Origin of the sequence: Exiguobacterium flavidum (genome assembly GCF_003344535.1) — a bacterium.
GTDB classification, from domain to species: domain Bacteria; phylum Bacillota; class Bacilli; order Exiguobacteriales; family Exiguobacteriaceae; genus Exiguobacterium_A; species Exiguobacterium_A flavidum.
This window is the reverse complement of the sequence record NZ_QPKS01000007.1, coordinates 1-56023: the sequence shown is the minus strand read 5'-3', so window position 1 is coordinate 56023 and position 56023 is coordinate 1. Positions and strand designations below refer to the sequence as shown.

At 53.0% G+C, this 56023-nt stretch carries 56 protein-coding genes (1 of these 56 cut by a window edge); 33 read left to right on the top strand and 23 right to left on the bottom strand.

The window, feature by feature from the left end; all coding sequences use genetic code 11:
• Together DFG60_RS08310 and DFG60_RS08305 are read left to right on the top strand one after the other, a co-directional pair.
• Positions 1-735, top strand: partial view of a DUF4397 domain-containing protein gene (locus tag DFG60_RS08310; RefSeq protein ID WP_114571296.1) — the 3' portion only. 51 nt of this gene lie to the left of the window's left edge; only the last 735 of its 786 coding nucleotides appear in the window; its start codon lies beyond the left edge, outside the window; its stop codon occupies positions 733-735.
• Positions 710-1297, top strand: coding sequence for a class F sortase (locus DFG60_RS08305; protein ID WP_114571295.1), 588 nt, complete (start codon positions 710-712; stop codon positions 1295-1297). The genes DFG60_RS08310 and DFG60_RS08305 overlap by 26 nt, the downstream gene beginning before the upstream one ends.
• 113 nt (positions 1298-1410) lie before the next feature.
• Here DFG60_RS08305 and DFG60_RS08300 read toward each other — a convergent pair whose 3' ends face one another.
• The 5 genes from DFG60_RS08300 to DFG60_RS08280 form a co-directional block, all read right to left on the bottom strand.
• Positions 1411-1659, bottom strand: coding sequence for a hypothetical protein (locus tag DFG60_RS08300; RefSeq protein WP_114571294.1), 249 nt, complete (start codon positions 1657-1659; stop codon positions 1411-1413).
• A 90-nt stretch (positions 1660-1749) separates the two neighbouring features.
• A complete protein-coding gene (locus tag DFG60_RS08295) occupies positions 1750-1956 on the bottom strand; it encodes a cation transporter (RefSeq protein ID WP_114571293.1) in 207 nt (68 codons plus the stop codon).
• A gap of 12 nt (positions 1957-1968) precedes the next feature.
• Entirely contained in the window at positions 1969-4095 is a 2127-nt protein-coding gene (locus tag DFG60_RS08290; protein WP_114571292.1) for a heavy metal translocating P-type ATPase, read from the bottom strand.
• 11 nt (positions 4096-4106) lie between these two features.
• Positions 4107-4406 (bottom strand): metal-sensitive transcriptional regulator, encoded by a 300-nt coding sequence (locus tag DFG60_RS08285; protein ID WP_114571291.1) that lies wholly within the window; start codon positions 4404-4406, stop codon positions 4107-4109.
• Positions 4407-4508: 102 nt separating this feature from the next.
• Complete coding sequence (locus tag DFG60_RS08280; protein WP_114571290.1) at positions 4509-6047, bottom strand: DHA2 family efflux MFS transporter permease subunit; 1539 nt, start codon at positions 6045-6047, stop codon at positions 4509-4511.
• A gap of 183 nt (positions 6048-6230) precedes the next feature.
• Between DFG60_RS08280 and DFG60_RS13640 the strand changes: the two genes are divergently transcribed.
• Positions 6231-7121 carry a TetR/AcrR family transcriptional regulator gene (locus tag DFG60_RS13640; RefSeq protein WP_157964511.1) on the top strand — a complete coding sequence of 297 codons (891 nt, stop codon included), beginning with the start codon at positions 6231-6233 and terminating at the stop codon, positions 7119-7121.
• Positions 7122-7176: 55 nt separating this feature from the next.
• Here the strand turns inward: DFG60_RS13640 and ytxJ are convergent, their stop codons facing one another.
• The 3 genes from ytxJ to DFG60_RS08260 are packed head-to-tail and all read right to left on the bottom strand — an operon-like array spanning position 7177 to position 10563.
• Complete coding sequence (gene ytxJ / locus DFG60_RS08270) at positions 7177-7503, bottom strand: bacillithiol system redox-active protein YtxJ (RefSeq protein WP_114571289.1); 327 nt, start codon at positions 7501-7503, stop codon at positions 7177-7179.
• Positions 7504-7507: 4 nt separating this feature from the next.
• Positions 7508-9133 carry an acetolactate synthase large subunit gene (locus DFG60_RS08265; RefSeq protein ID WP_114571288.1) on the bottom strand — a complete coding sequence of 542 codons (1626 nt, stop codon included), beginning with the start codon at positions 9131-9133 and terminating at the stop codon, positions 7508-7510.
• Between the two features lie 2 nt (positions 9134-9135).
• Positions 9136-10563, bottom strand: a complete 1428-nt coding sequence (locus DFG60_RS08260) for an NAD-dependent succinate-semialdehyde dehydrogenase (RefSeq protein WP_114571287.1) — start codon at positions 10561-10563, stop codon at positions 9136-9138.
• A gap of 339 nt (positions 10564-10902) precedes the next feature.
• Here DFG60_RS08260 and DFG60_RS08255 point away from each other — a divergent pair, with 339 nt between their 5' ends.
• The 9 genes from DFG60_RS08255 (at position 10903) to DFG60_RS08215 (ending at position 20420) form a co-directional block, all read left to right on the top strand.
• The gene (locus DFG60_RS08255; protein ID WP_114571286.1) at positions 10903-12600 is read left to right on the top strand and encodes a glycoside hydrolase family 13 protein; all 1698 of its coding nucleotides are present in this window, start codon (positions 10903-10905) and stop codon (positions 12598-12600) included.
• Between the two features lie 94 nt (positions 12601-12694).
• Positions 12695-13522, top strand: coding sequence for a phosphotransferase family protein (locus DFG60_RS08250; RefSeq protein ID WP_114571285.1), 828 nt, complete (start codon positions 12695-12697; stop codon positions 13520-13522).
• Positions 13523-13585: 63 nt separating this feature from the next.
• Entirely contained in the window at positions 13586-14008 is a 423-nt protein-coding gene (locus DFG60_RS08245) for a DUF1934 domain-containing protein (protein WP_232818676.1), read from the top strand.
• Entirely contained in the window at positions 13998-14417 is a 420-nt protein-coding gene (locus DFG60_RS08240; protein WP_114571283.1) for a hypothetical protein, read from the top strand. The genes DFG60_RS08245 and DFG60_RS08240 overlap by 11 nt, the downstream gene beginning before the upstream one ends.
• A gap of 129 nt (positions 14418-14546) precedes the next feature.
• Positions 14547-16676 (top strand): (Fe-S)-binding protein, encoded by a 2130-nt coding sequence (locus DFG60_RS08235; protein WP_114571282.1) that lies wholly within the window; start codon positions 14547-14549, stop codon positions 16674-16676.
• Between the two features lie 123 nt (positions 16677-16799).
• The gene (locus tag DFG60_RS08230) at positions 16800-17000 is read left to right on the top strand and encodes a hypothetical protein (protein WP_114571281.1); all 201 of its coding nucleotides are present in this window, start codon (positions 16800-16802) and stop codon (positions 16998-17000) included.
• Positions 17001-17172: 172 nt separating this feature from the next.
• Positions 17173-18096, top strand: a complete 924-nt coding sequence (locus DFG60_RS08225; RefSeq protein WP_232818675.1) for a hypothetical protein — start codon at positions 17173-17175, stop codon at positions 18094-18096.
• 355 nt (positions 18097-18451) lie between these two features.
• Positions 18452-19477 (top strand): aldose epimerase family protein, encoded by a 1026-nt coding sequence (locus DFG60_RS08220; RefSeq protein ID WP_232818674.1) that lies wholly within the window; start codon positions 18452-18454, stop codon positions 19475-19477.
• An 88-nt stretch (positions 19478-19565) separates the two neighbouring features.
• Positions 19566-20420: a DegV family protein gene (locus tag DFG60_RS08215; RefSeq protein WP_114571278.1), complete on the top strand. Its 855-nt coding sequence runs from the start codon at positions 19566-19568 to the stop codon at positions 20418-20420.
• 85 nt (positions 20421-20505) lie between these two features.
• Here DFG60_RS08215 and DFG60_RS08210 read toward each other — a convergent pair whose 3' ends face one another.
• The 3 genes from DFG60_RS08210 to crcB (DFG60_RS08200) form a co-directional block, all read right to left on the bottom strand.
• Positions 20506-21066, bottom strand: a complete 561-nt coding sequence (locus DFG60_RS08210; protein WP_114571277.1) for a DEAD/DEAH box helicase family protein — start codon at positions 21064-21066, stop codon at positions 20506-20508.
• Positions 21067-21189: 123 nt separating this feature from the next.
• Complete coding sequence (crcB, locus tag DFG60_RS08205) at positions 21190-21552, bottom strand: fluoride efflux transporter CrcB (RefSeq protein ID WP_114571276.1); 363 nt, start codon at positions 21550-21552, stop codon at positions 21190-21192.
• Positions 21549-21947, bottom strand: coding sequence for a fluoride efflux transporter CrcB (gene crcB, locus DFG60_RS08200; protein ID WP_114571275.1), 399 nt, complete (start codon positions 21945-21947; stop codon positions 21549-21551). The genes crcB (DFG60_RS08205) and crcB (DFG60_RS08200) overlap by 4 nt, the downstream gene beginning before the upstream one ends.
• Positions 21948-22117: 170 nt before the next feature.
• Between crcB (DFG60_RS08200) and DFG60_RS08195 the strand changes: the two genes are divergently transcribed.
• On the top strand, positions 22118-23584 hold the full coding sequence (locus DFG60_RS08195) for a methyl-accepting chemotaxis protein (RefSeq protein ID WP_114571274.1): 1467 nt from the start codon (positions 22118-22120) through the stop codon (positions 23582-23584).
• Between the two features lie 111 nt (positions 23585-23695).
• Here DFG60_RS08195 and DFG60_RS08190 read toward each other — a convergent pair whose 3' ends face one another.
• Positions 23696-24241 (bottom strand): GNAT family N-acetyltransferase, encoded by a 546-nt coding sequence (locus DFG60_RS08190; protein WP_114571273.1) that lies wholly within the window; start codon positions 24239-24241, stop codon positions 23696-23698.
• Positions 24242-24463: 222 nt separating this feature from the next.
• Here DFG60_RS08190 and DFG60_RS08185 point away from each other — a divergent pair, with 222 nt between their 5' ends.
• Complete coding sequence (locus DFG60_RS08185; RefSeq protein ID WP_114571272.1) at positions 24464-25930, top strand: methyl-accepting chemotaxis protein; 1467 nt, start codon at positions 24464-24466, stop codon at positions 25928-25930.
• 133 nt (positions 25931-26063) lie between these two features.
• Here DFG60_RS08185 and DFG60_RS08180 read toward each other — a convergent pair whose 3' ends face one another.
• Positions 26064-26735 carry a 5'-methylthioadenosine/S-adenosylhomocysteine nucleosidase family protein gene (locus DFG60_RS08180; protein ID WP_114571271.1) on the bottom strand — a complete coding sequence of 224 codons (672 nt, stop codon included), beginning with the start codon at positions 26733-26735 and terminating at the stop codon, positions 26064-26066.
• 414 nt (positions 26736-27149) lie between these two features.
• Between DFG60_RS08180 and DFG60_RS08175 the strand changes: the two genes are divergently transcribed.
• Positions 27150-27740, top strand: coding sequence for a DUF4352 domain-containing protein (locus tag DFG60_RS08175; RefSeq protein WP_114571270.1), 591 nt, complete (start codon positions 27150-27152; stop codon positions 27738-27740).
• Between the two features lie 38 nt (positions 27741-27778).
• Here the strand turns inward: DFG60_RS08175 and DFG60_RS08170 are convergent, their stop codons facing one another.
• Entirely contained in the window at positions 27779-28054 is a 276-nt protein-coding gene (locus tag DFG60_RS08170) for a hypothetical protein (protein WP_114571269.1), read from the bottom strand.
• Positions 28051-28395 carry a winged helix-turn-helix transcriptional regulator gene (locus tag DFG60_RS08165; RefSeq protein ID WP_114571268.1) on the bottom strand — a complete coding sequence of 115 codons (345 nt, stop codon included), beginning with the start codon at positions 28393-28395 and terminating at the stop codon, positions 28051-28053. Before DFG60_RS08165 ends, DFG60_RS08170 begins: the two co-directional genes overlap by 4 nt.
• Positions 28396-28513: 118 nt before the next feature.
• Here DFG60_RS08165 and DFG60_RS08160 point away from each other — a divergent pair, with 118 nt between their 5' ends.
• The gene (locus DFG60_RS08160; RefSeq protein WP_114571267.1) at positions 28514-29365 is read left to right on the top strand and encodes a VOC family protein; all 852 of its coding nucleotides are present in this window, start codon (positions 28514-28516) and stop codon (positions 29363-29365) included.
• 70 nt (positions 29366-29435) lie between these two features.
• Here DFG60_RS08160 and DFG60_RS08155 read toward each other — a convergent pair whose 3' ends face one another.
• The 3 genes from DFG60_RS08155 to DFG60_RS08145 form a co-directional block, all read right to left on the bottom strand.
• Entirely contained in the window at positions 29436-29885 is a 450-nt protein-coding gene (locus DFG60_RS08155) for a VOC family protein (protein WP_114571266.1), read from the bottom strand.
• A gap of 113 nt (positions 29886-29998) precedes the next feature.
• Positions 29999-30178 (bottom strand): hypothetical protein, encoded by a 180-nt coding sequence (locus DFG60_RS08150; RefSeq protein ID WP_114571265.1) that lies wholly within the window; start codon positions 30176-30178, stop codon positions 29999-30001.
• Positions 30179-30195: 17 nt separating this feature from the next.
• A complete protein-coding gene (locus DFG60_RS08145; protein WP_114571264.1) occupies positions 30196-30972 on the bottom strand; it encodes an NUDIX domain-containing protein in 777 nt (258 codons plus the stop codon).
• 173 nt (positions 30973-31145) lie between these two features.
• Between DFG60_RS08145 and DFG60_RS08140 the strand changes: the two genes are divergently transcribed.
• Entirely contained in the window at positions 31146-31751 is a 606-nt protein-coding gene (locus DFG60_RS08140) for a 3'-5' exonuclease (protein WP_114571263.1), read from the top strand.
• 41 nt (positions 31752-31792) lie between these two features.
• Complete coding sequence (locus DFG60_RS08135; RefSeq protein ID WP_157964508.1) at positions 31793-32302, top strand: AAA family ATPase; 510 nt, start codon at positions 31793-31795, stop codon at positions 32300-32302.
• A gap of 15 nt (positions 32303-32317) precedes the next feature.
• Here DFG60_RS08135 and DFG60_RS08130 read toward each other — a convergent pair whose 3' ends face one another.
• Entirely contained in the window at positions 32318-33175 is an 858-nt protein-coding gene (locus DFG60_RS08130) for a c-type cytochrome (protein WP_114571261.1), read from the bottom strand.
• 191 nt (positions 33176-33366) lie between these two features.
• Between DFG60_RS08130 and DFG60_RS08125 the strand changes: the two genes are divergently transcribed.
• A complete protein-coding gene (locus DFG60_RS08125) occupies positions 33367-34200 on the top strand; it encodes a LysR family transcriptional regulator (RefSeq protein WP_198661567.1) in 834 nt (277 codons plus the stop codon).
• 50 nt (positions 34201-34250) lie between these two features.
• Here the strand turns inward: DFG60_RS08125 and DFG60_RS08120 are convergent, their stop codons facing one another.
• Entirely contained in the window at positions 34251-34760 is a 510-nt protein-coding gene (locus DFG60_RS08120; RefSeq protein WP_114571259.1) for a DoxX family protein, read from the bottom strand.
• Between the two features lie 196 nt (positions 34761-34956).
• Between DFG60_RS08120 and DFG60_RS08115 the strand changes: the two genes are divergently transcribed.
• The 4 genes from DFG60_RS08115 to DFG60_RS08100 all read left to right on the top strand — a co-directional run bounded on the left by DFG60_RS08115 (position 34957) and on the right by DFG60_RS08100 (position 38676).
• Positions 34957-36174, top strand: a complete 1218-nt coding sequence (locus DFG60_RS08115) for an MFS transporter (RefSeq protein ID WP_114571258.1) — start codon at positions 34957-34959, stop codon at positions 36172-36174.
• Between the two features lie 19 nt (positions 36175-36193).
• Positions 36194-37447 carry an MFS transporter gene (locus DFG60_RS08110; RefSeq protein ID WP_114571257.1) on the top strand — a complete coding sequence of 418 codons (1254 nt, stop codon included), beginning with the start codon at positions 36194-36196 and terminating at the stop codon, positions 37445-37447.
• A complete protein-coding gene (locus DFG60_RS08105) occupies positions 37447-37845 on the top strand; it encodes an NUDIX hydrolase (RefSeq protein ID WP_157964507.1) in 399 nt (132 codons plus the stop codon). The genes DFG60_RS08110 and DFG60_RS08105 overlap by 1 nt, the downstream gene beginning before the upstream one ends.
• A 90-nt stretch (positions 37846-37935) precedes the next feature.
• Positions 37936-38676, top strand: a complete 741-nt coding sequence (locus tag DFG60_RS08100) for a CBS domain-containing protein (RefSeq protein ID WP_114571255.1) — start codon at positions 37936-37938, stop codon at positions 38674-38676.
• A gap of 8 nt (positions 38677-38684) precedes the next feature.
• On the opposite strand, the gene DFG60_RS08095 is transcribed toward DFG60_RS08100, so the two are convergent.
• Positions 38685-38939, bottom strand: a complete 255-nt coding sequence (locus DFG60_RS08095; RefSeq protein WP_114571254.1) for a hypothetical protein — start codon at positions 38937-38939, stop codon at positions 38685-38687.
• A gap of 105 nt (positions 38940-39044) precedes the next feature.
• Between DFG60_RS08095 and DFG60_RS08090 the strand changes: the two genes are divergently transcribed.
• Together DFG60_RS08090 and DFG60_RS08085 are read left to right on the top strand one after the other, a co-directional pair.
• Positions 39045-39707: a Type 1 glutamine amidotransferase-like domain-containing protein gene (locus DFG60_RS08090; protein ID WP_114571253.1), complete on the top strand. Its 663-nt coding sequence runs from the start codon at positions 39045-39047 to the stop codon at positions 39705-39707.
• A gap of 396 nt (positions 39708-40103) precedes the next feature.
• Entirely contained in the window at positions 40104-40523 is a 420-nt protein-coding gene (locus DFG60_RS08085) for a YbjN domain-containing protein (RefSeq protein WP_157964506.1), read from the top strand.
• Positions 40524-40637: 114 nt separating this feature from the next.
• Here DFG60_RS08085 and DFG60_RS08080 read toward each other — a convergent pair whose 3' ends face one another.
• Positions 40638-41219: an LOG family protein gene (locus DFG60_RS08080; RefSeq protein WP_114571251.1), complete on the bottom strand. Its 582-nt coding sequence runs from the start codon at positions 41217-41219 to the stop codon at positions 40638-40640.
• A complete protein-coding gene (locus DFG60_RS08075; RefSeq protein ID WP_114571250.1) occupies positions 41216-41611 on the bottom strand; it encodes a RidA family protein in 396 nt (131 codons plus the stop codon). Before DFG60_RS08075 ends, DFG60_RS08080 begins: the two co-directional genes overlap by 4 nt.
• A 135-nt stretch (positions 41612-41746) precedes the next feature.
• On the opposite strand from DFG60_RS08075, the gene DFG60_RS08070 reads away from it, so the two are divergent.
• The 8 genes from DFG60_RS08070 to istA all read left to right on the top strand — a co-directional run bounded on the left by DFG60_RS08070 (position 41747) and on the right by istA (position 56011).
• Positions 41747-42070, top strand: coding sequence for a nucleoside triphosphate pyrophosphohydrolase (locus tag DFG60_RS08070; protein ID WP_114571249.1), 324 nt, complete (start codon positions 41747-41749; stop codon positions 42068-42070).
• Entirely contained in the window at positions 42067-44397 is a 2331-nt protein-coding gene (locus DFG60_RS08065) for a DEAD/DEAH box helicase family protein (RefSeq protein WP_114571248.1), read from the top strand. Before DFG60_RS08070 ends, DFG60_RS08065 begins: the two co-directional genes overlap by 4 nt.
• 380 nt (positions 44398-44777) lie before the next feature.
• Positions 44778-46463 (top strand): DNA cytosine methyltransferase, encoded by a 1686-nt coding sequence (locus DFG60_RS08060; protein WP_232818673.1) that lies wholly within the window; start codon positions 44778-44780, stop codon positions 46461-46463.
• A gap of 525 nt (positions 46464-46988) precedes the next feature.
• Complete coding sequence (locus DFG60_RS08055) at positions 46989-48389, top strand: ATP-binding protein (RefSeq protein WP_232818672.1); 1401 nt, start codon at positions 46989-46991, stop codon at positions 48387-48389.
• A gap of 5 nt (positions 48390-48394) precedes the next feature.
• The gene (locus DFG60_RS08050; RefSeq protein ID WP_114571392.1) at positions 48395-51127 is read left to right on the top strand and encodes a Z1 domain-containing protein; all 2733 of its coding nucleotides are present in this window, start codon (positions 48395-48397) and stop codon (positions 51125-51127) included.
• A complete protein-coding gene (locus DFG60_RS08045) occupies positions 51117-52085 on the top strand; it encodes a PD-(D/E)XK motif protein (RefSeq protein WP_114571246.1) in 969 nt (322 codons plus the stop codon). The genes DFG60_RS08050 and DFG60_RS08045 overlap by 11 nt, the downstream gene beginning before the upstream one ends.
• The gene (locus DFG60_RS08040) at positions 52082-54133 is read left to right on the top strand and encodes an AIPR family protein (protein WP_114571245.1); all 2052 of its coding nucleotides are present in this window, start codon (positions 52082-52084) and stop codon (positions 54131-54133) included. Before DFG60_RS08045 ends, DFG60_RS08040 begins: the two co-directional genes overlap by 4 nt.
• A 342-nt stretch (positions 54134-54475) precedes the next feature.
• Positions 54476-56011, top strand: coding sequence for an IS21 family transposase (gene istA, locus DFG60_RS08035; protein ID WP_114571244.1), 1536 nt, complete (start codon positions 54476-54478; stop codon positions 56009-56011).
• Positions 56012-56023: the final 12 nt, after the last annotated feature.

Here is a 56023-nt window from a genome sequence, read left to right as displayed (position 1 = left end):
GCAATCCCTGCAAGTGCTGCGGATGATGCCATGGTCCGCATTATCCACGCTTCACCTGACGCACCGGCAGTAGACATTCTTGTAGACGGCGAAAAAGCGGTCTCCGGCGCAGAGTTCAAAGCAGTCACAGACTATCTGACATTACCGGCCGGCGAACATAAAGTCGAAGTATTCGCTGCCGGTACGACGGAAAACGCCGTCATCACCGAGACGCTCAACGTCGAAGCTGGCAAGTTCTACACGGCCGCAGCGATCGGTCAACTCGATTCGATCAAGCTCGCTGTCATGGAAGACAATGGTGCAGGCGAAGACGGCAAATCGATGGTTCGCGTCGCGCACTTCTCACCTGATGCTCCTGCTGTAGACGTGGCGCCTAAAGGCGGAGACCCACTCTTCAGCAACCTTGAATTCTCGAACGTATCGGATTACGGAACACTTGACGCCGGCAGCTATGACCTCGAAATCCGTCCGGCTGGTGCGACGGACGTCGTCAAGGCGCTTGACGGCATCGCGCTCGAAGGCGGCAAGAACTATACGGCACTCGCGATCGGTCTGCTCGAAGGAGAGCCGGCATTCGATGTCCTCTTGATCGCGGACGGTGGGGATACGGCTGCGATGCCGGACACTGGACTCGGCGGAACGGCTGAGGCATCGAACATTAACATGTGGTTGCTTGCAGCTGGTGGAGCAGCGCTTCTCCTTGCCGGATATGTGTTTCGCCGCAAGACCGCGTAATCTGCTGATTGCGCCATTGCTGATTCTTTCGGGTTGCGCGGTGCAGGAGCCACCGCTCAAGTCTGCTCCACTTAACGACCGGGCTCCCGTCCTGAAGGCTGTCCCAGTCTTGCAGGAACAAGAACAGACGGTATTCATTCCAAGACGGCTGCTCATCCCCCGCCTCGATATCGATACGAAAATCGAGGCGGTCGGCAAGGACGAGAAAGGGCGGATCGGGGTCCCGAAAGATTCGGATCAGGTCGCCTGGTATCAACCTGGTGCGAAAGCGGGCGAGACCGGGAACGTCATCCTCTCGGGTCACAGGGATGATGAGGTCGGACCGGCCGTCTTTTATGAACTCGGGTCACTCCGTCCTGGTGACGAGGTGGTCGTATCGGCAGGAGAGCAACTGCGGTATGTGGTGACGGACATAGCCCGCTATCCTGTCGATGAGGTGCCGACCGGCGCGATCTTCGGCGCGACGGTCTCGAAGCGCCTGACGCTGATCACCTGCGACGGTGCTTACGGCAAAGAGGGATACGAGGAACGGCTGATCGTATTCGCGAGACAAATCGAATGAAACGAAGCGAAGGCCAGGCTCTTCAGGAGCTTGGCCTTCGCTTCGTCCAGGGCATCAACATCGATCGACGAAACGGATGAACGCGGCAGAATCGAAGCGCAATTGCCTGGTCCTCAATGGAGCATGGAATGATTGGAAGAGTCTCGTCCGCCGGGCTGGAACGCCTTCTTTGCGTCGACGACGGCGCGCATCCGTGCGACACAGGACTGGATGAACTGGATATCGATTGAACTGAAACGGGTGACAGGTCCTTTCTCGGTCCGTGCGCTGAACGTGAACGTCCCGAGGTTCCAAAGTTCGATTTTAAATCGTTTGCCTTTATCGTCATCGAAGTATTCGACGAATTCGACTTTGGGTACCATGATCCCATCCCTCCTTCTTACACTTCCTATTCCCGTTTTTATCCACAAAAAAAAGCCGATCTGCACGTTGGGTGCAAATCGGCTTGTCTTTTAAGAAGGGACGACGTCGTAGCCGACCTCTTCGATCGCTTCGACGAGTTTCACCTCTTCGACGTCATCGTAAGTGACGGTGACGTTCTTGTTCTCGAGCGAGACCGTCGCGTCCTTGACGCCGCTCACTTCCTTGAGCGCCCCTTCGACGCTCGCCTTGCAGTGGTTGCATGTCATGCCTTCGACTTGGATCGTTGTTTCCTTCATGATGATTCCTCCTTATTTTTCTTCGGCCGCAGCCGTTAATTTGATTCGCTTCAGACGTAACGCGTTCAGGACGACGGAGACGGAGCTGAATGCCATCGCTGCGCCGGCGAGCCACGGGGCAAGCAGTCCGATCGCTGCGACCGGGATGCCGACCGTATTGTAGGCGAGCGCCCAGAACAGGTTTTGACGGATATTCTTCATCGTCTGTTCGCTCAGCTCGATCGCGGTCGCGACCTGATGCAAATCATGTCCGAGCAAGGTGACGTCAGCGGCTTCGAGTGCGACATCCGTCCCGCTGCCGAGCGCGATCCCGACATCCGCTGTCGCGAGGGCAGGGGCATCGTTGATCCCGTCCCCGATCATCGCGACCTTCTTGTTTTGTTGCAGTCGTTTGATCTGTTCCGCCTTCTCGACCGGCAGGACTTCAGCGAGCACGTTCTCGCGCGGGATGCCGAGCTCTGCGGCGAGCGTTTCCGCTACCTCGCGGCGGTCACCGGTCAGCATATAGACTTCCTTCGTCTTCTTGATCAAGGAGATGGCCGCTTTCGACGTCGGCTTCAGCTCGTCGCGGATCGCGTACCCGCCTTCGACCGTTCCGTCGACTGCGACGTAGACGAACGTCGCTGCCGGGTATGACCAGTCCGGCAGGTGATAACCCCGTTCAGTCATCATCCGCGGTGAACCGACCTCTACCTTATTCCCCATGATCGTCCCGCTGACACCATGTCCCGCGAGTGCTTCGAAGCCTTCGATGTCGAAGACGACATCCCGCTCATCCGTGATCGCAAGCGCGAGCGGATGCTCGGATCGTTTTTCGAGCGCTGCCGCGAAATCAAGCGAAAGCTCTGTCCCGAACGTCTTGACGACGACCGGCTGACCTAGCGTCAACGTCCCCGTCTTATCGAAAACGACGGCGTCGACATGCTGAAGCTGCTCGAGCTGTGCGCCTCCTTTGAAGAGGATGCCGCGCTCTGCGCCCTTGCCGGTCCCGACCATGATCGAGGTCGGCGTCGCGAGACCGAGCGCACACGGGCAGGCGATGACGAGCACGGCGATCGCAGGGCGGATCGCTTCGCCGATGCTGCCGGTCATGAAGTACCAGGCGGCGAACGTCAGGACGGCGAGCGTCACGACGACCGGCACGAAGATGCCTGAGATCCTGTCCGCCTGGCGCTGGATCGGCGCCTTCTCCGTCTGTGCCTGTTCGACGACGCGAACGATCTGGGCGAGCATCGTGTCCGCCCCGACCTTGACTGCCTCGATCGTCAAGTGGCCGTTCGTGTTGAGCGTCCCGCCGACGACGGTGTCTCCCGGTTGCTTATGTTGCGGGAGCGGCTCACCTGTAAGCATCGACTCGTCGAGGTAGGCGACACCTGCCGTGACCCGGCTGTCGGTCGGGATCTTCTCGCCCGGTTTGACGAGCAGTTGCATGCCGGGGACGACCTGTTCGATCGGGATACGCCGCTCGATACCGTCTTCGACGACGGTCGCTTGGGCCGCCTGAAGCGAAAGCAACGTCTCGATCGCGCCGGTCGTCCGGTCCTTCGCGCGTGCCTCGAGCACTTTGCCGAGCAGGACGAGCGTGATCAGGATCGCGCTCGTCTCGAAGTAGAGGTCCGGCATCGCGTGTGCGGACATCTCGAAGACGGAGTAGAAGTAGGCGGCAGACGTCCCGAGCGCGACGAGGACGTCCATGTTCGCGCTGCCGCTCCGCAAGCTCTTGTAGGCGCCTTGGTAGAACGGTGCCCCGATGATGAACTGGACGGGCGTCGCGAGCGCGAGCTGGAGCCACGGGTTCATCAGCATCGGCAGATGGATGGGGCTGTTCGGGATGTGCGATACCATGCTGAGCAACAGTGGAAGCGACAGGATGGCTGAGACGATGAAACGGATCAGCAGCTTTCGGTCATGTTTCTTCTCGCGCGGCTTCTCCTTGATCGTCGCGCCGTATCCGACCTTCTTGATCTTCTCGATGATCGCCTGCTCCGTGATGTCGTCCGTCACTTCGACGCGTGCCGTCTCGAGCGGCAGGTTGACCGTCGCCTCGACGCCGTCCATCTTGTTGAGGACCTTCTCGATCCGGGCCGAGCAGGCGGCGCATGTCATTCCTTCGATATTCAATTCGATCGTCTTCGACATGGTTTCATTCCTCACTTTCTCAGACGGGCGATGATCGCCATCAGCTCATCGACATAGTCGTCCGTCGCGCCTTTTGACGACGCGGCGTCATGCAGGCACATCTTGACGTGCCGTTCGATCAGCTGGAGCTCGACCTGACGCAGCGCAGCCTGGATCGAGGCGGTCTGGGTCAGGATATCGATACAATAGCGGTCCTCGCTGATCATGTTCTGGATGCCGCGGACCTGTCCTTCAATCCGTTTCAAGCGTTTCAGCATTGCTTCCTGCTCCTCTCCCGTTCGCGGGACGAGGGCATGTTCGTGTTTTTCCATCAGGATCACCTCTTTGAGACCACTATATCATATAGGGGTAGGGGGTACAAGTATATTGAATCTGAAGAAAAAAATCTCTGCCGCAAAGGGCAGAGATTAAAATCATTCGTTGACGACTTGGCGTTCGACCGTCTTCTCGGCCGGTGTGCGCGAGATGATGTCCTCTGCTTGTGTCGCCCGCTTGATGAAGAGGGCGAGGACGAACGCGAGACCTGCGATGAAGACGGAGATGAAGAAGGCGTAGTTGATGCCGTCGACCATCGCCTGCATCATGATCTGCTGCTTCATCTGTGCCGCTGCTTCCGCCGTCGGCTGTGCTGCACCGCTTGCCGCAGCTGTCGACATCGCGTCAGCCGCGAGTTCCTTCGCGCGCGTCTCCGTATGGTTCGACATGATCGTCACGAGCAACGCCGTCCCGATTGCGCCGGATACTTGCTGCATCGTGTTGTTCATCGCCGTGCCATGCGGGTAGTAGCGGCTAGGAAGCTGGTTGAGCCCATTCGTCGAGACCGGCATCATGACCATCGACATCCCGAACATGCGGAGCGAGTAGAGCCAGATGAGGTGTGTGTAAGTCGTGTCGAGCTCGAGCTGGCTGAAATAGTAGCTCGTGATGACTGTGATGGCGAGACCTGTAAGGGCAAGTGCCTTGCCGCCGATTTTATCGAACAGCTTGCCGTTGATCGGTGACATGACGGCCATCAGGATCGCTCCCGGCAACAGCATTAGTCCTGCGTCGAGCGGCGAGATGCCGCGAATCGTCTGGACGTAGATCGGAAGCAACAGCATCCCGGAGAACATCGCCATCGTCACGACCATCGAGATGGCAGACGACAGGGCGAACATCGGATAACGGTAGATATGGAAGTTGAGCATCGGCTTTTCCATCTTGAGCTGCCGGATGATGAAGGCGGCCACTGCGATCACACCGATGATCAGCGTGCCGTAGACGTACGGGCTGTCCCAGCCTTTCGAGCCGGCCGAGCTGAAGCCGTACAGCAATCCGCCGAATCCGAGTGATGACAGGATGACGGAAAGGAAGTCGAGACGGGCGTTGCTTGGTTCCTTCTTGTCCTTGAGCATGACCATCCCTGCGATCAGGACGGCGATCGAGATCGGCGTGATGACGTGGAAGAGCATCCGCCAATCATAGTGTTCGATGATATACCCGGAGAGGGTAGGACCGATTGCCGGGGCACCCATCATGATGAGTCCGAAGAAGCCCATCGCCGTACCGCGTTTCTCGACCGGGAAGCTGACGAGCATGACGTTCATGAGGAGCGGCATCATGACGGCCGAGCCCGAGGCTTGGATCATCCGCCCTGCGAGCAGGACGGGGAACGTATGGGCGAACCCGGCGAGAATCGTACCGAGTGAGAACAATGTCATCGCGAGGATGAACAGGCGGCGGACAGAGTATTTCTGGATCAGGAATGCCGTCGTCGGGATCAGCACTCCGTTGACGAGCATGAAGCCGGTCGAAAGCCACTGCACGGTCGATGCGTCGACGTCGAGGTCCTTCATGATCGACGGCAGGGCGATGTTGAGAAGCGTATTGTTCAGGAATGCGATGAAGGCACCGATCATCAAGACCGCTAGTATGCCGTACGGCGCACGCTGCTCCTTATTGGAATGTTGCATGGTGTTTCCTCCTTGTGAACTGCTGGTTCATTTTTCTATACTTCGATTTCATCTGGGATTTATATTACGCTCTTGGAAGGACGATTGCAATTATTAATTACTAATTCTATTAACTTGTTTTGTGAGAACGTTTCCGCTAAGATGATTTTTAGACCGACAGTCCAATTTTAAGGAGCAACGTATATGAACCAGCGTAAACAAGCCGTCTTGACGATCGCCCACCGCCTCTTCATCGAACAGGGATTCCAGGCGACGTCGATTCAGGACATCCTGGAATACAGCGGCATCGCGAAAGGGACTTTCTATAACTATTTCGCGTCGAAGAACGAATTGCTGATCGAGATCTTCAAGATGACCCACAAGAAGATGGAACATCTGCGCGACGACATGCTGTCCGGGCAGGACGCCTCGGACATCGAGCTGTTCATCCGCCAAATCGAGCTTCAGATGAAGGAGAACCGCCACAATAAGCTGTTCGCCCTGTTCGAGGAAATGATGGTGTCGCAGGACGACGAGCTGCGTCAGTTCATCCGCAACGGCCAGCTGCGCTGGGTCCAGTGGATCTATGAGCGGTTCATCGACCTGTTCGGCGAGCACCGGCAGCCCTACCTGCTCGACACGGCGATCTCGTTCGTCGGCATCCTCCAGAGCCAGATGAAATATCACCAGATGGCGGAAGGGATGGAGGCCGACATCGCGCCTGTCATCCGCTACAGCGTGGCCCGTGCCGTCGAGATGGTCGAGGAGGTCGAGGCGACCGGCGATCAGCTGCTCGACCCGGCGATTCTCGGCACGTGGCTTCCGAATTGCCGCGGGACGCGACAGGCGGCGCGTCAAAGGGCGCACCAGCTCATCTTCGAGTTGAAGAAGGAGGCGGTCGCTTCGTCGGAACGCGAGAAGGTGGTCGAGCTGCTCGACTTCATCCAGGAGGAGCTGCTCGAGACGAAACAGCCGCGGCGCCATGTGCTCGAGAGCACGCTCGCGGCCCTCGAGGCCGTCGTGCCTCCCGGAAAGATCGAACCGCTGCTTTTGCTTTGCGAATCCTATTACGAAGAGCGCGCGATCCGCGCGTAAGATCAAGACATGAAACAGGCGCCGGCCCCTTGATTGGGACCGGCGCCTGTTCGATTCAGTTGACGTTAGCCGTCAGCTCGTTCGCATTGATGTCATAGTGAGACGCGTTCCAGACGGGTTTTCCGCCCTTGAAATAGATAACTTGCGGCGACTCGTGACGCACGGCGTAGTTCTCGGCGATGTGGTTCGAGAGCGTCCGCGCCTCCTGGACGAGCAGGTAGGCCGTCGGTACGTCGGTCGCGTCCGCGAACTTCGTATAGGCTGAAAAGCCGGCCGCGCTGATCGGGCACGTCGTGCTGTGCTTGCAGATGACGAACGTATCGTGCTCGCCAATGAATTGTTCGAAGTCTGAGATCGATTGTAGTTTTCGAAGATGTGTCAAAAGATTACCCCCCATATGTCCGTAAACGGTCTGTCAACTTTAGATTTTCCCGATAATCGACCGGACAGTCAATCAATACGGGCTGCCCGTACTTGAGCGCTTCCTCTAGACAGGCGCTTAGACTGCCGTGTTCGCCGACCCGCAGTCCCTTTGCTCCGAACGCTTCAGCGAGCTTGACGAGGTCCGGATTGTCGAAGCCGATATAAGGGGCACGCCCATACGCCTGCTGCTGCTTCCATTCGATCAGGCCGTACGTCCCGTCGCGCCAGACGACTACGACGATCGGCAGCTTCAGCCGAACCGCCGTCTCGAGGTCCTGTCCGTTCATCAGGAAAGCGCCGTCGCCGACCGCGCAGATGACGCGTCTTTCGGGATGGATGAGCTTCGCCGCGACCGCGCTCGACAATCCGTAGCCCATCGAGGAGAAGCCGTTCGTCAGGAACACCTGGTTCGGCGCCACGGCCCGGAAATGGCGGGCGATCCAAATCTTATGGGCGCCGACGTCCGAGAACAGCATCCCGTCCTCACCAAGTGCCTGCTCGAGCGCCGTCACGATCGTTTGCGGATGGAGCGGGAGGGCGACGGAATAGGTCGCGTCGATTTCCGCCTTCAACTGCTCCTTGATCGCCTGCCAGCCGTCCCACGACCTGTCAGGTACTTTATGGGCGAGCGTCTCGAGCGTCTCCCTCAGCGGGCCGACGAGACTTCCCGTGACCGGGTAGTACTGGTCGATCTCATGGCGCACCGTGTCGAGGTGGATGACAGGCTTGCGATCAGGGTTCCATTTCGACGGAGGGAGCTCCGTGATGTCATAGCCGACGGTGATGATCAAGTCGCTCGCGTCGAGAATGTTCTGGTTGTAGTCGGCGTTCGGCAAGCCGATCGCGAACGCGTGGAGCGGGTCGTGTGACGGAAGGGCACCTTTTCCCATCATCGTCTCGACGACCGGGGCGTTCAAGGCACGCGCGAAGGCGCGGAAGGCAGGGTGGCAGTCCTCACGGGCGACGCCGAATCCGGCGATGACGACCGGTCGCTTCGCCTCCCTGATCAGGTCGAGGACGGGATTGCCGGCGTGGGGATCGGCAGGAAGATGTCCGGGAAGGGTATCGTTCGCGAGCGGCGGGACGTCACCGACGTCGAGCGACGCGATGTTCTCCGGGAACGCGATATGGGAAGCGCCCGGCTTCTCGCAACACGACTCGGAAAATGCCTTGCGGACGATTTCAGGGATCGTCTCCGCCGTGATGACCTCGGTGCTGTACTTCGTGATCGGCCGGTACAGGTCGACGAGATCGTACATCTGGTGGGACGCCTTATGCTGTCGCCACGTCGCGCCTTGTCCCGTGATCGCGAGGAGCGGTGCGTGATCCATCGTCGCGTTCGCGACGCCGGTCATCATGTTCGTCGCACCGGGGCCGAGCGTCGACAGGCAGACACCCGGACGTCCGGTCAAGCGTCCGACCATCGCCGCCATGAAGGCGGCGTTCGTCTCGTGTCGCGTCGTGATGAACTCGATCGATGAGTTGCTGATCGCGTCAAGCAGCGTGATGTTCTCCTCGCCTGGGACGCCGAAGATGTATTCGACGCCCTCCGCTTCGAGGCACGTGATGAAAAGTTCTGCTGCGTTCATGATTAAAGTCCCCCGATAGAGATGTATTTTGTTTCGAGATAGGCGTCAAGTCCCTCGATGCCGCCTTCACGGCCGACGCCGGACTGCTTCATCCCGCCGAACGGCGCCTGTGCCGCCGACGGCAATCCATCGTTCCAGCCGACGATGCCGTAATCGAGCTTCTCGATCGCGTGCATCGCGCGGGCATAATCGCGCGTGAAGACGTAGGATGCGAGCCCGAACGGCGTCTGGTTCGCGTAGTGGACGGCCTCCTCGTCCGAGCTGACGCGCTGGACCGGGGCGACCGGGCCGAACGTCTCCTCGTTCATGATCAGCATGCCCGGCGAGACGTCCGCGATGACGGTCGGTTCATAGAAATAGGTACCGCCTTCCGTCGTCCCTTTGCCGCCCGTGACGAGCCGTGCACCGGCTGAAGTCGCGTCCGTGACGTGCTTATCGACCTTCTCGTAGCCAGCCTCGTTGATCATCGGACCGATTTTCGTCGCTTCGTCGAAGCCGTTGCCGACCTTGAGCTTCGCCGTCTCTTTTCCTAACTTGTCGACGAACGCGTCGTAGATACTGTCCGAAACATAGATCCGGTTGCCGCAGACGCACGTCTGGCCGCCGTTGCGGAACTTCGACTTGATCGTCTCCGCGACGGCGAGGTCGAGGTCACAGTCGTCGAAGACGAGAATCGGGGCATGTCCGCCAAGCTCGAGCGACATCGACTTGATTGTCTCGGCGCCTTGCGCCATCAGCGTCCGTCCGACCCCGGTCGACCCGGTGAAGGTGATCTTGTTGACGTGCGGATGCGTCGCGAGCACCTCGCCGAGCTCCTTGCCGCTGCCGGTGACGGCGTTGACGACGCCGTCCGGGATCCCGACCTCCTGACAGAGCTCGAGCAGGCGGAGTGCCGTGAGCGGCGTCTCGGTCGGCGGCTTCAGGACGAACGTGCAACCTGCGACGAGGGCGGGGGCGAGCTTGCGGGTGATCATCGCGGCCGGGAAGTTCCATGGCGTAATCGCTGCGACGACGCCGACCGGTTGCCTGATGACATGCAGGCGTTTGCCCGCGTCATGGGTCGGGATGATCCGGCCATAGGCCCGTTTCCCTTCCTCGGCGAACCATTTGACGAAGTTCGCTGCATACTGGACCTCTCCCTTCGACTCGGCGAGCGGCTTCCCCATCTCGCGCGTCATCAGTTCTGCCAATGCCTCCTGCTCCTCGAGTATCCGCACGTACAGCTTCTCGAGCAGGGCGGAACGTTCATAGACGCTTCTTTTCGACCAGTCAGGGAACGCCTTCCTCGCCGCCGCGACAGCCGCATTGACGTCCTCCTTTGCGCCTTTCGGGATCTTTCCGACGACTTCCCCGGTCGCGGGATCCTTGACGTCGACCGTCTCGCGACCGTTCGTCGTCCACTCTCCGCCGATCAAAAACTTTCCTTCCATAGATGAAGACCCCCTCTAGAAGTAGTTGAAAAATTTTACATTGTTAAGTGTATACCCGAGCCCGTGAAAAAAGATTCGTTTTTGCCAAAAAGATGGTACAAACCTCTGGAAAACGACCGATAAAGGGTGTAGGATAGTTCAGTAAATGTAATGTATTCGAAGCTGAAATATCACGATAACTATTTAGGTTGGAAGCGTTGACATTACACAGTGATTTGATAAGATGAATCTAGAAGATTTGCGCAATCGGTTGCGCTTATAAAAAACCTTACTCTAATAATGACTTTGCCTAATCGGACCAACACCTACACTCAACTCGGAAGAGAGGATTTACCTGATATGACACAACTTATCCCACAACAACAAACTGCTGAGAAAACGCTAGTCCGCGCCTGGTGGAAGGAAGCGACAGCTTACCAGATCTATCCGCGCAGCTTCTTCGACGCGAACAGCGACGGCATCGGCGACATCCCTGGGATCACGAAGAAACTCGACTACCTGAAGGACCTCGGCGTCGACGTCCTGTGGATCTGCCCGATGTTCAAGTCTCCGAACGACGATAACGGCTATGATATCAGCGACTACAAGGACATCATGGATGAGTTCGGTACGATGGAGGACTTCAACACGTTGATGTCAGAAGCGAAGAAGCGCGACATCAAGATCCTGCTCGACCTCGTCGTCAACCACACGTCGGACGAGCATCCGTGGTTCATCGAATCCCGTTCGTCGAAAGACAATCCGAAACGCGACTGGTACATCTGGAAGGATGCGATCGAAGGACGCGAGCCGAACAACTGGGAGAGCATCTTCGGCGGATCGGCCTGGGAGTATGACGAAAAGACGGAGCAATACTTCCTCCACGTCTTCTCGCGCCGCCAACCCGACCTCAACTGGCAGAACAAGGAGATGCGCGAAGCCATCTACGAGATGATCAACTGGTGGCTCGACCGCGGCATCGACGGTTTCCGGATCGACGCGATCAGCCATATCAACAAGAACCAATCGTTCGCCGACCTGCCGAACCCGCTCGGCATGCCGCACGTCCCGTCGTTCGAGATGCACATGAACGTCGACGGCATCCACGAATACCTCGAGGAGCTGAAGAACGAGACGTTCGCGAAATACGACATCATGACGGTCGGCGAGGCGAACGGCGTGACGCCGGAAGAGGCGGATCTCTGGGTCGGCCGCGAGAACGGCAAGATGAACATGGTCTTCCAGTTCGAGCACATGGACCTCTGGCGCGCGGACGCGGAGAAGGGCGTCGACGTCGTCAAGCTCAAGCAAGTGTTGACGAAGTGGCAAAAGGGACTCGAGGCGACGGGCTGGAACGCGCTCTACCTCGAGAACCACGACAAGGTCCGCGTCGTCTCGCTCTGGGGTGACGAGGAGAACTACTGGAAGGAGAGCGCGAAGTCGCTCGCGATGATGTACTTCTTCATGCAGGGGACGCCGTTCATCTACCAGGGTCAGGAGATCGGAATGACGAACGTCCAGTTCCCGGACATCTCGGACTACGACGACGTCGCGACGAAGAACATGTACGACATGCAGCTCGCGTCAGGGAAGACGCACGAGGAGATCATGGAAGTGATCTGGAACTCGTCGCGCGACAACTCGCGCACACCGATGCAGTGGACGAGCGAGACGAACGGTGGATTCTCGCCAGCTTCGCCTTGGTTCGGCGTCAATCCGAACTTCGCCGAGATCAACGTCGAGTCCCAGCTGCATGACGAGGACTCGATCCTCAACTTCTACAAACGGATGATCCAGATCCGCAAGCAGGAAGAAACGCTCATCTACGGCGAGTACGATCTGATCCTGCCGGAAGATCCGAAGGTGTACGCGTACACGCGGACGCTCGGGTCGGAACGCTTCCTGATCGTGACGAACCTGAAGGACTCGGAAGCCGTCGTCGACACGGATATCATCCTTCATTCGGACAACGTCGTCCTCAGCAACTACGGCGTCGAGTGGCACGAAGGTACGGAGCTGACGCTTCGCCCTTACGAAGCACGCCTTTACCGTTTCTAAACCATTCACGACGGCATCTCCGGGTGCCGTCGTTTTTTCTGTCCTTTGAGACGGGACACCGCTGCGCTAAAATGAACGGAAAGGGGATGAGGGAATGGACTGGGTCATGGAACGGTTAGAGGGTCGGGGCGTCGCGGGGCTGACACGCCTTACGGGCGGCTATACGAATGCGGCGTACGTGACGAAAGGGGAGACACCGTTCGTCGTCAAGGTCGGTCGCGACAAGGAGACGCTTGCGCGGGAAGCCGTCGTGCTCAAACAGTTGAAGGAAACAGGAATCGCGCCGCGCCTGCTTGACACGATCGAGACGGAGCAAGCCTTGCTCGTCCTGATGGAGTTTCGCGAAGGGGAGAACGCCCAAAAGCTGCTTGATACAGGGTTTCCCGCTATGTCGACGATCTATTTTCTGCTCGGGAAGGCACTCGCGTCGATCCATCAGGTGAAATGCGAGCTGCCGAAGGGCGAGAGCTGTGACTTCAATCAGCTCGACTTCCTCGACCGGCAGCTTGCGGACGAGGCGAGTACATGGGCGCGCGACGCCGGGCAGGAGGAGGCGGTGCTGATCCACGGGGACTACGGCATCCATAATGCATTGTTCGACGGGAATCAGGTGACGATCCTCGACTGGGAATGGGCGGAATCGGGAAGCCGTTACGGCGACATCGCATGGGTCTGCTGGTTTGCCGGCCTTCACTATCCGGAGCAAGCGATCCGTTTTGGCCGGGTCTTCCTTCAAGGATATCAAGCGGTCCATCCGCTGCATATGTCTGCCGATCTGCTGAAGGCGCATGCCGTCGAGCGGGTCGGACGCGTCCTCGGGCGGATCGCCCCGGATGCGATCGATGCGAGGAAGGAATGGGAGCGCCGGCTCGAGTGGACCCTTTCGACCGATTTGTTCGAACGAATCATCCCGGGCGAATGAAAAGGCGCCGCATTCGTGCGCCGGACCGAAAAATCGGGTACTCTAATGGATGAGGTGAGAAATATGAAAGCAACACGTTATCCCGTCCAGCTGCGTCAGGTGACGACGATCCGGGACGGAGCGATGAAGGAAGAGGTCATCATCGAGGCGATCGGCACGTTGTTCGAGACGAAGGACGGATATGCGCTCAAGTTCATCCAGGCGGACGAGCAACCGATCGAGACGGTGATCAAGTGGTCGGAGGACCAGGTCGCCCTCATCCGGAAAGGCCTCGTCGTCATGCACCACGTCTTCGTCATCGGCAAGCAGACGCGGAGTCTTTATGACAGCCAGTTCGGCCAGATGTGGATGAGCGCGGTGACGGACTCGATCGAGATGGGCGATGCACGGATGGCGTTTGCCTACCAGCTCGAGATGGACGAACAGCCGGTCGGCGACTACACGATTGAAATCACATGGAAACGGAGTGACGAAAATGGCATTTGAGAAGACGGTACGCGAGATGGAACAGATGCTCGAGCAGGATTGGTTCGAATGGCTCGAGAACGACGAGGCGAAATACGAGGAATGGCGCGATCAGCTCGAGGTGCTCGCAGAGACGGCGACGTCCGAGTTCACGCCGAGTGCTGATCCGGACGCGATCGATACGCTCCTCGGCATCAACGAGGAATTGCCGATCCTGTACGGAGAGGATGTCGTCCTGCTCTATACGACACTGCTCAAGTCGCGCAAGGAGGACGATTCCGTCTACGAGCGTTACTTGACGATCCTCGGCGCATTCACGGACGAGAACCATCCGGCGCTCTATGAGATCGAGAAGGCGCTCGAAGCGAAGGATTATACGAAGGCGCAAAAACTCGCCTTCGCCCTGCCGAAAGCACTCGGCCTCGAATGATACATCGACCTGTCCATCCCATGGGCAGGTTTTTTTCATGCGAACCTCCTCAAAAAAAATGAATGAATAGCCATTCATAATATGCTATACTCGAAGCAACACTAGCAGGGGGAAGGGGTCAGGGTTTATATGGGGACTTTTTTATTGATCAATTGGATCGCGTTTCTCGCGGTCATGGGATATGGCATCTATCTGTTCGCCTCGCTCGTCAAGAACAGGTATGAGGCGATCAAGCGCGGCAAGAAGGCCGAGTGGACGCAGACGAACAAGGAGCGGCTGAACGCCGTCCTCGTCAACGTCTTCGGCCAAAAGAAGCTGCTCAAGGACAAGAAGAGCGGCATCATCCACGTGATGATGTTCTACGGCTTCCTGCTCGTCCAGTTCGGGGCGATCGACTTCATCTGGAAAGGGCTCGCCGTCGGACAGAAATATCCGCACGTGCCGCTCGGTCCGGTCTATCCGGTCTTTACGTTCCTGCAGGAGATCGTCATGCTGATGATCCTCGTCGCGGTCGTCTGGGGATTCTACCGCCGTTACGTCGAGAAGCTCGTCCGCCTGAAGCGGAACTTCATGGCAGGGCTCGCGCTCATCTTCATCGGGGGACTGATGGTCGCAGTCCTGTTCGGGAACGGGTTCTTCCTCGTCTATGAGAATCATCTGACGGCAGGGGAGCCGGTCGCGTCACTGATCGCGATGGCATTCGGCTGGGTGCCGAAGGGCGTCGCGTTCGCGCTGTTCGTCTTCTTCTGGTGGGCGCACCTGTTGTTCCTGCTCAGCTTCATGGTCTACATCCCGCAAGGCAAGCATGCCCACTTGATCGCGGGGACGGCGAACGTCTGGCTCGGCCGGACGTCGAAGGTCGGGCGAATCACGCCGATCGACCTGTCCGTCATGGAAGAGATGGAGGACGAGGAGGCGGAGTTCAGCTTCGGCGTCAACCGGATCGAGGACTTCAACCAGAAGCAGCTCGTCGACCTGTACGCCTGCGTCGAATGCGGACGCTGTACGAACATGTGCCCGGCGAGCGGGACAGGCAAGATGCTGTCACCGATGGACTTGATCGTCAAGCTGCGCGACCACATGAACATGAAGAACGCGGCGATCACGCAGAAGTCGCCTTGGGCGCCGGCGTTCGCCTTCGAAGGATCGCAAGGCAACCAGATCGCCCGGCTCGCAGCAGCGGGACAGAACGTCGTCGCGGACGAGCTGATCGGAAACGTCATCACGGAAGAGGAAATCTGGGCATGTACGACATGCCGCAACTGTGAGGACCAATGCCCGGTCATGAACGAACACGTCGACAAGATCATCGACCTCCGTCGTCACCTCGTCATGATGGAAGGGAAGATGGACCCGGAGATCCAGCGGACGGTCGCAAACATCGAACGCCAGGGCAATCCGTGGGGGATGAACCGGAAGGAACGCGAGAACTGGCGCAACCAGCGCGAGGAGCTCGTCGTCCCGACGGCGAAGGAGAAGAAGAAGGCAGGAGAAGAGTTCGAGTATCTGTTCTGGGTCGGCGCGATGGGTTCATATGACAACCGCAGCCAGAAGATCGCGATGGCGTTCGCGCGCATCCTGAACGAAGCCGGCGTCTCGTTCGCGATCCTCGGGAACGACGAGAAGAACTCGGGCGATACGCCGCGCCGGATCGGAAACGAGGTCCTCTTCCAGGAACTCGCCGAGGCGAACATCAAGGCGTTCGACAAGTACGACGTCAAGAAGATCGTCACGATCGATCCGCATGCCTACAACACGTTCAAGAACGAATACCCGGACTTCGGACTCCGTCCTGAAGTCGAGGTCTATCATCATACGGAATTGCTCGCCCGCCTGATCGACGATGGGCGCGTCAAGCCGACGTTCGAGGTGAACGAGCGCGTCGTCTACCACGATTCGTGCTACCTCGGGCGCTACAACGACATTTACGACGCGCCGCGCTACATCCTCGAGAAGATTCCGGGGATTACGCTCGTCGAGACGGAGCGCAACCGCGAGAAGGGGATGTGCTGCGGCGCCGGCGGCGGCATGATGTGGCAGGAGGAGAAGGTCGGGGCACGCGTCAACGTCGCCCGGACGGAACAGCTCCTGACCGTCCAACCGTCCGTCATCGGATCCGCCTGCCCGTACTGCCTGACGATGCTCAGCGACGGGACGAAGGCGAAGGAGGTCGAGGAGTCGGTCGCGACGTACGACGTCGTCGAACTGCTCGAACGCTCGGTCGTCGGAACGGTGACGCGCGAAGCGGCTACCGTCTGACGAATTGAACGCATGGACGTCCGATATTCTCGGGCGTCCTTTTTCGTGCCATCTGAATCCTCCAAGGTGATTTCTTCGTAAAGAGGAAGGATTCGAAAAGACGGGAGAAGGCGGTGGAGCAGGATGGATATCGGGTTGTTCGCAATCGGACTGTTGCTGCTCGCGATCGCATATGCGGTCGGCGTCAAACAAATGACGTGGCTGCTCGCCGGTTTCAACGAGAAGGCGGTCAAGGGTAAGAAGTCACTCGCCAAGATTGCAGGCTTCGGATTCTTTTTGCCGATGGGCGTGTTTCTCGTCGTGATGAGGGTGGTTGAGGTCTAAAATGAGAGATACGTCGAGCTCGGTGCGATGGTCGTGCTGATTTTGATCGCCTACGTCCGCGTCAGTCGGCTGATGCGCAGCGAGACGAATCGGGGATGAGGACTTGACCGGAGCCCGCCTGAAAGCGGCAATATGAATGGCATGACAATGCAGATGGAAAGTAGGAATGAAAATGACGATCATGATTCAACCCTCAGCTGAGCAGATCAGCGCGTGGGTCAACGCATACGTCCCGGGAAAAGACTTTTACTTCCTTCGAGAGACGGACCTGGACCGGTTCAGAGATGACCTCGCCGGCGTGCTCGTCGTGCCGAGGGACGAATTCTTCAAACATCCCTCCTATCGGCAAGTCGGGCTCGCGAACAGCTACGAACACTGGAACATCTCACAAGAAGCCGCCTACGTCCTCGTCGCCCATCCGGAGTGGATCACATGGCTTTCCGCTGCGAAAAAGCAGGATTTGAACGCCCTGCAAGTCGAAATCGGCAGAGGCTTGGTCCTCCCTGTGCCTTCAGGCCAGTCGCTCGCCGAGTGGTATGAACACCTCGTCGAAGTACAGGGAGAGAGCTACTTGGTGCTTCATCGCGCCATGTGGAGCAGGATGCCGGACGAAATGAGAAGTGTCCTGCTCGCGGGATATGCCAAGGAGTGGGACGACTGGACGGGACAGGCACTTCCGGACAGGACACCTGCACACATACGGAGGTACGCGAATACGTTTCCGGTCACCTCCGGGAGCAACTGCCTGGCCGCGACCCTGTTCGCCGTCTCTGGACAAGAATGGTTCGTCTCCGAATGGGTGCACCAGCAAACGTTCCTGAAAGGACTTGAACAGGCGCATTATGGGCTGGCGGACCAGAAGGACGAATCGCGACTGGATGCCGGGGATGTCGTGACATGGGTGAACGCTGACGGAATCATCCAGCACGCGTCCTATCATGTCGGGGATGGGATGTTCTTCAACAAGAACGGCCAGACGTTCTTCCACCCGTGGAAGATCGTCGAGTGGGATGACCTCAAGGAGCAGTGGGCAGGATACAGCAGGAGGACGTACGAAAAGAAGCGTGGTCCTGAAGGAGAAGAAATCGATAGATGAGGGTGACTAAAAAGTCATCACGCGTCCTTCACTCGCTTTCCTCAGGCGAGACACAAGCAGCTAGATCCCTTTCCGAAGCGGAAAGGAAATCCGCGGCTTGTCTGTCTCTGACAGCGCGATATATCGCGCTTTTTCCTGCAGGAGCCGAGTGGGACGAGTGATGTCGACTGAACGAGAAAACGGGAGTGGATTCGAAGTCCACTCCCGTTTTTCGTTTACTGATCGATTTTTGAGTCATCCTCTCTGTCCTGCGGATCACATGGGCTGAATCGCAGGCGTCTGCGTTCTTTTTGTTTTTCAAGACACGCCTCGGGGTAAAAATGTGTATCGCATGTACAAAGAGGAGCGTGGACAAGTGGCCATCGAGACGAATGAAATCAAGCAGCAGGAACAGCTGCTGTCCTTTACGATGAAGAACAAGAACGGCGCGGAAGTCGAGATCCTGAACCGGGGCGCGACGATCCGGGCGATCCGGGTTCCGGACCGGGAAGGGAAGATCGAGAACGTCGTGCTCGCTTTCGATGCGATCGAGGATTACTTCGACAACCCGCACTACCTCGGAGCGACGGTCGGCCGTGTCGGCGGGCGGATCGGTCACGGCGCGTTCGCGCTCGACGGGATGAACTACGTGCTCGAACAGAACCAGGGCCCGCACCATATCCATGGCGGACGCAAGGGCTGGTCGAGCCGGATCTGGGAACACCAGGTCGAAGGCAACCGCCTGATCCTGTCGCTGCACAGCCCGGCCGGCGAGAACGGCTATCCGGGGACGGTCGACGTCACGCTCACCTTCGACTGGTCGGACGAAAACGTCCTGACGTTGACGTACGAGGCGGAGACGACAGCGGCGACGCCGCTCAGTCCGACGAACCACACCTACTTCAACCTGACGGGTGAAGCGAAAGGGACGATCGAACAGCATCTCCTGCAGATGGACGCGCCGTGCTATGTGCCGCTCGATGAGGAGGCACTGCCGCTTGGCGAACTCGTCCGTGTCGACGGGACCCCGTTCGATTTCCGGGAGAAGCGTCCGCTTCATGAGGTGACGCATGCGATTGACGAGGAGCTGACGCTCGCAGGCAACGGTCTCGATCATCCGTTCCTCTTGAAGGAGAACGGCCGGATCGTCCTCGACGAGCCGATCAGCGGACGGCGCCTGACGGTCGAGACGAGCCAGCCCGGAGTCGTCGTCTATACGGGCAACCATCTCGATGGTGATTTCACGGTCGCAGGGCGCAAGCCGACCGCATATCTCGGCATCTGCTTCGAGACGCAAGGACTGCCGGACGCGATCAACCAGCCGGAGTTTCCGTCGGTCGTCCTGCGGCCCGGGGAGCATTACCGGAAGGAGACGCTCTTCCATTTCTCCAGCATCGATTGACCGAAAAAAGAAAAATGAACGAGACCTCAAACCGGCCTCTCAAATATGGTAGGATTAATCGAGATATTCAGTAACGGAGGCAGAAAAAATGACTAAAATTGCATGGGTGACGGACAGCATGGCGTATTTCTCGAAGGAAGAGGCAGAGACGCTCGGTGTCAACGTCGTCCCGATTCAAGTCTTGTTAGGGGAAACAGCTTTCAACGAAAATACATTGACGGTCGAGCGGATGTTCCGTTCGCTCGAGGCGGACAAGAAACTCGTCGCGAAGACGTCGCAGCCGATCTTCGGGGAGTTCGTCGGCACGTATGAGCGCTTGAAGGAAGAAGGATACGATTGCGCGATCGCGGTCCACTGTACGAACGGGCTGTCGAGCACGGTCCACAGCTCGGCTTCGGCAGCGGAAGCGGCCGGCTTCCGTTCCTACATCGTCGACTCGCACACGGCTTTCGAGAACCAGCAGGAATTCATCCGCCAGGGGATGGCGCTCGAACAGCAGGGCAAGTCGGTCGAGGAGATCGTAGAGGCGCTCCAGGCACTCGCAAAGCGGACGCACTTCTATATGATCGTCGGCAACATGGAGACGATGCGCCGCGGCGGACGCGTCTCGTCAGGTGACCTGTTCCTCGCGAACCTGCTCAACATCAAACCGATCATCACGGTCGACGAGGCAGGGACGATCGTCCCGTTCAAGAAGGCACGTTCGCTCAAGAAAGCGTACGCCGAGATGGTCAAACAGATCGAGGACGTGATGAACGGCAAGACGTTCTTCAAGAACCGTCTCTACGTCGCGACGACGCTCGCGCCGGAGATGGCGGAAGACCTTCGGGCAGCCGTTAAGGCGAAATTCCCGAATCTTTCAGTGGAGAAGGGGACGTTCGGGCCTGCGATCGGAGCGCATGCCGGTGCGGAGACGGTCGGTCTGTTCTGGATCGAGGATTGATACAAAAATAGGAAGGCCTTGTTCCCCGGTTCAACGTGGGAGACAAGGCCTTTTTCGTGTTATCGAGTGAACGCAGCGAGGGTGATCAGAGAGAGAAATGCTCCTTGATCCGGAGCGCTGTCTCTGTCGCGTCCAAGTTCGTATTGTCGATCCGCACGTAGTGGGGGTGCGTGATCTCCCCTTCAAGCGAGTTCAGGCGGTAGATGTCCATCGTCGTCACGAGCTCGTTGTCGGACCAGGCGAGGTCCCGCTTCGTCGGCTTGTGTTCGAGCCGATTCGGTGTCCGGTTCCGCGCGAGGCGTTCGTCGACGTCCGCCTCGAGCTCTGCGATGCAGACGGTCGCGCCGTGCGTCTCGAACAGGTCCATCAACTCCTGGATGTAGTCCCAGTCCTCCTTCATGTCGAATGCCCAGACGAAGGTGAAGATCATTCCGGCGAGGTCGCTCGTTGCGACCGCCTCAAAGATTTCGCGGCGGAAAAGTCCGACGAGACGGCGTCCAGTGTCCGTTCCGTAGTCGAAGAAATGGCTGACGAGGTCGATCGTCATGTGGTTATGGAACAGTTTCAAGTCGGTCATCTTGGCGAGTTCCTGCCCGACCGTCATCTTACCGACGGCCTGCGGACCAGTGATGATCACGAGTTTCATGTGAATTCCCCCAAGTGGATCGTTTTTTTGAGAATTGTAGCATACGCGGAGGAATGCTTCCGTCTTTTCGAAAACAAGCTCACGTCCGCCGTAAAACCGGAAGCATGGGCTTGTTTTGCGTGCTTATCGAATATAATGTACACCGAGCCACATCCCGAGAACGGCGGCAAGGATACCGAGCGAATAGCTGGCGGCCAAATAGCCGATCAACAGCCGTTCATCGCGCTTTTGATAGAACTGCAGATTCTCGAGCTTGAACGTCGAGAACGTCGTGAAGGAACCCATGAATCCCGTACCGAGGGCGAGCATCAGCAGGCCGCCCTGTTCGCTTCCGGCGAGGAATCCGAGCGCGAATGATCCCGTAACGTTGACGAACAGCGTCGCGAACGGGAACTCGGTCTTCGTCCGTGCCTTGACGAACGTATTGATCGCGAAGCGGGAGATGGCGCCGAAGAAGGCGCCGATCGCTATGGCGAGGGCGCTCATGACGCTCCCTCCTTCGATGTATCATAGTGGCGCGACCCGATTCGGAAACCGAGATAGGAGAAGAGCAACCCGCCGAACAGGCTGAGCGCTACATACAGCCCTGCGAGCAGGAAGCGCGACTCCCGCATCAGCGTCACCGTCTCGACGCTGAACGTCGAGAACGTCGTGAACGAACCGATGAAGCCGGTCCCGAGCGCCGTCACCGCGTAACTGTGGAGCACCTTCGTCTTGAACAGGAAATGGGTCGCGTATCCGAGCAGGAAGCAGCCTGCGAGATTGATCAGCAGCGTCGCAAGCGGAAAGGGACCGCTCGCGAACTGGCCGACGGCGAGGCCGACGCCGTACCGGGCGAGGGCGCCGCATATGCCGGCGAGACCGACGAGAAGATAGAGCATCTCAAATCATCCTTTTGGCCGACTGGCCGTTTTCTAGCTTCACCATACGGTTTTTCCGGAAAAAACGTCAAGTTCGTTCTGACTTCTAAAAGGTAGGGGAATGACTTGAAATTCATTCCAATCGTGACGATAGGACCATATATGCACATTTCTTGCAAAGGGGTAGTCCAATGGTCTCATCATTCGAACGGTTCAGCACGAAGATTCTATCGATCCTGATTCCAGCCTTGATCACGATCGCGCATCCGCTGATTTTCCTGTTCCATAAGCTCGGATATGTCACGATCGACGTCTTTTATCAATTTTTAGTCGGCGGACTCATTTTGACGGCGGCACTCGTTGCGGTCTATCGCCTGATTGGCCACAAGCCGGCTGCGAAGTACGTCCAGATCGTCCTGACCTACGGCGTCTGCGCGCTCGTCATCCTGACGCTTCCGTCAGCGAGCATCTGGACGATCGCCTATCTCTACCTGACGATGTCGATCGTCTATCTGAGTCCTGCGCTCGTCGTCTTGGCTGGCGTCCTCGGTCTGCTTGAACTCGGACTGTTCACGTTCCTCGGGACGATTCGTTACGCGAATCCGTTCGACATCGCAGTCGCGCTCGTCATCTACCTGATGGTGTTCTCGGCAGCGCTGTTCGTTTCGAGCTACGGCAAGCGTGTCATGACGGAAGTCGCGCGCCAGCGCAAGAAGGCTGAGACGCATGCGACGGCTGTCGCGACGACGCTCGAGCAGTCCGCTGCGACAGCGACGGAAGTGACGACGCACGCAGGCGAGATGAAGGTGATCGTCGACGGGACGGAACGATCGCTCCGTGAGATCGGCTCCGCGATGTCGACGCTTGCGACCGACACGGCGCGTCAAGCGAGTGCCGTCCGCAGCATCCACCAAAAGAACGAGACGAACGTCCTCGCGATCGAAGAGGCAGGAAGCGACATCCGCACGGCGATCGAGCTGAGCGAGACGTCCTCGCATGCAGCCGCGACGAGCGGTCAGGCGATCGGCGAAGCGGAAGCCTCGCTCAAACAGCTGACGACGAGCATGGACGATTCGACGGCAGCTTTCAGCCAGCTCGCCGGGCGCTTCAAGGACATCGTCAACATCACCTCGAGCATCAACGCGATTGCGGCCCAGACGAACCTGCTTTCGTTGAACGCTTCGATCGAGGCGGCGCGCGCAGGCGAGTTCGGCAAAGGCTTCACGGTCGTCGCCCAGGAGATACGCAACCTGTCGGCTCAGACGGCGGCGGCCTCGAGTGAGATCAACGGCATCATCGAGCGTGTCGAGCAGGACGTCAAGGTGACCGGCCAGTCGATCGACGCGAGCACGTCGCTCCTGCGCGAGCAGGAGACACGGATGCGCGAGAGCGGCCAGGCGTTCGCCGTGATCAAGGAAAGCTCCTCGAAATCGGCCGAGGCGATCGGCTCCGTCGAAGGACGCTTCACCGAGATCACGAACAGCCTGACGGACATCACAAGCGCGACACGGCAGCTCGAGCAGTTCATGGACGCGCTCGCTCTCAGCAGCGGGGAGCTGTCTAGCTTGACGACCGAGAAGGAAGAGCAGATGCGCACGCTGCAGGAAGCGATCCATTCGCTGACGCATGCGGCGAATGAACTCGAGCGCAAATTGTAAAAACAGGAAGGGCTGCTTTTTTAACAGTTCAGATCACGTGGAGAAAACTTAAAGTAACATTGAATTTCACGACGAAACCGCTCGGAATGATTCCGAGCGGTTTTCGTATGTCTATCTCCATTCCTCCGCTAAAAGCCCGTATACAACGTGATCGACATACCGGTCATGTAGCCACTCTGCTTGTCTTAATTTGCCTTCCTCCGTAAAACCGAACCGTTCAGGAAGTGCTCTGCTTTTTATGTTTTCGGTAGCTACGCTTACCTCGATCCTATTAAGATCCAGTTCTTTGAATCCATAATCAATAATCGCTTCAAAAGCTCTGGACATGATACCTTTACCTTGAAAATTCTCTCCTAGCCAATAACCGACGACGCCGATTTTATTGTTTTTATCCAGGTCATTAAACCCTATTGTTCCTGCAATTTCTCCATTGTGAATAATGGCGAAGGATTTTGGGTGTCCACCATTTTCAGCAAATGCCTTCAATCTGGCACTGATATTTTGAGCAGTATCTTCCACAGTTTCAATGTAGTCGAGCCAACCAAGCCATTCTTTCAAATACGTCTTTGAGCTGATGGTTAAGTTGTAAAATTCTTCAGCATCGCTCTGATTCAGCATTCTCAATGAGACTTCCTCGTCAATCTTGTGTACTAACATTTTCTTCCCTCTCCCTAATGGTTATATATTTCCTTTATTTTGAATTTTCTATAATTATTCTAACATATATATCCCTATTTTCGCTGAACGGGTTGCTTTACCCGTTCAACCACAATAACTGGACTACTTCCTGCTTTTGGCAGCCTTTTTTTGGTGGATTAATAGGTGATCTTGACCGATACTTAGGTAGGTATATTCATTTGACGAAAAGGGGCAAACATTATGGTCTCACCACTGGAGAAAATCAGCATCAAGATCGTCTCGCTCTTGGTTCCGACGCTGTTGATGCTCGGGCATCCGATTCTGTTCATCTTCTACAAGTTCGACCTCGTCACCCTGACCGTGCTTTATCAGTACTTGATCGAGGGGACGGTCCTCAGCGTCGCTTTGTTCGTGCTGCCGCGTCTCTTCGGTGAGCGGCCATGGACGAAATATGTCCAGATTTTGCTCGCGTACGGGTTATTTGCCGTTTTGCTTCAGACGATTCCGGCAGAGACCATCCGGATCATGAGCTTTCTGTTCCTGATCATCTCCGTCGTCTACTTCACACCGCTGCTCGTCGTGCTCGCCGGAGCCGTCGGATTGATCGAGCTCGGGATAGCGGTCGCGCTCGAAAAACTCACATTTTCAGGCGCCCTCGAGCTGCTCGTCGCAGCAATCAGCTACGTGATGGTCTACGCCGGTGCGATTTTCGTCGCCGTTTACGGCAGACGCGTCCTGGAAGAGGTTCGTTTAGAACGCGAACGGGCTGAGCAACACGCGCTTGAAGTGGCCGCGACACTGGAACGCTCCGAGACGACGGCGAACCAGGTGACGGCGTCAGCAGGAGAGATGCGCTCGATTGCCGATGCGTCACGCCTCTCCTTCTCTGAGATCGGACGGGCGATGACGGCGCTCGCGCACGATACGGCGTCGCAACTGACGGCGGCCGGAAAGATCCTCCGCATGAACGAGACGAACAACGACCTGATCGGACAAGTCGGGGACGCCTTGCAGGAGACGATGCATTCGAACCGGGCATCGAGCGAAGCGGCAGAAACGAGCAGTACGGCAATGGAACTCGCCCGCCGCTCGATGGATGAGCTGACCCGCAGCATGGACGAGTCGATTGCGTCATTTGAACAGCTTTCGAAACGGTTTGATGAAATCGTCGCGATCACCTCGAGCATCAACACGATCGCCTCACAGACGAACCTGTTGTCCCTGAACGCCTCGATCGAGGCGGCACGGGCCGGCGAGTTCGGCAAAGGGTTCACCGTCGTCGCGCAGGAGATCCGGGCGCTTTCGACGCAAACGGCAGCGGCGTCCGCTGAGATCAGCCGGATCATCGGACAGGTCGGGCAGGATGTCGAACAGACCGGGCGTGCGATCGATGCGAGCGGGACGTTGCTCCGGACGCAAGGGGAGCGGCTTGAGGAAAGCGGACAGGCCTTCGCACGAATCGCTGAACGCTCCGTCCGCTCGACAGAGACGCTTGGCGATGCATGGATGCGCTTCGGTTCGATCCAGCAGAGCGTCGCTGACATCACGACGGCGACGCACGAGCTCGAACGGTTCATGGACCGGATCGCCCGCGAAAGCGGACAGCTGTCCGAAGTGACGCAGGCGAATGAGGTCCAGATGCAGGAGTTGCATGCGGCAATCGATGTGTTGACGACGGCAGCACGCGAACTGGAACGGAAACTTTGACGGCACGCTTTGCGTGTCGTTTTTTTGTGTTCAAAAAAAAGCACTGCAAATCGCGGTGCTTTAGCATGCTTGCCGGTTTCAGTCCGACAAATCCTCATTCTTGGTGATCGCACCCTCTGCATGAGTGACTTGGTCAAATAAACAGTTTCAAATACTCATCGAATATCTTGTTCATGACTTTAGGCGTGTTTTCCAAGTACACATTGATTTGTTCGACGTTCGATTCGAATTTGTCGGAGGCTGCTTCGTCTGTCGGGAAATCAGATATCCCCTTGATGATGATGCATTCCACATCATTCTTCTTGCAGATGTAGGCAATCGCGCCGGCTTCTGTATCGGCGATCGTGATTTCGTTTGCTGTAAGTTCCAGATAGTCCTTCCACATGACTACGGCTTTATCAGCGGTGCCGATCGTCCCGGTGTGAAAGTCATGGGCATACGGAGATAGATCGATATCTACTATGAAGGATTGTTTGATGAGAGGTTCGATTTCTTTGACGGTGCAATCATATTGAACGGCTTTATTCGGTACGAAAACATCTAAATTACTGAACGTGTCGTCGATTCCGGCACAGGTCCCGGCGACAATCACTTTCGTTAAGTCGAATTTAGAGATCATGTACTGGGTCCCGCCGACACCATTCACTTTGCGTACCCCGGTATTGTAGAAAACAAGTTCGTTTTCATCGATCGTCCTCATGAAATACTCGCCATACGGATAATCGAAACGTTCATCGTCTGTCACTTTGAAATATGCCAGTGATGCTTCGTACTCCCATTTCGTCGCTATACATATTCCTATCATCGATTCATCACCCTACAAATTTGATTGGTCACCATTAGACGTCCTTACAAGGCTTAGATTTCGTCTTGTTCCACGAATAAGAATGACATACTTCTAAAAACCTATTCGATTCAGCCGTCGCCAATTCCTTTTTCCGTTGAAGTGGGTGAATTTTTCGCAAGTATATTCGAGACATGATCATGATGATGGCGAAGCTGATAACCGTTCGAATAAGGGGCGCAAAGAAGAAGGGATTGAGCATCTCGAAGCAAAAACTGCTTGAAAAGAGCAGAGAGTTTAAGCCTCTGAGACAAGGTGATGTCAATGCAAAAAAATGACCGGGTCCAAAAAAAGACCTGCTAAAAAATATTAAACACCTCCGAATTTGCTGGCGCCTATACTGAGGACGTCAACAACAAACAAGGAGGAATTGAAATGAAAAAAGTATTGAAATGGATACTGTTCGCATTTATCGGTCTGGTCGTCCTGACGGCAATGTTCGGAAACGACGAAGAGGCGACAACGTCAAGTCAGACGGAAACGACGGTCGAGAAGACGGAAGCGAGCGCGAAGGAAGAACCAAAAGCGAAAGAAGAACCGAAAGCGAAGAAGAAGACAGAGAAGACGTACGGCGTCGGTGACGCGGTCAAGACGGGCGAGCTGACGTATACGGTCAACGGCGTCGAAGAGAAAAACCTGATCAGCAACATCCTCGGCGACAAGAAGACGTCCGGCAAGTTCGTCATCGTCGACCTGAAGGTGAAGAACGGCGACAAGGAAGAGCGCTTCATCGACGCGGAGATGTTCAAGATCAAGATCGGCGACACGGAGTACTCAGCGGACTCGGAACTCGACATGTACGTCAACGAAGGCGGAATCGGCTTCTTCCTCGAGACGATCAACCCGAACATCGAGAAAGAGGGCAAGGTCGTGTTCGAGGTGCCGGCTGACGCGAAGGGCTACACGCTCGAAGTATCGTCAGGCTTCGGCTGGTCGGGCGGCGAGTACGCGAAAATCAAACTATAAGACGAAAATGGGCTGCCCGCGGGTAGCCCGTTTTCGTTTCATGCGAAGGCTTGAGCGAACAGCCAGACGCCCGCAGAAAAAAGCAGGACGATCAGGACGAGCGCAAGCGCGAGAAAAGTGCGGATCGTGCTCGCCGGCCCCTCGATCGACCGGAAGGCGAAGACGGTGAAGACGAGCAGGACGAGTCCCGCGAAGAAGACGAGCGTCAGCGGATGGACGGGCAGCCCTTGGAGAAAGGGTGTGAACGAGCTGACGTACGCGAAGACGACGAGCAGACAGGCGAGAACGAATGCGATCCAATCGAATCGTTTCACGGCGTCTGTTCGACCCGTTCCGCGCTCATATGACGGGCGTGCTGCTCGCCCCAGGCGTTCATCGCATCGAGCACCGGCATGAGCGTCCGGCCGTAGTCGGTCAGCGAATATTCGACGCGCGGCGGGACCTCCTGGAAGACCTCGCGGCGGACGATGTCGTTGATTTCAAGCTCACGGAGCTGCGCCGTCAGCATCTTCTGCGTGATATTCGGGACGTTCCGCTTCAGTTCGCTGAAACGCATCGTGCCGTTCGTGATCAGTGACAGCAAAATCTTCGGCTTCCATTTTCCCGTCAGGATCTCGAGCGCCGTCTCGACGCGGCAGTCAGGCAGTCTCTCCATGTTCGTCACCCCCATTAGTATCGTTAAGGAAACTATACCACTTAATAGTGCCTACTTCCGCATTGCGGCACCGTCCCGCATACTGAAGACACATCGAAACGAAAAGGGAGAGAAACATATGTCGATCCATCCACACATCACACTCGGTCCGGTCAAGCTGCGCGTTCAAAATCTCGCGCGGGCGAAGGACTTCTACGTCAAGGCGCTCGGACTCTCAGAAATCAAGCAGGAGGACGGGACACTGTTGCTCGGCGCGAGCGGCACGCCGCTCGTCTGGCTCGAGGAGCACGCGGACGCACGTCAGCTTCCGCCGAACTCGGCGACCGGACTCTATCATTTCGCGATCCTCCTGCCGAGCAGGAAGGAGCTCGGCTTCGTCCTGCGCAACCTGATTGCGCTCGGGATAGACGTCGGTCAAGGCGACCATCTCGTCAGCGAGGCGTTCTACCTGAGTGATCCGGACGGCAACGGGATCGAGATCTACGTCGACCGGCCGCGCGAAGACTGGACGTACGACGCGGCGGGCAACGTCAACATGGCGACGAACGCCGTCGACTGGCAGAGCATGGTCGCCGAGGCAGGCGAAGACGTCTGGCACGGGATGCCGGCGTCGACCGTGATGGGGCACGTCCACTTCCACGTCAAGACGCTCGAGGACGGCAAACGGTTCTACCAGGAGGCGCTCGGCTTCGACGTCATGGCCGACTGGTCGCGGATGAAGGCGATGTTCCTGGCCGCAGGCGGCTACCACCACCACGTCGGGATGAACCTGTGGGCAGGGGAAGGCGCACAGGCCGTACCGGACGACGCCGTCGGACTCGACTGGTGGACGCTCGTCTACCCGGACGCTGCTGAACTGACGAAAGCGGTCGAAGGACTCCAAGCGAAAGGGTATGACGTCAAAGAAGGCGATGCTTATTACGTCACGGACGAGTCCGGGATCACGGTCCGCCTCACGACAAAAGAATAAGACAGAAAAAACGCATGTCCGCTTCTCCGCTGAAGATTCAGGGGAGGAGGAAGATGCGTTTTTCTTGTGCTCATGACTGTTGCTTGAAGGATTCCATCAGCTCATCCATCGGGACGCGCTGGCAGTTGAGATTCCAGGTGACGCCGAACGGGTCGCGGACGGCACCGTACGTCGCGCCCCAGAATGTGTCCGACAGATCCATGACGACTTCGCCGCTCGCGGCCAGCTTGTCGTACAGTTCTTTTTGTTCCGTGAGCTCGTCAATCGTAAGCGTCAGTGAGATGAACGTCTCGACAGGCACCTCATCTGACGGGCGGGCGTCTGATACCATCAGCTCGATGTCATCCGACTTCAAGTGTGCGTGAAGCAGAAGGTCTTCCGTGCCGGGTTCGACCTCGAAGCCGGGATCGCTGTAGCGGAGTAGACTGATCGTTTTCAGACCGAAGACTCCTTGATAGTAATCGACTGCTTTCTGACCGTTGCCGGCAAGCAAGAGATGGGGGATCGCTGCACTGCTCATGGGGAACACTCCTTTCAGAATGGGGAACGATATCTTTATTATACACGAACTTTTGTTCGTATTCAAGTGAGGCGTAAAAAAATCCTGCCCTTCGAAAAGAGCAGGACATTCGTTCAGCGTTCCTTCCGTTCCTTGTCGTCATACACGGCATCGACGAGCCAGAGCAGGCCGACCGCCATGAAGGCGACGAGCAGGATATCGAGCCATGTCTCGCGCAGCGGGACACCGATCATCTGCGTCGCGATCGTCGCGAGCAGGAAGAGGAAGGTGAAGAATCCGACGTAGCGGAACATGGGAAGCTCCTTTCGGCTCAAACTTTCGAAGGCGCTTCGAAACGTGCGAGCAGTTCATATGGTCGTACCTTGAAGGCGGCGAACGGCAGGTAGACCGGGTCGATCGCGTCGATGAGGCGGATCTTGAAGTGTTCACGCTTCAAGTAGTCGCCCGCGTTGTCGCGCGTGACCGGGAGGAAGGCGACTTCCGTCGTCTCGCCTTCTTGCGGGCTGAGCTCGCCCGAGACATACTCGCCGCGGAAGGCGACGCACAGTATGTGGGTCGAGACGTTCTGATAGAGACCGGTGATGCCGGTGATCTTGATCTCGATCCCCGTCTCCTCCTTGACCTCGCGGTGGATGGCGTCGATGATCGACTCGTGCTCCTCGACCTGTCCGCCAGGCATCTCGTATGTGTCGCCACGGTGCAGGTTCTTGACGAGCAACACCTCGCCCTTGTCGTTCGTGATGTACCCCGTCACGGTGACGATCGCGCGCGGCGGCGCATAGACGCCGGTCGCCGTCAAAAAGTCCTCGGACGAGCTGATGTAGAGGTCCTTGCCCATCCGTGCCCGTTTCTTCATCGCCTCGCGCCGGAGCGCGCTCGAGCGATAGTCCCGTTCGACCTGCTCATAGTGCTCGCGGTCTCGGTATTCCCAGATGGCGATGACCTCGTCCTGTGCCTCCGTCACCCAGCGTCCGACGAGCCGGGCGCCGTGGGAGACCTGGTTCGGGTAGAGATACGTATGGAAGAACTCGGTGAATTCAGCTAAGCGTTCAGGTCGGATCTTATACGTCTTTCGGCGGTGGAACATAAAAACTCCTCCTTCGATTGTCGATCTCTTGAGAAACGGGACGTCAAATGGTCTGTCCTTCCCCTCTTTTCGAGAAACGGAAGGGGAAACCCTCTTTTTCAAGCGTGGCGAATGCGTGAAATTCGGGAAGAAAACGATTAGACTTAGGGACAGAGAAAGAGGAGGCTGAAACCATGTACCGACCGACACACCCCTATACGTTCGTGATGGACTTCGAGACGGCGAACCAGTCGAGCGCGAGCATCTGCGCCTTCGGCTGGGCGATCGTCGAGAGCGGCAAGATCACCCATGTCGACCAGGTGCTGATCAATCCGGAGGACCGATTCTCGGGCTGGAACATCAAAGTCCACGGCATCCGCTCGTCCGACGTCGCGAACGCTCCGACGCTGCCTGAGATGCTCGACATGTACGAAATCCACGAGCTGATCCGCGGCGCTGATCATGTCGTCGCCCACAACGCGAGCTTCGACGTCGGGGCGCTCAAGGGCGCGCTCGCGAAGTACGGGCTCGACGACTTCCCGCACTTCACGTTCAGCTGTACGCTGAAACTCGCGCGCAAGGTCTATCCGTTCCTGCCGAACCATAAGCTGAACACGCTCGCGGACCACCTCGGCATCACGCTCAAACACCATGACGCGGCGGACGACGCGCGCGTCGCGGCCGAGCTGCTGCTCGACATGCTGCGCCAGACGAGGACATGGAACATCGACGAACTGAACCTGAAGCTTGGGCTCAGACCGGGTTACCTGCGCGGGATGGATTACAGCTATTTGAAGTGAGGCGTGCCGAGAGCACGTCTTTTTTGGAAGGGGGAACAAGCATGAAGCGAATCCATATCGTCGGTCCGGTCGGCAGCGGCAAGACGACGCTCGCGCGACGCCTGAGTAAAGAAATGGGCGTCAAGCATACGGAAATCGACAACATCGTCTGGGAGAGACAGGCGGGCGGCGACAGACGCCGAAGCGAGGAAGAACGGGACGCCCTGCTCGAACGTATGACGAGCGAGGAGAGCTGGGTCATCGAAGGAACGCATATCGGCTGGACAGAAGTGTGCTTCGCGCGCGCCGACCGCATTCTCGTGATGACGCTGCCTGAGAAAACGAGGCGCCGCCGGATCGTCCTGCGTTTCCTCAAGCAAGTCGCAGGCGTGGAGCAGGCAAACTACCGTCCGACCGTTAGCATGCTGCGCAAGATGTTCCGTTGGAGCCGTGACTATGAAACGATCCATTACGCCGAGCTGCGCAAGCAGCTGCTCCCGTATGCGGAGAAGGTACGTGATTTCGATGGCACGGAGCCGTTCGAGGACGAAAAGGGCCGCCCGGTCGAGTGACGGGCGGCCCTGTGTTCATTTCTTCGAAGTCGAATTGATCGGGTAGGCGAGGTCGTCCGGCGGATCTCCGTTCGGATAGTCGTTCTCCTTGCCTTTCATGACCGGACGTCCCTTCGAATTGATATAGGCCGCGACGTCGACCGCCTCCTGACGGCTCAAACCGCCCGGCTGGACGCCACCCATCGTCTCTTTCGGCATGTAATTCTGGATGAAGCCCGCCGTCGTCCGGAGACGATTCATCCCGGCACCGTCATTGTAGGAGTTCTCTCCGAAGACGGCGAGCCCGTATTGCTCGGCCTGATCCGTTCCGTGACAGGCGATGCAGGAGTTTTCATACACCTGCTTGCCGTTCGACAGATCAGGCTCCGGCATCTCGCCTTCGAGCGCGATTTCGGTCCAAGGTCGCCCCTTGATCCCGTCAGGCGTATCTTTCGAGATATAGTCGAGATAGGAGACCATCGCCTGCATCTCCTCACCGTCGAGGTCGAGCGGTTCGCCGTTCATGCTGCGTTTGAAACAGCCGTTGATCCGCTCCTCGATCGAGACGACCTTGCCGGCCCGTTTGTTGTATTGCGGATATTCCTTCGTCACCCCGACGAGGTCGAGCGATCCGCCGACAGCACCGGTCGCGTGGCAGCTTGCACAGGACATCGTATTGCCGGTATGTGCCGGCAACAGTCGGCTCGTCGAATTGATGTAGTTGCGTCCCTGTTTGATCTGTGCAGCGTTCGGTTCGGCATCCACCTCGTTGAGACTAGGTGCCTTGGCAGGTCCGATCGCTGAACCTTCAGGCGGAGCAGCCAGTTTCGTCCACGCAAGGATGCTGACGATCAGCACGAATGCCGTGATGAAGACCCATTTGTAGTTGTACACGTGATTCCTCCCCCTAAATGTGAAAAATGTGTGAATTACTCTAAGGCGATTGTAACACTTGGGATTTTTCTCCAAACATGCCCCTTTTCAATCATCTTCATTATGATTCTTAATCGAGTAGGGCTTTTTGTTTAGAAAACACGAGAGATTTCAGCTACTATGAGAGAAAAGTAGGAGGGGGAATGAACAGGATGCGTCTAGAAGAACTTCAGACATTCATCACACTGGTCGACACGAATCACTTCACGGAAGCGGCCGAGAAACTCCACATCTCGCAACCGACTGTCAGCATCCACCTCAAGCGGCTCGAGGAGGACTTCAAGACGTCCTTGATCGAGCGCTCGACGTTCCGGCGCGGTGTCCATGTCACGCCGGCCGGCAAGCTCGTCTACAAACGGGCGAAGGAGATGCTGCAGCTCGTCGAACAGATGCATCAGGAACTTGACCTCTTGACGGAGCAGACGCGGGGGACGCTCCGGATCGGTGCGACGCATACGATCCACGAGGCACTCCTTGGCGGGATGCTCGCCAAGTTCCTGACCGCCTATCCGGACGCGACGATCGACGCGCGCATCCTCAATCAGGAACAGGTCGAGGAGGCGCTGCTCGACTTCGAACTCGACCTCGGGATGATCGAGGGGTCGGTCAGTTCGCCGCATCTCAAGACGCGGGCGTTCCTGACCGACCAGCTCGTCGTCGCCGGAGTGGGCGAGCCGGGTGACGCGACATGGATTTTACGGGAGGAGGGGTCCGCTTCGCGCGAAGTCGCGGAGGCGTGGCTTGTTGCGAACGACATCAAACCGAAGCGCGTCTTGACGGCGCATTCGAACCACCTCGTCAAGGAGCTCGTCGAACAGGGGATCGGCGTCGCCATGCTGTCGGAACGGCTCGTTTCGGATCTGATCAAGGACGGGCGTATTCCAGTCCGGCAAGCGGACGAACGGTACCGGCGGACGTTCCAGTTCGTCTGGCGCGACGGCGAACCGTCCCCGCTCGCCGCGAAGTGGATCGACCTTCAGACGTGAACACGAAAAAGCACGGCCGCCCGGGGGATGGGCGGCCGTGCTTGCGTATGTCAGTGTGCGTGTGCCGGTCTGTTGTGCTTACGGTTGCGGTTGTTCCACTGTTCTTTGATGAACGGGATCGCGTAGCGGTCGAGGCCGTAGCGGTAAGCGCCGTAGCCGACGAAGAGGAGAAGGACGGCTGCCATCAGGAGCATCGGGTTCGTGCTGACGGTACCAGCCATGAGGAAGCTCCAGTTCATCAGGATACCGGCGAGGAGTGCAGGGACCGTCGCAAGACCGAAGATGAGTCCGAGGCCGACGAGCACTTCACCGACGGGGACGAGGAAGTTGAACAGGCCGACGTTCGGGAGCGCGAAGTTTTCAAGGAATGCTGCGTACCAGCCTTGGACTGCCGGGAACTCGCCAGTCGCTTTTCCGATTGCACCGTGCAGGAATCCTGTCGCGTCGAATCCGTCGACGAGTTTGTGCCAACCTGCCTCAATCCACTGGACGCCGAGCCAGACCCGAAGCGCCGTCCAGATGATGCTTGCTGTTTGTCCTTGCCACCATTTCGTGTTCATTGTGAACATCTCCTTTTATGATTTTGTGAATGATTTCACTTACTTTCTACACTCTTATCATACTGGATGATCCTGTAAGTGGCAATACGTTTGTGAAGATAATCACAAAAACGTCACAAACTCCCTTCTGTATACGTTTGGGGGTATTTCGTGATACGCTCAAAGTCAGAATGAACCAGTGAAAGGAAGACGGAACATGACTACTGTACTTGGCATCAAACACAACAGACGGCAGTTCTTTCTGCTCGTCCTGATCAACCTGTTCGTCGGTTCGATGGTCGGGCTCGAACGGACAATCCTGCCGATCCTCGGCGAGGAGAGCTTCGGCATCGCCTCGACGAGTGCCGCGCTCTCGTTCATCGCAAGCTTCGGCTTCTCGAAGGCGCTGATCAACTTCGTCGCCGGCAATCTCGCTGACCGGTTCGGCCGCAAGCAGGTACTGCTCGCCGGATGGGGCGTCGGCCTGTTCGTCCCGGTCCTCGTGATTGCGGCGGACGCATGGTGGGTGATCGTCTTCGCGAACGTCCTGCTCGGGATCAACCAAGCGTTGACCTGGTCGATGACGGTCAACATGAAGATCGACCTCGCCAGCGCGAAGGAGCGGGGGCTCGCCGTCGGACTGAACGAGTTCGCCGGCTACATCGGCGTCGCCTTGATGGCGCTCGTCTCGGGTTACGTCGCGAGCAGCTATTCGCTGCGCCCGGAGCCGTTCTATCTCGGTCTCGGGATCGCCGTGCTAGGCCTCGCGCTGTCGTTTGCCGTCAAGGACACGGGCGAACACTTGTCGCTTCAGGCGAAAGGGCAGGAGAAGGAAGGCGTCAAGCCGAAGGAAGTCTTCTGGCGGACGACCTGGAGTGACAAGACGCTGTCGAGCCTCAGTTTCGCCGGACTCGCGACGAATTTGAAGGACGGGATGGCGTGGGGGCTGTTCCCGATCTATTTCGCCTCGAAAGGGCTGACGGTCGGCCAGATCGGCGTCCTCGTCGCCGTCTATCCCGCCGCCTGGGGATTCTTCCAGCTGTTCACGGGCGGTTACAGTGACCGGATCGGGCGGAAGAAGCTGATCGTCAGCGGGATGGTGCTGCAGGCGCTTGCGCTCTGGTGGATCCTGCTCGTCGACGGCTATGCGCTCTGGCTGGTCGGCGCGGTCCTGCTCGGCATCGGGACGGCGCTCGTCTACCCGACGCTGATCGCGGCGATCAGCGACGTCGCACACCCGGAGTGGCGTGCCTCGTCGATGGGGACGTACCGGTTCTGGCGCGACAGCGGCTATGCGTTCGGCGCCTTGCTCGCAGGGGTCATCGCGGACGCGCTCGACGTCGCGAGCGCCGTCGGCTATGTCGCGTTCCTGCCGCTCCTCGCCGGTGTGATCGCACTCGTCCGGATGAAGGAGACGCTCGACCTTGGAAAATGATTGATGGGGGAATTACTAGATGATAATGAAGGAACATGAAATGAAAATCGACCGGGAACGCCTCCAGCGGCGGACGCTCTTCGTCGTCGTCCTGTCGCAGATCTTCGGCGGGGCGGGCCTTGCGTCCGGCGTGACGGTCGGGGCGCTCCTCGCGCAGGAGATGCTCGGGACGGACCGGTTCGCCGGGCTTCCGGTCGCCTTGTTTACGTTTGGCTCAGCCGGAGCGGCGCTCGTCGTCGGCCGTCTGTCGCAGCGGTTCGGCCGCAGGACAGGACTTGCTGCCGGCTTCCTGACCGGCGGGATCGGCGCGTTAGGCGTCGTCCTTGCCGCGGTCATCGGCAACATCCCGCTGCTGCTCGTCTCCCTGCTCGTCTATGGTGCCGGGACGGCGACGAACTTGCAGGCCCGGTACGCCGGGACCGACCTCGCCTTGCCGGACAAACGGGCGACGGCCGTCAGCATCGCGCTCGTCATGACGACGTTCGGTGCGGTACTCGGTCCGAACCTCGTCGGGGTGATGGGGGACGTCGCGACACGTATCGGCATTCCGGCGCTCGCCGGTCCGTTCCTGCTCGCAGCGGGCGCATTTCTTGCGGCAGGACTCGTCCTGCTCATATTGCTCCGTCCGGATCCGTTGCTCGTCGCAAGACGGCTGCACGCGGAGGCGGAAACGGCGGCGCAAGACCAGCCGGAAGAGACGCACGACCGGCGCGGTGTCTTCGCCGGCGCCTTCCTGATGGTCATGACGCAGCTCGTCATGGTCGCCGTCATGACGATGACCCCGGTCCATATGCGTCACCACGGCCATGGGCTCGAAGACGTCGGGATGGTGATCGGCCTCCACATCGGAGCGATGTACCTGCCGTCGCTCGTCACCGGTGTCCTCGTCGACAAGCTCGGCCGGACGAAGATGGCGATCGCGGCCGGTGTAACGCTGTTCGCCTCGGGACTCGTCGCGGCCTTCGCGCCGGGCGACGGGATGATCGGCATCGCCGCCGCGTTGATCCTGCTCGGAATCGGCTGGAACTTTGGCTTGATCAGCGGGACGGCCATCCTGATCGACGCGACGACGACCGAGACGCGGGCGAAGACGCAAGGGCAGGCTGACGTGTTGATCGCCTTGTCCGGCGCCTCGGGCGGTGTCTTGTCTGGGATGATCGTCGCGGGGACGAGTTATGCGGCTCTCGCTATCGGTGGAGGCGTGCTTGCGCTCCTCCTGATCCCGTTCGTCGTGCGAAAATCAGGAGGAGCGGAACAAAGGGGGACGGCATGATGAAGGAATGGCATGGCGCGGCTGCGCTCTGTTTCAATGAGGAAGATGAGGTGCTGATGATCCGGGGGAGCGGCCACCACTGGGCGTTGCCGTCCGGCGGAATCGAACCGGGCGAGACGGCGGAACGGGCTTGCGTCCGCGAGGTGAAGGAAGAGACGGGTTATGACGTCGAGATCGTCGAGCATCTCTTCGTCAAGGAAGCGGTCAGCGAAGGGTTCGACGTCAAGACACACTACTTCCGGGTCGCGCCGACCGGAACGCGGACAGGCATCGCCGACCCGGACGGTGAGATTCTCGAGGCGGCATGGAAGAAGCTCGCGAAACTCGATGAACTCGTACATATGTATCCGGAGGATGTCGAGACGATTCACCGTTACAGCCGCAAAGGAACGAAATGATCAATCGGGTGTCGTTTCCGAGTCGGGGCGGCACTTTTTGTTTGACGCAAAACAGGGAATCGGAGGGAAGAAGGAAAAGGGGGAGAGACGATGGCAGGTGATAATGCGAAACGGTTCCTTGCGACGTTCAACCGGATCGAGGCGTTTCTAGGCCGGGAGAACAGTTCGCACCGGGGTTTCATGGAAATGGTCGAGGGTCAGAAGCGGCACAACTCCGTCTTGCGGCGGCATGAGGCGGCGCTCCGGCGCTTCTCGCAGCTGCGCAACGCGATCGTCCACTACCAGTTCGACGTCGAGGTGTTCATCGCGGAACCCCATGACGAGACGGTCGCGGAAATCGAACGGATCCATGACGAGCTCGTCCATCCGCCGCGGATCGAGCGCCTGCTGAAGACGGTCGACGTCGTCCGCGAGAGCGATTCGCTCGTCGCGCTGCTCAAGCTGCTCGACGACAAGAACTACTCGCAGTTCCCGGTCATCGGGGAGGACCGGCGCTTCCTCGGACTCGTCACGACGAACGGGATCGCGAACTGGTTCGCCCGCAACGCGTCGGATGCGGTCGGTTTGAAGGGGGTGCGCGTCGCGGACGTCCTGCGTCATGAGGAGAAGCGCGGGCACTACGCGTTCGTCAGCCGGAAGGCGTCGCTGTACGAGGCGCGCGACCTGTTCCTGACGTCGCTTGCGCGCGGACGCCAGCTGAACGCCGTCTTCGTCACGGAGAACGGGAAGGAAGGCGAGAAACTGCTCGGGATCCTGACGAGCTGGGACGTATTGTCGTTGACGGAGCAGGAACCGAAGGAGCGGGGCAAGACGGGTGAAACCCAGTCCTGACAGTGAACTCACTGCGTCAGCAGATTGACCGCGATCATGCCGAACAATAACGTGCCGGCGTAGGTCAGGACGACGGTCTGAGGATGGACGTTCTTCGCAAGATTTCGAAACAGGAACTGCTCGATCAAAAAGCAGAGCAGCAACAGAAGCATCAAAAGACCGACTGATTGAATCGTGCTCAGACGGAAGCGGTATTCAAGGACCAATGTCAGGCAGATGCTGACGAAAGACAAGAGTGACGTAAGAAATCGGTTTAGCGGCATCCGGTTCACCTTTCTGTTTTCAGGCGTGTCTAGTTTGATTTCGACAGATTAGATTCCATGACCTGTCATTCGCTTGTCGATTCCATCCTAGGAAGGAGCATTCACATGAAACTGTTACTGACTTCAGCCGGCATCAAGAACGAAAGCATTCGCGAGGCGCTCATCGAGATGCTCGGCAAGCCAATCGCCGAATCGGATGCCCTCTGCATCTCGACGTCGAGCTACGCCAATCCGGGCGGTCCGCAGCGCGCTTTTGAATTCTACAATGGACAAGGGGAGACCCCGATGGTCGAACTGGGCTGGAAGTCCGTCGGGGTGCTCGAACTGACCGCCCTGCCGAGCGTCGGGGAGGACATCTGGCTGCCTTGGCTCGAGGCGGCAGACGTCCTGCTCGTCAACGGCGGCGACCCGCTCTACCTCAACTATTGGATGAAACAATCGGGTCTCGCAAGACATCTGCCGTCGCTCGACATCGTCTACGTCGGTCTCAGTGCCGGCAGCATGGTGATGACGCCAAGGATCGGCGAGTTCTTCGTCGGCTGGACGCCGCCCGAGGACACGGCGGACAAGACGCTCGGTCTGGTCGATTTTTCGATCTTTCCGCACCTCGAGCATGAGATGCTGCCGCACAACACGCTCGCGAACGCCGAGAAATGGGCGGCGGACCTGGCGGCGGAAGCCTATGCGATCGATGATGAGACGGCCATCCAGGTGATCGACGGAGAGGTTCGGGTCGTCTCGGAAGGGGAATGGAAGCACTTCTCATAACAAGGAGAAGACCATGGAGGACTTATGGAACGGTAGCACCATCGAAAACGCGAATGAATAATATCAGATATAGTTTGTAACACGATTGTGCCAGAATCACTTCTATTTTGCATGACGCACCAAGAAATCGGCAGCAACCTAGTGAGACAAAGTCATTTTCATGTGCGATCGAGCAAGGTTAATTCGTCGTGAAGAAGTATGAAGTGAAAGAGCCACTTCATAAGACTGATTTCGTATATTGTTCACCTCGGCTCATATCCAGAACGAAAATCCTCAATAGAAGAATGCGATAAATACATTTTAAGGATTTAGATGGAAAATGAAAATTATAAAAGGTAAAATAGTAATATAATAGAAATTAAGGATATGGATTTTCATCTCAAGGGAGGGGAAAGTATGTCTAACGTTTCAACTTTCAGGAATTATCTACAGCAACAAAATATGTACATGGAAGAAATTCAAGAGGATAATGGTGGTTGCTTTTTTAGAACTAGGCAAGATTTTGACAATGGCGGATCTGTCGTATTAGTGGTTTCTTTTAATGAAAATGAAGATTTGATTGATTTGCAGGCCTTCGGTATTGCTAATATAAATAATCCTTTAAAAAAGGAAACGGTACATCATCTGATCAACGAGTTGAACGTAACATATAGATTCACAAAGTTTATCGAAGTAGAGGGAAGTGTATCTGCACAATATTCATATAGTGTAGAGCAAGGTGAACTAGATCCGGCATTTTTGATGGATTCTCTACTGATGTTATTTAATTCTGCAAAAGATGCGTATCCTAAGTTTATGAAATTACAGTGGGCTTAAGAAGACAGCGGCTAACTCTGAAATAGGGTTAGCCGCTTTTGTCTTCAAGCCGTTGAAAAAAGCCATCTATCCAAATAGAAGCACCTTCTTAAATAAAAGGAAGGTATTCACTTCTCACGTCTGATCCTTCGTCAAATAGGTCTTGAGGGCAGGGGCCTGGTACGTTGCGAACCGCTCGAGCAGACGCGCAGCATCCGTGTCGAAAAGGGCGATCTCGCCGTGCTCCTTCGCCATGAACCCTTGCGTCTGCATGCCGTCGAACAACGCCTCGAGCGCGTCGTAGTAACCGCCGACGTTCAGGATGCCGCACGGCTTCTCGTGCAAGCCGAGCTGGGCCCACGTGAACACCTCGAACAGTTCCTCCATCGTCCCGGGACCGCCGGGCAGGGCGATGAAGCCGTCCGCGAGCTCCGTCATCTTCGCTTTTCGCTCATGCATCGACTCGACGAGGATGAGCTCGGTCAAGTTCGGATGGGCGATTTCCCGCTCCTCGAGGAACGTCGGCAGGACGCCGATCGCCTGACCGCCGTGCGCGAGCACGCTGTCGGCGAGCATCCCCATCGTCCCGACGCGCGAGCCGCCATAGACGAGCGTCAGGCCGCGCTTCGCGAGTTCTTTGCCCAAGCGTTCCGCCGCCTCACGGTAGACGGGCGTCGCGCCTTCCTTCGAGCCGCAGAAGACGGCGATCTTCTTCATCGGCCGTCACCGATCACGCCGAGCACTTCGACCTCGACGCGGGCGCCTTTTGGCAGTTCCTTGACGGCGACGCACGAGCGGGCCGGATGGTGCGTATCGAAGTAGCTGCCATACGCCGCGTTGAACTCCGCGAAGTCGTCCATGCTCGTCAGGTAGCAGGTCGTCTTGACGACGTCCTCCTTCGTGATGCCGGCTGCGTCAAGCACGGCCTGGATGTTCCGCATGACCTGGTTCGTCTCGTCCGTGATCGAACCTGCGACGAGTTCGCCGGTTGTAGGGTCGATCGGGATCTGGCCGGACGCATAGAGCATCCCATTCGTGATGAAGCCTTGCGAGTAAGGGCCGATCGCGGCCGGAGCGTTAGTCGTGTCGATTTTTTTGAAGTGTGTCATCGATTTTTCCTCCTTGGTTGCCGATTTAACCCTCGTATAAATTGTTAGAGGTATCGTCATTTTGGACGTGCTATCACTTCCTAAGTATAGGATAATTCTGGTATGAACGAAAACCATACATAGGAGGCGTTTTTCATGCCAGTCTACAATAAATTAGTCCGTGATAACATTCCGGTCATCATCGCGAAAACAGGGAAGGAAGCCCATTTCCGGACACTCGGGGAATCGGAGTTCCTGCTCGAGGCGAAGAAGAAGCTGCACGAGGAGCTTGCGGAGTACGAGCAGGCGAATACGGACGAGGAAGCGGTCGAGGAACTCGCTGATCTGCTCGAATTGATTCACGCCCTCGCGAAGCAGCACGGGGCGACGGTCGAACAGCTCGAGAACGTCAGGAGCGAAAAAGCCGTGAAGCGCGGCGGCTTCAACGAGGCGCTGTTCCTTGTCGAGGTCGCGGAATGATTCCGGCGATCAAACTGACGACGCATCGCCTGTATGATTCCCTGATCGAAGCGATTCAAGGGGCGGATGAAATCTATGTCGTCGTCGCGTTCGCCCAGAAGTCAGGTGTCGACTTGCTCTATCCCGCATTGCAGGCGGCGGTCGAGCGCGGGGCGGACATCCATTTCCTGATCGGGGATTACCTGCACATCACGGATCCGGATGCGCTCGAGAAACTGCTCGGACTGGATGGCCTCTCCGTCCGCTTTTATCGTTCTGGCGGCCGTTCATTCCATCCGAAGGCCTATCTGTTCCGGAACAAGGAGACGGGTCTAAGCATCATCGGCTCGTCGAACATCTCGGACAGCGCGCTGCGGAGCGGTGTCGAATGGAACGTCCATCTGCCGCGGACAGTCGCACCGGACGTGCTTGACGAGGCAATCGATGCCTTCATGGACCTCTATTTGAGCGAAAACGCGCAGGACCTGAATGAGATCGTTCTGGCTGACTACCGCTCGCGGTACGAGGCACGAGCCATCGTCGCGGAGCCGGACGTGGACTACGTAGTCAGCCCGGAACCGGTCGAGGAGATTTTGCCGCACGGCGTCCAGGAAGCAGCGCTTGAGGCGCTGCGCGAGACGCTCGAGGAAGGGCGCAAGCGGGCACTCGTCGTCCTGGCGACGGGACTCGGCAAGACGTACCTTAGTGCGTTCCTCGCCCGTGATTTCGGGCGGGTGCTGTTCCTTGCGCACCGAAGAGAAATTCTCGAACAGGCCGACCGGTCATTCCGGAAGGTCGAACCTTCCTGGCAGACCTCGTTTTACATCGGAGCGGAGCGGACGGTCGATGAGGGGACGAAGGCGGTCTTTGGTTCGGTCCAGACGCTTGCGCAACGGCAGCATCTCGAACGCTTTCCGAGCGATTACTTCGATTTGATCGTCGTCGATGAGTTCCACCATGCGGCGGCGGCCAGCTATCGGCGTGTCATCGACCATTTCACGCCGCGCTTCCTGCTTGGTCTGACGGCGACGCCGGACCGGATGGACGGGGCGGACGTCTATGCGATTTGCGACAACAACGTCGCCTATCAGATGCACTTCACGGCGGCGATCGAGGAAGGTTTCCTCGCACCGTTCCACTATTTCGGCATCTATGACCTGATCGACTACAAACAGATTCGGAGAATCGGTCGACGCTATGACGCGACCCAGCTCGAACACGCACAGATCGACCAGCAGGTGACAGAGAACATCTATGAGGCGTGGCATGAGCACCGGCAGACGAAGACGATCGCCTTCTGTTCCTCCGTCCGTCAGGCGGAATATCTAGCCGAGCATTTCACGCGAAAAGGCCACGAGTCCGTCGCTTTGACAGGGAAGACGCTGAACCGGCATGTGCTCATCGATCAGTTCGAAAACGGATCGCTCGACATCGTGTTCACGGTCGACCTGTTCAACGAAGGGGTCGATATCCCGAAGACCGATACACTGTTGTTCTGCCGTCCGACGGAATCGATCGCCGTCTACGTCCAGCAGATCGGTCGGGGACTGCGCCTTGCTTCCGGCAAGACGCACTGCGTCATCATCGATTTGATCGGGAACTATCAGAACGTCGAGACGAAGCTGAAGCTGCTTGGCGAACCGATAGCGAAATTGAAGCGCGGGGCGACGGAACCGATCACCTCGCCGAAAGGGTGTGCCGTTCATTTCGATGTCGAGGCGATGGACGTGATTCGCAGGATGAGGCAACCGAATCAGCGCAAGTATCGTCTCCTTGAGAATTACGAACAGTTGAAGACGGACCTCGGGCGGAGGCCGTCCTATGTCGAAATCGGACGGCTCAGTACGGTCCCGTCAGTCGGCTACCGGCAGGAATGGGGCTCCTATATCGGCTTCCTTGAGACACAAGGGGAATTGACGCAGGAGGAGGTTGACCTGTTCGAGGCGAACCGTGGACTTCTTGAGGTAATCGAGAAGACGGTCATGACCCGCAGTTACAAGATGGTGGTGCTGCTCGCGATGCTCGAACGCAGTGAGCGCTGGGCAGAACCAATCATGGCGCAGGAGGTCGCCCCTTTCTTTTACGCTTACCTGCATGCGGAGCGTTACCGGAAGGAGAAGGATGCGATGACTTCAAAAAACCTGCAAGGAGACTTCGATTCCCGCAAGGTCGAGAAACTCCTGCACGATCAGCCATTCCCGCGTTTTGGGAAGCCATTTCTTTTTGAAAAAGACGTGCTAACTATAGAAGGATATTGCAATTTGGAGCATCCGACTCTGTACAGATGGGTTAAAGATATTGTTATTCATCGCCTGGATGACTATTTTTCATGCAAGATGAAAGAGTAAAATTAGTACGATAACATTTTAATATACATTAAATATGAATTTAAGAGAGGCGCTTATTGTTCAACTAAAATCTGAATTGTTTTTTAGTATGGAATACTAAAAAGGTATTATAGTACTCAAATAACTAGTGACGGCGCTTTTAATGAATTTAATTTGAAAGTATTAGATTCTCGTAGATTTAAATTTTCTGTTTTTTATTTCTCTTTTGATTACACTTGGATGAATCTAATATCAGTGTTGATTCGTTCTAAGAGTTTAAGATTATTAAAGTGTTCCTAAAATATATTAAATGATTGAAAGTGAGAAAAAAATAGGGTATGCTGCTGTTGGATATAATGTTATTAAAATTTAGTACGTGTGGGAAAGGATTTATGATTAGGATGCAAAAAAAATATCAGTTACTTGATTTATTTTCAGGAGCAGGTGGATTAAGTAACGGTTTTGAGCAAACAGGTCGGTTTGCTATCGTTGGGGCTGTTGAGATTAATACTGCGGCCCAAAAGACGTATATTAGAAATCATTTAAATGAAGAAGTAATTTTAAAAGACATGGAATCTGGGACTAGTGATATTACAAAGATTAATTTTACAGATTTAAATCTTGATTCTGAAAAAACGATTATTGTTGGGGGACCTCCATGCCAAGGTTTTTCTAATGCTAATCGACAAAAGAATTATTTGATATCGGGGAATAATCAACTTGTTAAGGAGTATGTCAGAGCAATACGCGACATTAAGCCAGCCGCCTTTTTAATGGAGAACGTTAAGTCCATTAACTCCTCCGTACATAAATTTTTTGTCACAAAATATGTAGAAAAAGATTTAAATGATTTTAGTTCTAAAATACACTTAGATTCGATTGTAAATAAAAATGAAACCCTTTACGAACTAGATACTTTAAATCTAATGTCCTCTACAAGTGAAAGCTTAAAAAATATACTTAAGAATTTTTTATGCTTATCAGATGTTCCAAGACCTATTATTACCAATCCAGTATTAATAACCAGACTCCGGACAATAGAACGTAAAATCATGAAAAAAGATGAAATTAAATTAAAGAAAAAAGAAAAGAATGAAATAAAACAAATCATAGATATGGTTTCAAGTAGTATTGAAATGAAAAAATATGCAAGAAAAATTCAAGAATGTTCGGTAACAAATTTTTTGTTAATTATACAAGACCAACAAATAGATGAGCATGCTTACAATGAAATTAAGGACTTCATTGATTTGAATAGATTTTTAACCCGCTGTCAAGAATTAAAAGACGAAAATATTGATTGCAATACTCTACATTTAAAGGAAGGCATAGAATTTGAAGTTAATATTAATGTTTATTCCTACAATGTAGTTATGTACTTAAAGAAACTATTTGCATACTACGGATATTCCATTGATAGTAAAGTACTGGATGCATCATGTTTCGGAGTCCCTCAGCGACGTAAAAGATTCATGATGCTTGGAATTCGAAATAATGATATAAATGTTTGCTTACCTGATTCGAATGATTCGAAAGTTTTTTCAGTGCGAGATGCAATCGGTGATTTAGAATTTATAGCTCCTCAAAAAAAAATCGAATCATATGATGCTAATACTTATAAACCTTATGAAAAAAAAGGAGAGTTGCTTGAATATTACCGTGAAAATATGAAGGAAACAGAGATTTTTGATCATATTAACACCAACACTTCTAAGCTTATTCAAGAAAGATACAATAAAATGTTGGAAACAGATGGCAAAAACTTCCATAGCCTACCTGAGTATTTAAAAGAAACTTACAGCGATGCATCAAGAACTCAAAATACTGTATATTTAAGGTTGAATTATAATGAACCATCACCCACTGTTATTAATGTTAGAAAGTCTATGTGGCAACATCCTCAAGAGGCAAGAGCTATTAGTATTAGAGAGGCTGCACGTTTACAATCTTTCCAAGACAAATTTATTTTTGAGGGAAAGAAAGACGAAAGATATCAACAAGTAGGGAATGCTGTTCCTCCTTTGATGGCAAAGGCTGTAGCTGAAAGAATGCTTGAATATTTAGATAGACAACATTCAACCAATTGATCTATTAGTCTGTTAGAAAAACTACTTTCATTATTTTTGTCGGCTTACAATGTTAAAAATACAAGCTATATTTAATTATGAAAATTATTACCTGAAGTGCCGCAATGAGAAAGAAAAGGTGTTCGTCTTGCAAAGATTGCAGGAATGAACACCTTTTCTCATATCTTTCAAATTTCGAGTTTGTCAATAAGGAGAAGTCACTTTATATCACATCTCAATGTCTTCAAGGAAAGTCAGTTTGTAGGAGCTCTTAGGTTATTAAAGTTTGTATAATTTGAGCATTAAAGAAGAGATATTTGAGTTCATACTGAAAAAGTAACTCACGTAAAATTAAAGTCAATTAGAAAGAAGTAGTCGAAATTATTAAATTCAGAAAAATTGACTATGATTACCATATATTTTGTCATAATTTTAAGTGATTCACGATGTAAAGAAAAATAACTATGTTTAAAAACATATGGTATAATATCGAGAAAAACGATGTATAAAATGTAATTAAAAGTAAAATGATGGCTGGTGATATTGGTGAATGAGATAGTACGACCAAACCTAAGCAACTTTATCAAATCGCTCAGGGATGTGGGTTATGACTTTCAAATAGCTTTAGCAGATATTATTGATAATAGCATTGCGGCTGATGCCAAAAAAATCTCTATTGAGACTGAAATAGAGCCTAGTATGAAATTAGGAATATTAGATGACGGTTCTGGAATGGATAAATTAGAACTGATTGAAGCTATGCGTCTAGGGAGTAAAGACCCTTCTTCTGAGAGAGAAAACAAAGATTTAGGTCGTTTTGGACTGGGACTTAAAACTGCTTCTTTTTCTCAATGTAAACGTTTGACAACAATCACAAAAAAGAACGGTCAGATAAATGCTAGAAGGTGGGATTTATCTTTAATTGAGAAAGAAAACGAATGGATTCTAATTGAACCGAATTTAGAAGAATTTGAAAGTTACAATCTTTATCAGAGATTAGAGAAGCAAGATAAAGGGACATTGATAATTTGGGAAGAAATTGATGGAATTAGTACTGATGAATATTACGAATCATTGGATTTATTACGGAGACATTTGTCACTCGTCTTCCATAGATTCTTGGAAGGAAGCATAGTCGGTAGAAAATTCTCACTCGACTTAAATAACAATGTAATTAAACCATTTAATCCATTTAATGAAAGCAATATGGCGACTCAAATATTACCGAAACAAATAATAATATTGGACAAAAAAAAGATAAATATTACTCCTTATATTTTGCCACATCATAGTAAATTAAGCCCATCAGATTATCAAAAATATGCAACCGATGAGGGATATACTAAATCGCAAGGCTTTTATTTGTATAGAGGAGGTAGGTTGTTGATTCATGGTACGTGGTGGGGATTAAATAAACTTTCTGATGCTCATAGGTTGGTAAGGATAAAAGTCGATATCACAAATGATCAAGATACTTTTTGGAATATTGATGTTAAGAAGTCTACAGCTAATCCGAACACTATTATAAAGAATGAATTGAAAAAAATTATGAATCAAGTTTTGAATAGAGGAGAGAGAACATATACTAAACGAGCAACCATAATAGAGGACAAAACGATATTTCCATTTTGGGATATATTTCATGGGAAGGAAGAAATAATTTTTAAAATTAATCGTGAACACCCTGTACTCTATCAATTAAAGCAAAATCTCAATGAACAACTTTACTTAATACTGAATACATATCTTAAAGGCGTAGAAGCCTATTTACCGATTTCGTCAATACAAGCTCATATGCTAACCGACCCTCATAAAATAAATCAGCTCAAATTAATTTCTTCAGAAGAGAAACAAGATTTATTTTCGATTTTATTAAGTTTAGATTTGTCTAAAGAACAACTAGAGCAATTATTAAAAACAGAAATATTCAAAGATGTGAAAGGGTGATTAAAATGGAAAAAAATGTCTATCAAGTAATCAAAAAACAGGTGGAAAATGCTTTGGCGACAGAGAAGAAACCGCTAGCGGAGGGACAAATAAATTTAGTAATCGATAAATGTAAAGATCTTGTATCGAACAAACAGGTTCTTCAATTTCTTTTTACGACTAACGGAATCGAAAATTTTGACGGCAGTGAACAACTGGATGAAATGCAATGGAGCAGAATGATAAGAGAACTGGAAACCGAGTATGATGTCGAGTCTAAAGTCGGAATTGTAGTGACAGGTGATCGGCAAAAAGAACGAGACAATACATGGTGGTCCTCTAAGAAGAAGGTCGAACAAGAGAATTACTATTCTGAGAGATATAAAAAATATATGGGTGAAAACCTCCCAGCTGATGTACTAAAAAGTATTGACGAGGACACTGATGTAATAATGAATCATATTGGCAACCCTGAGGAAGATCAATTTGAGAGATATGGAATGGTGGTGGGACACGTACAGTCGGGAAAGACAGGGAACTATTCTTCACTTGTCTGTAAAGCAGCCGATGCTGGGTACAAATTTATCGTTGTGATAGCTGGTGCAATGAATAATTTAAGAAATCAAACGCAGGAAAGGCTTAATTATTCATTTATAGGCAGGGACTTATATGAAAGAGTAGGTGTTGGTAATCAATCTAAGTACAGAGAAGATAAGCGGCCCATAAGCTTAACTTCTAAAACAAAAGATTTTAATAAAAGAGATGCAGACAGTAACTCTCAAGGGATTAGCCTGGATACCATTTCTAGTCCGGTTATTGTAGTCATAAAGAAAAATACTAAGACGCTCGATAACGTGATTTCATGGATCAATACGCATTATTCGCAAGGTGTAGTAAATCACGCCATGTTGTTAATCGATGATGAATCTGATTACGCGTCCATCAATACAAAAGAAGAGGAAGATCCTACCAAAATAAACGAAAAAATTCGTGCATTACTAAAACTTTTTAGAAAGAGTTCTTATGTTGCTTATACAGCAACACCTTATGCCAATATATTTATTGATCACCGAACAGATACTAAAAATCTAGGAAAAGACTTGTTTCCTGAAGACTTTATATATGCACTGAATGCACCTAGTAATTACTTAGGTGCGGAAAAAATTTATTTGGATCCTCAAAAAAAACACTTTTGTGAAATTGATGATTCCGCAGATTTGATACCATCTAAACACAAAAAAGACTATGAAGTAGATAGTCTACCTGAAAGTCTGGAAGATGCCATAAGATTATTTATACTTAACGTAGCCATTAGGCACTTAAGGGATCAAGAAAATCAACATAACAGTATGCTCATCCATGCGTCAAGGTTTACAGCTGTACATCAAAGTATAGCAAAGACAGTAAATAAATATTATGAATTGATAAGACAACATTTAACTGTTGACGGAAATAAAGAGAACGTTGAAGTTCAAAATAAGCAAATACAAAAAATCAAAGATACTTTTGATAAGCATTACACAGGAAAAATTGAATTTGATTGGAAAACTATACTTTTTAAAGTCACAGAAATCATAGGGAAGATTCAAATTTATGAAGTTCATAAGGACACTAAAGTAAAATTAGAATACCGTAAGGACTTCGCTAGCAATGTAATTGTTATTGGTGGAACAAGTTTATCTAGAGGCTATACTCTTGAGGGGCTGTCAGTTAGTTATTTTCTTCGAAACACAATTTTTTATGATACTTTAATGCAAATGGGAAGATGGTTTGGATACAGACCTGGGTATGAAGATTTGTGTAAGGTATATATGAACAAAGAAACATTCGATAATTTTAGAACTATTACAGAGGCAACTTTAGATTTGGTAGACGATTTGAAGGAGATGAGCAGACAGGAAATGACTCCAAGAGATTTTGGTTTGGCAGTTAAACAACATCCTGATAGCGGTCTCCAAGTCACAGCCAGAAATAAGTTAAAAAATTCTGGAAGCATAGATTTTGAAATGAAGTTAGATGGACACTTGAAAGAAACATCATGGATTTTGAAAGATAGGGATGTTAATGAGAACAACACATTGATAATTAAAAATACAATAAAATACCTTAATGAAGAACATGAGCAAAAGAAAGAACGATATTGGACAAATATCAGTAGAGATACAGTCGGAAAATTTTTGGATGAATTCAAAATTTACGAGCAGGATTTAGATGATTTCGGGATGAGGTCAAAATTACCAATCAAGTTCATTAGAAAGTATATTGACCAGGTGGATACAGAATGGGACGTCGCTTTATATTCGGGTAACAGTGATCAACCTTTATTGATTGAGGGGGTTAATGGATATTATCAAGAAAGAAAAGTTACCGATAGAGGAAGTTTTTACGAAGTCGAGCATCGACAAGTTTCATCTGGGAACGCAGAATTTATTACTTTAGATAAAGAACAAATTTTAGAAATTAAAAAGAAGAAAGAAGAGAACACCCAAAAAAGAAAGGCGCAAAAAGATGAGGGTATAAAAGATTTAATTACAGAGTTTTCTGTTCGTAAAGCAGTAAGGCAATCGATGGACAGACCTCTCCTGATGCTACACTTAATTAGCGCACAGGTTAAGGGGAGCAATCGAACTGAGAATTTAGCTGCATTTGGAATAAGTTTTCCTGGGGGAATTCAAAGTAGTTACGGAAATGTGAAGCTACAAGTGAACACAGTCTATATTCAATCGATGATGGAAGAGGAGGAAGGTGATGATTTTTAATCCGTGGAACGAAATGGCCTTTGGGAGTCAAAGAAGGGCTACTATTGTACATGACATATTTTGGATCAGGGAAGAGTTGAAAGGGAATTATGCAATAAAATTTTCTTTGAGTAACAAACATAAAGAAGCCTTTAATATAGAAGATATAAAATTAAAAAACATCGAAATAATTAAGAAAGAAAATCAATCGGGATCTATCGAATGGTTTTTGTTGTTAAAAGAATCTAGCGAAAGTGATCTTTTTTCAAGACTATGTCAAGACTTGATTGATTCTACACAAGAAACTCCAGATGAAAAATCCATGATCATTATTGTGGTGAATCGCTTGAAGCGCTGGCAGAAGTTCTTAGAGAATAATAAAGATTATAAATTGGCTGTCGAAGTTCAAATGGGCTTGTTCTCAGAATTACATGCACTTTTGTACAGCGTTGCTAGAGAAAAATCAATGAAAGATAGTATATATACTTGGGTGGGGCCAGAAGCAGATAAACAAGATTTTATCTTCAAAGATAGTGTACTGGAAGTGAAGTCTCATCGATCAACTAAAAAAGACATTATCTCCATATCTAGTCCCCACCAACTCTATACTGTAAAAGAATATTTAACTTTAATGGTATATGCACTAGGAATGGATGAAGAGGGTCAAACCGTTGCCGATTTGATCGCACTTATAAAAGAACGTTTGATTCTTGAAAGGAACCAAGAAGAAATTAAAACACTTGAATCTAAAATTGAAAAATATGGATATTTTGAAATATTTCATCAAGAGAATTTAACAAGATTCAGAGTAGATAGAATTACTTTTTATGAAGTGAACGATGCATTCCCTAAAGTTCAAATAAACCATATACCTAACGAGATAAGTAATTTAAAATATCAAATTGATTTATCACAGTGCAGAGATTTTGTCATGAAGGACCCCTTTAGGATTTTAGGAGAAAGAAGTGAACTGAATTGACTACTTTGAAAGAGTTTCACGAAGACTTTTTACAGACCACACTTTCTGTTGCGGAAAGTAGAGGGTTACTAAATCCTCAAGCGTTTTTTGAGCAAGTTTGTGAAGAGTTGGTGAGCACAGGGGAACTATCTGTAAATTACACCGAGGCGGACATCAGGTTGTTAACAGGAAGACAGCCAATCGAAGCCTATGGGTTTGATTTTGATGAAGAAAGAAAAATATTGTCTGTTCTTACACATGAGTACTTTCAGGATAATGAAATTACAACATTAACCCTTGGAACTATCGATAAGAAAATGACGAGACTGTATAACTTTATCGTAAAAAGTTTTGAGGGACTGTATAAAAAATTAGAAGAAACCTCCCCTGCTTATAGCATGTCATATAATATTTACAGAAAATTTCAATCAGGCGATATTAACAGGGTAAAAATGTTTTTGCTAACGGACGGATTAATAAGTAAAAACTTCATAAAAACAAATGATTTTTCAAATAGTGATTTTGAATTTGAAACAAGAATTATTGATATTGAATACTTATACAAAAATTATAGTACTAAAAATGCAGATAGCTCTTTTGAAATTGAAACTAAAATCCCCTATTTAAAAATTCCTACGGATTCTCAAGTTTATACGTCTTATCTAACTTATTTGAATGGTGATCAATTGTATGAAATTTATGATAAGTTTGGGCAACGGTTGCTTGAACAAAATGTTCGTACATTTTTACAATTTAGAGGGAATGTAAATAAGGGTATCAAAAATACCATCACCGGTGCCCCTACTGATTTTTTTGCCTTTAATAATGGAATTACAGCAACTGCCTCGGAAGTTGAGATTGAACAAGGAATGATCGTTAGGCTTCACAACTTTCAAATTGTAAATGGCGGGCAAACTACCTCTTCAATATATGCTGCAAAAAAAAATGAAAAATTAGACATTAGTCAAGTAGTTGTACAGATGAAGCTCTCTGTAATTGATGGGGGAGACACTCATTCAGAATTTGTTTCTAAAGTTGCAGAATATGCTAACACGCAAAATAAAGTGAATAAATCGGACTTCTTCTCAAATAGTCCATTCCATAAAGATATGAAAAATTATTCTACAAGAATATGGGTAAACCCACAAAATGGTAGCCAAAAAATGACTAGATGGTATTATGAGCGCGTTAGAGGAGAATTTTTAAATGAACAACTGTATTTGACGAAATCAAAACAAAAACAATTTTTGATTGAAAATCCGAAACATCAGCTTATAGACAAAACTTTTTTGTCAAAAAGTGAAAACGCATGGCTTCAAAAACCCTATATAGTTAGTAGGGGAGCACAATATTGCTTTGGAGATTTTGCCAATTATGTTTCTGGGTTATTAGAAAAAAACAAGATGGCGATTACCGAGAATTTTTATAAAGATGCAATTTCAAGAATCATTTTATTTAGAACTGTTGAAAAAATGACATCTAACGCAGAGTGGTACACTGGAGGTTACAGAGCTCAAACGGTTGCATATTCGATTTCCTATCTATCTTATTGGATTAAGAAAATGAGACAGTACTTCAATTTTAATCCTATATGGGAAGAGCAATTTGTAGACGGTACTCTGTATAAGGAAATTGAAAAAATTGCACAAGCAGTTCATGAAAATATTATTACTCCCCCTGTAGGTCATTCGAATGTTTCTCAGTGGTGTAAAAGAGAAGCATGCTGGGAAGAAATCAAAAAAATGAATCTAGATTTGGACATTCCCGCAAAATTTTTGAAAGAAAAAGAAGAAGTGTTATATGAAAAAAAGGAAGAAAAGGTTCAAAAAAAAATGGATTCTGGAATAGAAAAACAAACTTTTGTCATTGAATTAGGTAAAGAGAAATGGTTCCAAATCTTTGAATACTGTAGTAAACCTGAAAATAGAAGGGGCTTATCTTCCTTTGGCCTCAATTCTCTAACTAAAGTATCTAAAGAAGATTACTACCTTCCTTCAGAAGCTCAATGTAAGGAGTTGTTCTCGATTTACGAAAGAGTAGTATTGGAAGAAGGATTAATACTTAAATGATGCTTAAATAAAGTGGTTGCAAGTAAAAAAATTACAGCTTATATCTCCGCTTGCATTTTTCTGTTCTATACTAAGCTCATCAAACAGCCAAATACCACGTTATGTATTTAACTGGTAAATCATACAGGACCCGAAATCAACGAACACAGTAATTTGTATCGTCTGATTTAGGGTCTTTTTTTCGCATTTTGCATTACATAGCGATGCCTTTGAAACCGCTATATTAGAGAGGGCAGTTTTCCCCAATTAAGGATGTGCAGTTTTTACCCGAATCCGCTCGCTTCGAGTCTATACTCAACATGGTATAGATCATCGAAAGTGAGGACGACTGGAGTGGAAAAAATGAAACTGTACGTGGAAATGAAAGCCTTGCAGGACTTAGGCTTCTCCAAGAGCCGCATAGCGAAGAAAATGAATGTGTCCCGAGGACGCGTGAGCGCCTATCTCAAAATGGACTATGAGGAGTTCAAGGAGTTCGAGGCCGCCTTCGGGAACAGGAGGAAAAAGCTTGATCCCTATCGGGAGCAGATCCTCGGATGGCTGCAGGAACACCCTGACCTCTCAGGGGCACAGGTATTCGATTGGATACAAGAACGGCTCGCGATGACGGATGTGCAGGAGAACACCGTGAGGAACTACGTGAACGAGCTTCGAGAAACCTACCACATCCCGAAAGCCATACAACGGAGAGAATACAGCGCCGTCCCGGAGACCCGGATCGGGCAGCAGGCCCAGGTGGACTTCGGACAGACCGTGGCGAAGACGACGGGCGGAGAGTCCAGGCGTCTCTATTTCATCGCCTTCGTGCTCTCCCATTCCCGCTACAAGTACGTCGAGTGGCTCGACCGTCCCTTCCGGACGGCGGACATGGTCCAGTGCCACGAAAATGCCTTCCGGTATTTCGGTGGCATGCCCTCGGAGATGGTATACGACCAGGACGCGCTCCTGTCCGTCAGCGAGAACGCTGGCGATCTCGTCCTCACCTCCGCCTTCTCCCGTTATCATAAGACGCGCGGATTCAGCATCTATCTGTGCCGGAAGAGCGATCCGGAGTCCAAGGGGAAGGTCGAACAGGTCGTGAAGTTCGTCAAGAACAACTTCAGCAAGAACCGGGTCTTCAGTACGATCGCCGACTGGAACGGCGCCACGATCGCCTGGCTCGCCCGGACAGGCAACCATAAAGTACATCACAACACAAAAAAGAGACCCGTCGAGGTGCATGCCCTGGAAAAGCCACACCTACGACGAGTCTCTGGTACTTACATTTTTGAGAAAGTTCTCGAGTCCAGTATAACAAGGAACATCCAGAAGGACAACGTGATTCGCTATGACGGAAATCGTTACAGCGTCCCGAGAGGGACCTACCGGACAGGCGAACGGAACCAAGCCGTCGTCCGGATCGAAGGGGATCGTCTCTGCATCTGTCTCGAGGCGACCGGAGAGGTCCTCGCGCACCACGCGGTGGCGCGAGGTAAAGGCATCCTCGTCTCCGACCCGAGCCATCACGCCCGTGAAGCGACGCGCAAGGAGCGAATGGCGGCGGAGGTACGCGAAATCTTCTCCGACCGCGAGATGGCCGCCTGGTTCCTGGAGTCGCTTGAGGCGAAATATCCTCGGCACCTGATCGACCAGATGACGGTCGTCCTTCGGACCGCCACCCTCCATCCGCAGCACTGCGACGAGGCGTTGGCGGAGGTGAGACGCTTGAACCTCGTGAGCGGGAACGATTTCCGTGACATCGCCGTGCACCTGGCCACGGTCGCGGGCAAGAAGACCACGCTCCTCCCGCAAGTGAATGAGAAGTACAAGACGTTGAAAGCGCCGGAACGCAAGCAGGACGTCTATGTCGAACTCCTCAAGGGAGGGATGGTCCGATGAGCACCGATCTGT

What these genes read in the sequence shown, in the direction of transcription:
- DFG60_RS08305 (WP_114571295.1), top strand. Translation starts at nt 710, where the DNA reads ATGTGTTTCGCCGCAAGACCGCGTAATCTGCTGATTGCGCCATTGCTG.
- DFG60_RS08300 (WP_114571294.1), bottom strand. Translation starts at nt 1,659, where the DNA reads ATGGTACCCAAAGTCGAATTCGTCGAATACTTCGATGACGATAAAGGC.
- DFG60_RS08295 (WP_114571293.1), bottom strand. Translation starts at nt 1,956, where the DNA reads ATGAAGGAAACAACGATCCAAGTCGAAGGCATGACATGCAACCACTGC.
- DFG60_RS08290 (WP_114571292.1), bottom strand. Translation starts at nt 4,095, where the DNA reads ATGTCGAAGACGATCGAATTGAATATCGAAGGAATGACATGCGCCGCC.
- DFG60_RS08285 (WP_114571291.1), bottom strand. Translation starts at nt 4,406, where the DNA reads ATGGAAAAACACGAACATGCCCTCGTCCCGCGAACGGGAGAGGAGCAG.
- DFG60_RS08280 (WP_114571290.1), bottom strand. Translation starts at nt 6,047, where the DNA reads ATGCAACATTCCAATAAGGAGCAGCGTGCGCCGTACGGCATACTAGCG.
- DFG60_RS13640 (WP_157964511.1), top strand. Translation starts at nt 6,231, where the DNA reads ATGAACCAGCGTAAACAAGCCGTCTTGACGATCGCCCACCGCCTCTTC.
- DFG60_RS08265 (WP_114571288.1), bottom strand. Translation starts at nt 9,133, where the DNA reads ATGAACGCAGCAGAACTTTTCATCACGTGCCTCGAAGCGGAGGGCGTC.
- DFG60_RS08260 (WP_114571287.1), bottom strand. Translation starts at nt 10,563, where the DNA reads ATGGAAGGAAAGTTTTTGATCGGCGGAGAGTGGACGACGAACGGTCGC.
- DFG60_RS08255 (WP_114571286.1), top strand. Translation starts at nt 10,903, where the DNA reads ATGACACAACTTATCCCACAACAACAAACTGCTGAGAAAACGCTAGTC.
- DFG60_RS08250 (WP_114571285.1), top strand. Translation starts at nt 12,695, where the DNA reads ATGGACTGGGTCATGGAACGGTTAGAGGGTCGGGGCGTCGCGGGGCTG.
- DFG60_RS08245 (WP_232818676.1), top strand. Translation starts at nt 13,586, where the DNA reads ATGAAAGCAACACGTTATCCCGTCCAGCTGCGTCAGGTGACGACGATC.
- DFG60_RS08240 (WP_114571283.1), top strand. Translation starts at nt 13,998, where the DNA reads ATGGCATTTGAGAAGACGGTACGCGAGATGGAACAGATGCTCGAGCAG.
- DFG60_RS08235 (WP_114571282.1), top strand. Translation starts at nt 14,547, where the DNA reads ATGGGGACTTTTTTATTGATCAATTGGATCGCGTTTCTCGCGGTCATG.
- DFG60_RS08230 (WP_114571281.1), top strand. Translation starts at nt 16,800, where the DNA reads ATGGATATCGGGTTGTTCGCAATCGGACTGTTGCTGCTCGCGATCGCA.
- DFG60_RS08225 (WP_232818675.1), top strand. Translation starts at nt 17,173, where the DNA reads ATGACGATCATGATTCAACCCTCAGCTGAGCAGATCAGCGCGTGGGTC.
- DFG60_RS08215 (WP_114571278.1), top strand. Translation starts at nt 19,566, where the DNA reads ATGACTAAAATTGCATGGGTGACGGACAGCATGGCGTATTTCTCGAAG.
- DFG60_RS08210 (WP_114571277.1), bottom strand. Translation starts at nt 21,066, where the DNA reads ATGAAACTCGTGATCATCACTGGTCCGCAGGCCGTCGGTAAGATGACG.
- crcB (WP_114571276.1), bottom strand. Translation starts at nt 21,552, where the DNA reads ATGAGCGCCCTCGCCATAGCGATCGGCGCCTTCTTCGGCGCCATCTCC.
- crcB (WP_114571275.1), bottom strand. Translation starts at nt 21,947, where the DNA reads ATGCTCTATCTTCTCGTCGGTCTCGCCGGCATATGCGGCGCCCTCGCC.
- DFG60_RS08195 (WP_114571274.1), top strand. Translation starts at nt 22,118, where the DNA reads ATGGTCTCATCATTCGAACGGTTCAGCACGAAGATTCTATCGATCCTG.
- DFG60_RS08190 (WP_114571273.1), bottom strand. Translation starts at nt 24,241, where the DNA reads ATGTTAGTACACAAGATTGACGAGGAAGTCTCATTGAGAATGCTGAAT.
- DFG60_RS08185 (WP_114571272.1), top strand. Translation starts at nt 24,464, where the DNA reads ATGGTCTCACCACTGGAGAAAATCAGCATCAAGATCGTCTCGCTCTTG.
- DFG60_RS08180 (WP_114571271.1), bottom strand. Translation starts at nt 26,735, where the DNA reads ATGATAGGAATATGTATAGCGACGAAATGGGAGTACGAAGCATCACTG.
- DFG60_RS08175 (WP_114571270.1), top strand. Translation starts at nt 27,150, where the DNA reads ATGAAAAAAGTATTGAAATGGATACTGTTCGCATTTATCGGTCTGGTC.
- DFG60_RS08165 (WP_114571268.1), bottom strand. Translation starts at nt 28,395, where the DNA reads ATGGAGAGACTGCCTGACTGCCGCGTCGAGACGGCGCTCGAGATCCTG.
- DFG60_RS08160 (WP_114571267.1), top strand. Translation starts at nt 28,514, where the DNA reads ATGTCGATCCATCCACACATCACACTCGGTCCGGTCAAGCTGCGCGTT.
- DFG60_RS08155 (WP_114571266.1), bottom strand. Translation starts at nt 29,885, where the DNA reads ATGAGCAGTGCAGCGATCCCCCATCTCTTGCTTGCCGGCAACGGTCAG.
- DFG60_RS08150 (WP_114571265.1), bottom strand. Translation starts at nt 30,178, where the DNA reads ATGTTCCGCTACGTCGGATTCTTCACCTTCCTCTTCCTGCTCGCGACG.
- DFG60_RS08145 (WP_114571264.1), bottom strand. Translation starts at nt 30,972, where the DNA reads ATGTTCCACCGCCGAAAGACGTATAAGATCCGACCTGAACGCTTAGCT.
- DFG60_RS08140 (WP_114571263.1), top strand. Translation starts at nt 31,146, where the DNA reads ATGTACCGACCGACACACCCCTATACGTTCGTGATGGACTTCGAGACG.
- DFG60_RS08135 (WP_157964508.1), top strand. Translation starts at nt 31,793, where the DNA reads ATGAAGCGAATCCATATCGTCGGTCCGGTCGGCAGCGGCAAGACGACG.
- DFG60_RS08125 (WP_198661567.1), top strand. Translation starts at nt 33,367, where the DNA reads ATGCGTCTAGAAGAACTTCAGACATTCATCACACTGGTCGACACGAAT.
- DFG60_RS08120 (WP_114571259.1), bottom strand. Translation starts at nt 34,760, where the DNA reads ATGAACACGAAATGGTGGCAAGGACAAACAGCAAGCATCATCTGGACG.
- DFG60_RS08115 (WP_114571258.1), top strand. Translation starts at nt 34,957, where the DNA reads ATGACTACTGTACTTGGCATCAAACACAACAGACGGCAGTTCTTTCTG.
- DFG60_RS08110 (WP_114571257.1), top strand. Translation starts at nt 36,194, where the DNA reads ATGATAATGAAGGAACATGAAATGAAAATCGACCGGGAACGCCTCCAG.
- DFG60_RS08105 (WP_157964507.1), top strand. Translation starts at nt 37,447, where the DNA reads ATGAAGGAATGGCATGGCGCGGCTGCGCTCTGTTTCAATGAGGAAGAT.
- DFG60_RS08100 (WP_114571255.1), top strand. Translation starts at nt 37,936, where the DNA reads ATGGCAGGTGATAATGCGAAACGGTTCCTTGCGACGTTCAACCGGATC.
- DFG60_RS08095 (WP_114571254.1), bottom strand. Translation starts at nt 38,939, where the DNA reads ATGCCGCTAAACCGATTTCTTACGTCACTCTTGTCTTTCGTCAGCATC.
- DFG60_RS08090 (WP_114571253.1), top strand. Translation starts at nt 39,045, where the DNA reads ATGAAACTGTTACTGACTTCAGCCGGCATCAAGAACGAAAGCATTCGC.
- DFG60_RS08085 (WP_157964506.1), top strand. Translation starts at nt 40,104, where the DNA reads ATGTCTAACGTTTCAACTTTCAGGAATTATCTACAGCAACAAAATATG.
- DFG60_RS08080 (WP_114571251.1), bottom strand. Translation starts at nt 41,219, where the DNA reads ATGAAGAAGATCGCCGTCTTCTGCGGCTCGAAGGAAGGCGCGACGCCC.
- DFG60_RS08075 (WP_114571250.1), bottom strand. Translation starts at nt 41,611, where the DNA reads ATGACACACTTCAAAAAAATCGACACGACTAACGCTCCGGCCGCGATC.
- DFG60_RS08070 (WP_114571249.1), top strand. Translation starts at nt 41,747, where the DNA reads ATGCCAGTCTACAATAAATTAGTCCGTGATAACATTCCGGTCATCATC.
- DFG60_RS08065 (WP_114571248.1), top strand. Translation starts at nt 42,067, where the DNA reads ATGATTCCGGCGATCAAACTGACGACGCATCGCCTGTATGATTCCCTG.
- DFG60_RS08060 (WP_232818673.1), top strand. Translation starts at nt 44,778, where the DNA reads ATGCAAAAAAAATATCAGTTACTTGATTTATTTTCAGGAGCAGGTGGA.
- DFG60_RS08050 (WP_114571392.1), top strand. Translation starts at nt 48,395, where the DNA reads ATGGAAAAAAATGTCTATCAAGTAATCAAAAAACAGGTGGAAAATGCT.
- DFG60_RS08045 (WP_114571246.1), top strand. Translation starts at nt 51,117, where the DNA reads ATGATTTTTAATCCGTGGAACGAAATGGCCTTTGGGAGTCAAAGAAGG.
- istA (WP_114571244.1), top strand. Translation starts at nt 54,476, where the DNA reads ATGAAACTGTACGTGGAAATGAAAGCCTTGCAGGACTTAGGCTTCTCC.